Origin of the sequence: Anaerovibrio sp. (assembly GCF_045637405.1) — a bacterium.
Taxonomy (GTDB): Bacteria; Bacillota; Negativicutes; order Selenomonadales; family Selenomonadaceae; genus Anaerovibrio.
The window spans coordinates 1-43,539 of sequence record NZ_JAZTZI010000022.1 but is presented as its reverse complement, the minus strand read 5'-3'; the positions used below and the strand labels follow the sequence as shown (position 1 = coordinate 43,539).

The following is a 43,539-nucleotide window of genomic DNA, read 5'->3' as shown; positions in this document are numbered from 1 at the left end:
ACCTTTACGAATGCCACACCAACCTCAGGATCATTGGTGTCAATATAGCAACCAGGGAAGAAAAGTACTTCCTTGGTTAAGCCTTCAGGCTGTTTGATGTCCTTGAACATCTCAGTGAAATAAGTGGTAGCAAATCTTGGGGAATGACGCTGTGGAGCAATGCCCATAGCCCCCATCATGCCCATAGCTTCACCGATGGACATACCAAGGTTTGCGCAGGAACGACCAAATGGAATGCTCTTGAGCAGAGATGCCATCTGGAAGTTGTGACTAAGCATCTTGTCAGCCTGAGTATGCTTCTCAGGATGAGCCTTGTAATACTTGCCGCGCTCCAGCATGTTAAGAGTTGCAACAGATACACCGTTAGGGCAAGTAATATCGCAGTTCTTACAGTTGGAACATAACTTTAAAGAATCCTCATAATCGCTCTCATCAGAGAAATGCATACGGTTATGGGCAGGACCTACGAGTTTTGGTCCTCTATAGTCTGGATTAGCCTTGGTAACTGGGCACACTGCAATACAAGATGTGCAGGCAATACAATTATCGGCTGAATCTCTTGCTCTTTCTTCTAACTCCATAATATAATACCCCTTTCAATCAAGCCTTGGCTGCCTTATAAGCAGAAGCTAAAGCCACACCATTGCCGGAATGCTCAAAGCAGAAATCATAGCCACTGAGGTTACGGCCTGCAACATAAACGTTCTCAAGAACTACATTGCCGGACTCATTAACACCGCGGAGAGTTGCATCTACTCTTACACCAGTCTTTGCGAAGGTCTGCTTCTTATCAGAGAAGAGCTGCTTGTTAACCCAACGCTCCTCAACGCAGTCGCACTCAATAGGAAGACCGAATACAACTTCCTTAGCCTCACCAAAATCACGCATGGTGATACCGCCGCTGTAGAAACCACCGGTAGCAACAATGAACTTATCAGCATTGTAAGTCTGGAGACGAACCTCACCGCCAGCCTTAACAGCTACAGCCTTGCTGCCTTCGATAACTGCCTCTTCAGCCTTGGCATTCTCAATAACAGTGATACCCTTCTTCTTTAATGCACTCAGGAGTACATCACGGAGACGGAGACCATTTACAGAAGGTGGCATTGCAGTAGTCTCAACTACTGGGCAACCCAACTCTGCAACAATTTTCTTATAAACTACATTGCCCTTCAGACCGAGAATCTGAGGAACAAGAATTACCTTGCCAGCGCCAGCGTTACCCTTAACCTGGGAAACGAAATCAGCGTAACCAGCTTCAGTATCCATCCAAGAAGCAACGTCCTTGGTGGTCAGGTCACGAGCACCCTGATAATGAGGATCTACGGTAATAACAGTGTACTTCTTGTCATTACCCAGCTCCTTGGCAAGGTTCTCTGCAACCATGTCAACATAATAATCCTTCAAGCCCTTAATACCTACGAGAACAATCTCAGAAGCCTCAAAGCACTTGGAGCCCTGCATGGACTCTGGAACCAAGCAGGATGGCTTTAAGGTACCAACACCAGTAACCAGCCACTGCTGCTCATTGAGGGAACCTATATAAGGGAAGCCCTCAGCTGCAACCACATCCTGGAAGAACTTTACAGACTCCTCCAAAGCCTGGGTGCCAATCTTTTTATATGGATGCTCATCAGCAACTGCACTAACAGCCTGAGCAGGGTTAGCTACAGCCTTGCCGGAGTCATCATAACCTAATACGTCGATAACGCCACTGTTAAGAGGGAAAGTACCCGCACCATAGGACAGCAGTGTTACCTTTTTGTCCTGGTCTGCGCTAACAAGAGCGGACATCAGGCCAGCTAAACCATTACCGATAACAACTACATCTGACTTGCTCATTAACGTCTACCCCCATTTACATTGAACAATACTTCATACATGCCTCTGGTCATTTCAGCCTCGCGGAGAGTCTTACCCGCCATTACAGGAGTAATACCCTTCCATCTGGCCTGCAGGAAGTTCTTCATATCGCTGAGGGAATCACTGCAACCCTCAAGCTTGTCCTTGAACAGCTTGTTTGCAATTGCAGCACTGCGGATTGCGCAGTAGTTACCCTGGCAAGTACCCATGCCAAGACGGGTTCTTCTTCTAACATCTGCTACGCTATGGCTGGTAGGCTCCTGAGCAATACGCATAACCTCTGCCATAGTTACGTTCTCGCACTCGCAAAGAACTTCGCGGGTTTCTGGGTTCTCCTTCAGGGTCTTAACAACCTCAGGGAACTTATCAGTACCCAGACGGGTAGCAGCCAGATTTACACCGTAGGATGGGAAGTACTGACGTGCAGCCTTCTTATCAGCCTCGGAAACAGCTGGAACGAGATCCTCTTCTGCAGTACGGCACTTAGCAGTGTTGCCAAGCTTTGGAGCCAGAATATCGCAGAACTTCTCAGCCATGAGACGGTAGGTAGTAAACTTACCACCGCAAATAGTCATCATACCCTTCAGACCATCTTCCTTCTCGTGGTCGAGAGTTACGAAGCCACGGGAAGCATTACGGCCGCCGTCAGCTCCCTTAGGAACATACAGAGGACGGGAACCAGCGAATACACGGAGGATACGGTAATCGCGCAGATGCTCGAATACGCCCTCACCAGTCTTCATGAGCTCCTCAACCTCATCCCAGGAAGTGGAAGTATCTTCAGGATCTGGAATAGTAATAGAAGAAGTACCAAGAATGGTAATGGAACCATGTGGTACGAAAATATCACCATTGGATGGCTTACGCAAACGGTTAACAACGCGGTTGGAAATTCTCTGGTTGAATGCAATCAGAGTACCCTTGGAAGGACTTACGGAGCAGTCCAGACCAGCCATCTGTGCAACCTTACCAGCCCAAGGGCCAGCAGCGTTTACCAAAATCTCGCACTCAATATCATATTCTTCTTTGGTAACATTGTCGCGAACGGTAATGCTCTTAACAGCACCGCTCTCAACATTAATCTTTATAAGTTCAGTATAAGTCTTGTAACGGCCACCATAACGTGCAGCAGACTGTACATTCTGCCAGGACATACGGAAACCATCGATGGCACCATCTGGAACCTCAAAAGCGCGAACCAGCTTGCGAGAAAGATTTGGCTCTAAGCTCCAAGCCTCTTCTTTGCTCAGCTCACGGGTCTTGATACCGCTCTCAGCACAACCCTTTACCCAAGGATCTACGAAGTCCGGATCATCACCCTCCACCTGTACGAACATACCGGAAATAGCCTCTACGCAAGACTTACCGATACGACGCAGAATGGTGTTTTCCTCGATACACTCTTTTGCTGCTTCCTGGTCTCTTACTGCATAGCGGGCACCACTGTGCAGAAGTCCATGATAGCGGGAGCTGGCACCATTAACCATATCAAGCTTCTCAATCAGCAGGGCATCAATGCCACGCATAGAGAGGTCACGCAGGATACCAACGCCTGTAGCTCCGCCGCCTACAACGACAACCGTAGCTTTGTCCTTTACCATAACAATCCCCCATTTTCATTAATACACATATAAGATTCGGGCGCCCCCGAACCATTGAATTTTTGTACAATTGCACATCGATTCAAGTGTAATAGTCACAAAATTTCAATTACCTCGTACAGTTTATACCATAGTCCTTGATTTTGTCAATAAAAAAAGGACATTATAAGATAGCAATAAATAATAGTTCAGACAAAAAGGAAGTATTTGTCAGACCATATTGTCTTAAAAAATAGTAATGATGGGTATTGTTTTTTATAAATCTCGCTTATGCTAAATAGTCTTAAATAAAATACATAAGATTATCCGGTTCTTTTTGTTTTTCTACATTATTCAAAATATCTTCCAAAGTAATTTCTTCCAAGCAGGATTTTACAGCATCGTCGAGCTGCGTGAAAACAATTTCCTGCATGACCTTGTCCAATAAAGGTTGCTTTTCTTCTACTGTGGAATCTGTTTTTTCCACCATGGCGGTTTCAATTGCAGTCAGCACATCATACACAGTTATAGTATTTGGTTCCCGATTAAGAAAATATCCTCCCTGTGATCCCTTAATTGATATAACAAGTCCTGCCCGCTTCAACAAAGAAAAAACCTGCTCGAGATAAATTTTTGATATGCCCATGGTCTCCGATATGTGCAATACGGTAATTGCCATTCCGTTTTTATAATTGGCCGCCAAATATGACATGGCAGCAAGACCATAACGCCCCTTCGCTGAAATACGCATATAATCATCCTTTCTAAAAAATATTCTTCCATATAAATATATACTAAAATTATACTCCCACGCAAAACTCATATTAATTATATATGTTTTTAATATTTTTTCAAATACCTATTGCTATAGTAGGTATAATAAAGTATAATTCATAACTATAAAATATATTTGCATATTATCCATGTATTACGTTAATCACATACCTGGCTTATAATTATCCATACTTTGCATTTACAATGAAAACAGGTATAATATTTTAGTGTATTATTAGATTTACAACTATACATATGGATTGAATATCGTATATATTTTCATCCATGTAATGATGACAGGATGTGAGTAATGTGATTGATTTATCTCATATAGAGAAAGTCTATGACAGTGCCGCCGGTCCGGTGCATGCCCTGAAGGATATAAGCCTTCATATTAATAAAGGCGAAATTTATGGCATTATCGGCTTAAGCGGTGCCGGCAAGTCAACCCTGGTTCGCTGCATAAATCTTTTGGAGCGTCCTACCAAGGGAACAGTTACAATAGAAGGAAAAAATATCACTGCCATGAGCAACAGCGAGCTGCGGGAAGCCCGCAAAGGAATTGGTATGATATTTCAGCATTTTAATCTGCTGTCAACCTCCACTGTATTTGATAACATAGCATTTCCATTACAGTTATCCAATACCCCAACGGATACAATAAAAAGCCGTGTAACCGAACTGCTGGAGCTGGTGGGTCTTGCCGACAAGGCGGATCAATATCCATCCCAGCTTTCCGGAGGCCAAAAGCAACGTGTTGGCATTGCCAGAGCCCTGGCCAGCAATCCGCAGATTCTCCTCTGCGATGAAGCCACCTCTGCCCTTGACCCGCAAACCACAAAATCTATCCTACAATTAATTAAGGATATAAATAGGAAATTAAAGCTCACTGTAGTGGTAATTACACACGAAATGCAGGTTATCAAAGAAATCTGTGACAAGGTTGCAGTAATTGACAAAGGTGTAATCGCTGAACAGGGTGATGTGCTGGATGTATTTATAACTCCTCAAAGACCAATAACCAAGGAGTTTATCAGCGTACTGCTCAGCAACGAGCTGCCTGTTGACTTTAGGAATATTGAGATTATGGATGAGCCATTTGAAGACAGCATCCTTCTTATGCGACTTACCTTTATTGGAGAAACGGCCAATGACCCGATTATTTCTTCATTGGTGAAGAAATATGATGTAAGTGCAGACCTGTTCTTCGGAAGCCTGGATGACATTAAGGGAGCTCCGTTTGGCAGACTTATCATAGGTCTGGATGGCAGTCAGGATGACATTCATTCTGCCATGAATTATCTTCGTGAACAAAAAGTAAAGATGGAGGTGATTGGTTATGTCAGCAGACATGCTTCCTCTCATCACTAAGGCCTTGGGAGAAACGGTTTACATGGTGATTGTTTCCATGATTATTTCTTCCATTTTGGGCATTCCTTTAGGGGTACTGCTTCATACCACCTCCAAGGGACAGATTTTGGAATGTCTTCCTGTTAATAGAGTTGTAGGTGCTGTTGTTAACGCCATTCGCTCTATTCCTTTCATTATATTAATGGTAGCAATTATTCCACTGACCCGCTTTATTGTGGGCAGTGCTATTGGTACAACAGCTGCCATGGTACCTTTGGTACTGGCCTCTGTACCATTTATCGGTCGGCAGGTAGAGACCTCTCTCCGGGAAATTCCTTATGGTATTGTGGAAGCTGCCCAGTCCATGGGAGCCACTCCACTACAGATTATTCGCAAGGTCTTTCTGCCTGAGGCCATGCCAAATATTGTGGCTCAGCTTACCACTGTTATCATCAGCCTCATAGGTGAGTCTGCCATGGCCGGTGCCATAGGTGGTGGTGGTCTGGGTGATTTGGCTATCCGCTATGGTTATCAGCGTTTCCGTCCTGATATTATGATTGCCACAGTAATCGTCCTTATTATTATGGTTCAGATAGTTCAGTTTGCCGGCAACAAGCTGGCCAAGCATCTGGACAAGCGTTAAAACGGGTGTCGCTCTCTTTATACCATTATAATTAGAGAAATATAAACACTAACTTTAAGGAGGTCTTTTAATGAAAAAGGTATTACTTATTTTATCCGCACTTGTATTTGCCATTGTGGCTCTGGCCGGCTGCGGTGCAGACAACAAGCAGGCATCCAACGACAGCAAAACACTGAAGGTTGGTGCAACTTCCGTTCCTCATGCTGAAATTCTTGAGCAGATTAAGGATGATCTTGCCAAGGATGGCATTAAGCTGGAAATTGTTGAGTACAGTGATTATGTACAGCCAAACCTTAACCTGAATGACAAGGAGCTGGATGCAAACTACTTCCAGCACATTCCTTATCTGGAGGATTTTGTTAAGCAGCATCCTGAGGTTAAGCTGGTGAATGCCGGTGGTATCCACATTGAGCCAATGGGCGTATACTCCAAGAAGGTTAAGAGCCTTAAGGAATTAAAGGACGGTGCTACCGTTTCTATCCCTAATGACCCTACCAACGGTGGTCGTGCTTTATCACTCCTTGCCAAGGCTGGTGTTATCACCCTTAAGGATGGTGTAGGCGTAACTGCCACTATTCAGGATATCACTTCCAACCCTAAGAACATCAAGTTCCAGGAGCTGGAGCCAGCACAGGTTCCTCGTACTTTGGACGATGTTGATGCAGCTGTTATCAACAGCAACTTTGCTATGCAGGTTCAGCTGAACCCAGTTAAGGATAACATCTTCATCGAGGATTCCACTTCTCCTTATGTAAACATCGTTGCAGTTCGCACCGGTGACGAAAACCGTCCTGAGATTCAGGCTCTCATGAAGGCCCTGAAGTCCGAGAAGGTTAAGAAGTTCATCGCTGAAAAGTACAATGGTGCTGTAGTAGCCGCATTCTAATAGAAAATGTAAGCGAGGCCGCCAGCTCAAGGGATAACTCCCAAGGGCCAGCGGCCTTTATTTAGGATTGAGGTTTAAATGAAGTCTTACTTAATGGTCATTACCGCCATGCTGATATGGGGCTCCAGCGGCGTATTTAGACGTTATATACCTGTCCCATCTGATTTTCTGGCCCTTCTACGGGGAGTTTTGGGAGCCCTCTTTATGCTGGGTCTTATTTTATATTATAAAAAAACAGGTATGAACAGGATTCCGGCAAGGACAGTGACCATGATGCTCCTGGCTGGGGCCATGTATGGTTTTAACTGGATATTTTTCTTTGAGGCCATAAACTATACAACAGTGCCCATAGCCACCCTATGCTATTATATGCAGCCCGCCCTTGTAATATTGCTGTCACCCTTATTCCTTAAGGACAAGCTGACCAAGGGGAAAATTGTAGTGCTGTGTCTTACCACCACCGGCATGGTGCTGGTTTCCGGAATTACAGAAACGGACTCTATGGGCATAACCCAGCTAAAAGGAGTTCTCTTTGGCCTAAGTGCCAGTCTTTTATACGCACTTAATGCCATCATTAACAAGCGGATAAGTCAAATAAATACCTATCATAAAACCTTTATACAGCTAACCGGCGCAGTTATAACACTGATACCTTACCTCTTTATTGTTGACGGATGGAGACCAATTCCTACAGATGGCCTCACTATTTTATCCGTACTCATTCTAGGTATAGTTCATACGGGCATAGCTTTTGTTTTATATTTCGCCAGCATGAAAACCTTGTCCGCCCCGTCGGTGGCCCTTTGCGGTTACATTGATCCCATTAGTGCTCTGTTCCTGTCCGCTCTGGTTTTAGACGAAACCCTGACTATCACCGGCATCCTGGGGGCAGTGCTGATAATCGGTACCGCCGTGATTAGCGAGATAAAAGCATCTACTGCCAAGTAACAACAAAATCATGTAAATATACTTCATAAATTGTTGTAGCAGTATCGTCCTGAAGATTTATCACCTTACAATAATACCTTTCCGTGTCTGCGGAAGCCCCTTCACTGATATCAACCGTTTCAACATAAGGAATAAAAAGTCCCCTGCTTTGGGCTTTGTGTCTCGGCTTTGCCAGGAACTCAGCTCCAGAGCAGGGGCATTTTTTATTTGAATCATAAATCCTTTTTCATGGCTGTGGCCTTGAAGCTCATATCTATGAGCACTTCCAGCATTTTCTTATTGGCCTTCCGCAAATCAAGGCTGAGCCAATGCTGCTTGCTCATGTGGTAGGCGGGATAAATACCTTCTTCTCTGAGTAAATCATCCCGCATGGATACAGGTGCCTTCATATTAATCACTGTAATAACACTGTCGTCATCTATACCCAGATAACTGGCGGAAATATCCATAAACAGACAAAACCATTTTTTGCTGACCCGATGACGGAAAACAAAAGCATCCGAGTCATCCCATGGATAATCCGCCTCTACACCATAAGTACTTTCTATATACTCTATAGCCTGTTTCTTGGTCATAATATCACTGCTTTCTATTCCTTTTCTACCTTATACATAGCTGCATACATTGTAGGGAGAACCAGCAAAGTAAGTACCGTTGCCACAAAGAGACCGCTGGCAATAGCCACTGCCATTGGGCCCCAGAAGGTACTGAACATAAGCGGAATCATGCCCAAAATAGCCGCAGCTGCAGTGAGCATAATCGGCCTAAAGCGCATAACTGCCGAATCCATTACCGCATCCCAAGGGGTTTCTCCCTCATCCAAATGCTTTTGAATCTGGTCTATAAGGATTACCGAATTTCGTATAATCATACCGCTAAGGGCCAATACACCAAGGATTGCCACAAAGCCCATAGCCTGATCAAAAATCAACATACCGGCAGTAACGCCAATAAACCCAAGGGGTGCAGTGAGAAGGGTAAGAATCATCAGCTTACCATTCTTTAGCTGGAACATCAGCAGGGTCATGATACAGAAAATCATGGCTGGAATCGGTTTCATAAGATTACCCATAGATTTTTCACTGTCGTGGAGAGAGCCGGCGGCTTCAATACTATAGCCAGGTGGCAGATTATCAGCAATATCCTTTACAGATTTCAGAGCCTTTGCTGTGGCATCGTTAGCAGTGCCGGAAAGAATATTAGCCTGAACCGTTACGCATGGCCCCAGCTTTTCCCGCCCAATAACACCATTTTCAGTTCTAAGGGAAATATCTGCCAGCTGCCCCAGGGGAACATATCCCCGACCAGTGTATACCGGCAATTCCTTGACTTTGGATATATCCGTACGATCCACCTCTGCCATTTCCAGAACTATATCCACAGTACGGTCCCCCTTATAGAACTGGGTTGCTGTAGCACCAGTGAGCTCTGTATATACCATCTGTGAAATCGCCTGGGCTGATAATCCCATGGCCTTCAGTTTATTTTGATCATATTCCAGATGAATAACCTTGCTCTTTTCATGCCAGTTCAGGTGAACCTCTGTGTTATTTTTATCTTGGGCCACCCGGTCAGCCACCTGTTCACCGATTTCCCTAACCTTGTCCTTGTCAGAACCATATACCTTCAGCATAACAGGATAATCGGCAGGTGGGCCAGTCTGTATGAATTTTATATCATGGCGCACTTCAGGGAATTTATTTTCCAGCTCATCCCTGATTTTTTTGGTTAACTCCTCCCTATGTTCTGCATCCTTTGATACCACAATAAACTGAGAGAAATTATTAGTTGGAGTCTCCGGAGTGAAGGTAAGCACAAATCTAGGTGCCCCTTCTCCCACATAGTAGCTGTAATTTTCTATTTCATCAGCATGCTGGTCAAGAAAATCGGCAAATCGTTTGGATACCTCCTCGGTGCTTTTCAGGGAAGCGCCGTCATTTAGACGCATGGAAACAATAATTTCCGGTCTGGTGGAAGGTGGGAAGAATTCCTCCCGCACCAGCTTCATACCAACCACGGAAAGGGCAAACATTACCACAGTAACAACAAGCACAGTTTTTCTATGGGTCAAAAACCATGTGAGAATTTTACGGAAAATAGTATAAAACTTACTCTGGTATTGAACGGCCTCTCCAGCTTCATTGCGCTTAACATCTACCTTAATAAGATGATAGCCATATAAAGGTGCTACCATTACTGAAACAACCCAGGAAATAAGAAGAGCCATACCAATAACCGGGAAAAGGGCACTGCAGAATTCTGCTGCCAATCCGGCAGAAAAAGCAACGGGTATAAAGCCCGCACAAGTGATAAGAGTACCCGTCAGCATAGGCTTGGCCGTAGCCTTAAAGGCATAGCAGGCCGCTTCGAAACGATCCAAGCCCGCTTCCAGCTTAACACTCATCATTTCCACTGCAATTATGGCATCATCCACCAGCAGGCCCAAAGCAATAATCAAGGATCCCAAAGAAACCTTCTGAAGGTCGATGCCCAACATAAACATGCCGCAAAAAACAGCTGCCAGAACCAATGGAATACAAAGAGCCACCACCATACCGGTTCTGACGCCCAAACTCAAAAAGCTCACTGCCAACACTATGATAATAGCCTCTCTAAGTGTGCTGATAAACTCTTCAATGGATTCCTCAACCACCTTTGGCTGGTCAGACACCTGATGAATTTCCAGTCCCACTGGAAGCTCATCATTAACGGACTTCATAAGAGTCCCCAAGTCATTACCAAGGGTGATGATATTCTGCCCTGGCTCCATGGAAACAGCAATTCCCACAGCAGGCTCACCGTTAAAGAACATCTTCGGATCCGCAGGCTCGGCATAACGCAGCTCCACCTTGGCAATATCACCCAGACGAACCACACGTCCCCCTGCATTAATAGGGGCATTTTTTATATCATCAATATTCTCAAAAATCCCAGAATATCGCAGATAAACATTATCCGTACTGGTTTCTATCATACCTGATGGTGTCATCTGATTCTGTCCCTTTAGGGCATCAGACAGGGCCGTTGGACTTATGCCCAGCTCCGCCAGCTTTGCTGTCTCTATCTCCACATAGACCTTTTCCGTTTGGACACCTACCAGTTCTACCTTCTGAACGCTATTTACATTGGCAAGAATCATGCGACGGATTTTTTCTGCCTGCTGCCGCATTTCTTCATATGTAAAGCCGTCACCGGTTACTGCATACAAGGAACCATATACATCGTCAAAGCGGTCATTAAAATATGGACCATAAACACCCGCAGGCAAATCCTTTTCCACATCGTGACAGAAATTTCTTACATCACGCCATGAAGAACGTACATCACCTTTGTAATCGTCCTTTAACAGCACGTGAATAACCGTTGTACCATCACGGGTGGTACTCTTGACATAATCAATACCCGGTAAATCATTTATTTTGGATTCCAGCTTATCCGTTACCTGCTGTTCCATCTGCTCAGCAGTAGCACCTGGCCAGGCGGCAGAAACTACCATTTCCCTTATAGTAAAGTTAGGATCCTCCATTCGTCCTAGCTTTATATAGGAAAAAATGCCACCCACAACCAAAACTATAATAAAATACCACACCAGTGCCCTATTCTTCAGGGATACTTCTGTGAGATTAATCATATCAATCATCCTCCGCAAGTCTTACCTTTTGGCCCTGGCGCAGCTTATGTACTCCTGCTGTAACCACAATATCACCCAAATTAAGGCCCATTACCCGTACGGAGTTGTTGCCAATTTTTTCAAAAGTAACATCCTTTAGACTGACGGTATCTGCTCCTTTATCCACCACCCAGACCTGTGGTTGATCATCAATCTGATAAATTGCAGACAATGGCAATACCAGTCCTTCTTTACTATCACCGGAGCTCTCCTGGCACTTTACGCTGGCAGTCATGCCTAGCTGCATTCCCTTTGGTGGATTTGGTACAGAAATTCTCACCCTGTAGGTACGGGAAACAGCATCAGCCATTGGAGAAACTTCCCTTACAGTGCCGTTTACATTAACGCCTTTCAATGACCAGAAGGAAATCTGAACGCTTTTGCCCAGCTCCACATCATCAAGATGGTTCTCTGGAATATTGATTTCCACCTCCAGCTCATTGGTCTGCACCAAAGTCAATACTGTCTGACCAGCACCAACCACCTGTCCAGCTTCCGCCATAATTGATGAAATCACTCCGGAGGCAGAGGATACCAATGCTGTATATCCCAAAGCATTATGCCCTGTTGCAGCGCCTGCTACTGCCTGATTATACTGAGCTAATGCCGAATCATAGGCTGTCTGATACTGATCGAGCACCATAGCGGGAACTGCTTCCTGGGCGTAAAGCTGCTGATAACGGCTTAAATTGGACTGGGCCAGATCAAGCTGTGCTTTGGCAGCTGCCACCTGGGCGTCACCCTGATTTGACTGCTGCACAACATCACGTGGGTCAATGGACATAAGAATATCCCCGGAATTCACATGGTCCCCCACCTGAACGCTGCGGTTAAGAATGCGTCCACCGACCTGAAAGGACATATTAGTTTCATAACGGCCTTTAACAGTACCGGTATATGTGCCCTCTGCATTCATATCCTGCTGACTGACTTGCTGTGTCTTTACCAGCTGAGGCTTTTGCTCTTCTTCATTGTCCTTACCACATCCGGCCACCAATGAAATAATTAATAACATAGACAGTAAAACAGCTATGAGCTTTTTCACTTTACGTCACTCCCCTTTTTTCCAAACACCGCCTCAAAATTAGCCATGCCCAAGCGTGTGGCCATAATATCTATGCCTTTAATCATAAACTCGCCTTCGTCCTCAGAAAAACCACCAGCCACATAGTCCATGATTTTCTTCACGATGTCCTTGATTACAGGCTCCAATTTCTTTCCTTCCTCAGTAAGAAACAGTCTTTTTAAACGGCGGTCCACATCATCACGTTTACGATAAAGCATACCCTTTTTCTCAAGTATTTTAATAACACGGGTTATAGCCGCCTTATCCACATGAAGGAATGAAGTCATATCATCCTGGCTACAGCCCTCCTTATCATAGAGCATTAACAGCAGGGAAAATTCAGAATAGGTCAGCCCCAAATCCATAGTAGCTTCCACCACCAAAGACTGAACCCGTCTTCTTATAATTCCAAAATTAACTGATGCGTTATAATAGTCCATGAATTTGCCTCCAAAATGTATATAAAAAGAAGTTGATTATTTCAACATTTACATTTTTAATTCTAACAAACTCATGCCTTATATTCAATAAGAATGGGATTAAATCCTACCATTCTCCTGTATAATTTAAAAAAACACCTATAATAATTGACCATATATTTTTAGACACGAAAAAAGCTGTAAAAACGATAGGCGTTCGTTTTTACAGCCTTTTTCTTCCATTCATTTATATAATGAAAGTGGGTAAATAAAAGAGAGGGGTTTATATGCGACACAGGGGAATGTCGCTTATAAGGGGTATATCAAAGTTCAAGCAGGAGAAAAAGGATTTCATCTGGGGGATGTATCCTTGGCTTTCCCTTTGACATGTCTTATTATATGATTATCTTATGAGTATGTCAAGGGACTTTTTGGATTTTTTTTGATTTTTTTTTAAATTTCTTGGAACATCTTCCAAAATGTGCATATATAAGGCACTCAAACTATTCCACAATATTCCCACAGTTACCTTTGAATCCCACCATATTATTACTTGTAAAGCCTTTATTTGTGCATGATTACGCAATTGATGGTTACATTTTGTACGCTTATTTCTATATGCTATAAGTGATTCAATATAGAAAAATAACCAATAAAAAAGTGGCACTTTTTTGAGTATCTTTTCCAAAAGCGCCACTTTATCAACAAGCAAAATGTTATTTTTACACAATCTTATGCCCTTTTTCCCCTAGTTATCCACACTTATGAACAGTTATTCACATGGTAAATGTGGATAACTGGGTAAAATGGAGCCTTAATATCGGAATAATTCCCTAATAACACGGCACAGGGAAATTTGATCAGCTGCTCCCATGGTCTCTCTGGCAGAGTGCATAGCTAAAATAGGTACTCCTATATCCACAGTTCGTACAGGAACCAGGGAAGAGGCTATGGACCCAAGAGTGGCACCTCCGGGCATATCAGAACGATTAACATAGTGCTGACAAGGTATATCGTTCCCCTGACGGCACAGGCCCTTTACCATAGCCACAGCCTCTGCATCGCAGGCGTAACTCTGGGATGAAGCCTGCTTAATAACAAAGCCCTCGTTCAACAACGGACGGTTGGTAGGGTCTGTCTTGTCAGGATAATTTGGATGCAGGCCATGGGCAACATCCACAGAAAGCATAAAGCCACCATTAATACCCTGCCACATCTGCTCTCGGCTATAACCCATACAGGTAAATATGCGCTCCAGAAGCTGCATAAGGTTGGCTGATGCCGCCCCCTGCTTGGTACGGCTGCCGATTTCCTCATTATCAAAAAGGGCTATTATATTTAGTCCAGCCCCCAGTGTTTCAGTTATACCCTTTAGGCAAGCTGCCACAGAGGTAATATTGTCAAGGCGTGGTGAGGAAACCAGCTCTCCTGCCACTCCCAGCTGACATCCGGCTTCATAAGGATAAATATTTAGCTCATAGGAAAGAATATCCTCCTTGGACACAGCCAGCTCACTTGCCAGCAAATCCTCCAAAAAGGCCTTGGCTGCATCCTTCCCATTTTCTTTGCCAAAGACTGCCGCCAATGGCAGCATATCCTTTTGTTTATTAAGAGCCACACCCTCATTTATTTTCTTGTTCATGTGGATGGCCAAGGACGGAATGGTAATCAAGGGACGGGCGAAATCTATAAGCTCAGTTACAGGATTCATGGCATCCTTTCCCGCCAATACCACCTTGCCCGCAATAGACAGGGGACGGTCCAGCCAGGAATACAGTATAGCCCCACCATATCCCTCAGTATTCAACAGGCCATAGCCATCCTTTATAACACCGGCCTCCGGTTTAATGCGAAAGCCGGGAAAATCCGTATGGGCTGCTGCCAGCTTCAGACTGTTCCTGGCTGTAAGATCACCATTTCCCAAGGTAAAGGCAAAAATAGATGAGCCGTAAACCTTGGTAAAATATCTGCCATATCTTTGAAGCTCCCAGCCCTCAGTCCAGTCCAGCTCCTGAAAGCCTGCATTTAAAAGCTGCTTTGATGCAGTGCTGGCTGTATGCCACGGAGAGGGGGATTTCTTAATAAATTCCAACAAATCTATTATTTCGCCGTACATATTCCTACCTCCAATGAAATCTCCTAAATTAAATCCAGATTAAGCCCCTTACTCATTACTGTGTACAGGAATAATATACCACTGGCAGGTTATTATAGCCAGTACAAAACCTATAAGCATCATTACAGCCATAGGAACACCGCTGTCTGTGCCAAAAATACCCACAATCGGCATCATTACTGCCCCCAATATCATGGATGAGCAGCCCAGCATAGCAGAGGCACTGCCCGCATTTCTGCCTTGAGATGAAAGGGCCAGGGAGAAGCTGGCGGCACCCACAACGGAAAGAGGTGCTACGGCAAATAAAAGCAATACTACAATCACTGCAAATGGAGCATTTAATATAAAGGCCCCTATCAGGAGTGCCGACATTACCGCCTGAATAAATAGAGAATATTTCAGCATAATCTCGTCACGTACCCTGCCGGCCAGCTTGCCGGGAATTCCACCTGTAAATAAAAGGGAAGCACCAATGCCACCGAAAATATAGCTGTAAACCTGTGGGGAAACCTCATAGACACCCTGTAAAACAAAGGATGAACAGCCTATGTACGTAAAAAATGCGGCAAACTCAAACATCTGTACAAAGCAATGTCCCATAAAATACTTATTTCTCATGAGTATGGGAAAGGTTAAGAGGGTTCTGGTGATATTTTTAAGTCTACGTTCCACTGGCAGGCTTTCCTTGAAGATTACCGTTGCCCCAGCCATAACGAGGCCGATAACTGCCAATACCACAAAGACATGACGCCAGCTGCCAAAGGCCAGAATCTGACCGCCCAAAACTGGGGCCAAAATAGGAGCCAGTCCATTTACCATCATTAATATAGAAAAGAATTTTGTCAGCTCCGCACCCTTGCACATATCACGGGCAATTGCTCTGGATATTACAATTCCACAGGCACCAGCAAAGCCCTGGATAAAGCGGGCAGCCAGAAAAACCCATATATTTGTTGCCACAGCACAAACTACGGACACTGCCATAAATACCAGCATTCCCAATAAAAGTGGTATTTTCCGCCCCTTCATATCACTAATAGGCCCCGCAAATATCTGCCCAATGGACATACCCAGCATGGTCATGGTCAGGGTCAGCTGTACTATTGAAGTGCTGATGGCATACTCCTCCTGCATCACCGGCAGGGCTGGCAGATACATATCTGTAGCCAAAGGTGCCATGGCAGACATTATTCCCAAAAATATAACCAGCCAAACAGAGCTCTTTGTTTTATTCATTAAATTACCTCCTGAATATTTAAAGAAAAAGAAGCTAATCCCCGATCAGCTTCCCCTTGTAATCAATATGTTCTTACATTGCGTGTGGCTTAATTATACCCCATTTGCTTAAAATTTTCCATAAATGAAAAGTCTGCCCTTATGGCCTGTATCTTTTTTTGATTATGTATAAATATGAGTGAATATTCTAACAATTATAAAAATGATATACTGTTGGTATTTTTTTATATATTATCTTGTATTAGCTTGTGCATTACGATATAATTAACACAAACATGCTCATAACATAATCAACTTTTTATAACGCAGTTGTTCATATTTTGCCATAAGCAAAATATACATACCGGGCGTTTCAACGAGCTAGGAGATATGCTCGCCAGCTGTTGTAGTTTGTTTTCCCCCACCTAAAGAGGTGGGGGACATCTTAAAGCTCGTTATAATAATGAGTATTTGATGAGTTAATTTTTCGTTAGAATACAGGTGAATGAATGAAAATCAATCGTCTCCGTAAAATTCAGGAACTGCTGGAAGAGAAAAAAAGCATTTCTATCAATGATCTATGTACCACCTTTGACGTATCCAAAAATACCATACGCCGTGATATTGCCGAGCTGGAAAAGCGTGGCACCATCAACAAGGTATATGGTGGAATTGTGCTTCAGGAGCAGGAGGCTCCACAGGCCAAGGCTCCAACCATAATACCAGAAGATAACAGCGACAAGATTCACAAGCAGAAAATTGCCCGTATGGCAGCCAGCCTGGTACAGGATGACGATGTTATTTACATAGATTCCGGTACCACCACCATGCATATGATGCCTTATCTGGAGGATAAGCACAACATTACCATTGTTACTGCCAGCATTCATGTTATAAATATTGCTGCAGCATCTGCAAAATTCAACATAATTGCCACCGGCGGTACCATCTACGCCCCTACAAAGGCCTTTGTGGGACCAAGCGTGCTGAACTGTCTGAAGCAGTACAACATTTCCAAGATATTCATTTCCAGTACGGGTATTTCCATAGAAAACGGACTTACCACCGCTTCCCCGCTGGAATGTGATATAAAGCGTTATCTGGTGGACAAAACAGGCAAGAAGATTCTCATGGTGGACAGCACAAAAATTGATTCCGCATCCCTTATTTCCTTCTGCAATCTGGATGAAATTGACTGTATTGTAGTGGATAAGGAGTTGCCAGCCCGTTATAAGGAATTCTTCGCAGAACACAATATAGAAGTTATCGTGTGTGATGACTAAAAAACGACCTACAGAGATTATCTGTAGGTCATTTTTTTGCCATATTACAATTATTTATTGTATGTTCGATACATCTTGATTGGCTCAGGATTGTCATTTATGCTCCATACGCCACATGGACATACGCCGGCACAAATCCCGCAACCAATACATTTATTTGGATCCGATACATAGGTCCAGGAGCCATCCTGGTTTTCCATGCGGCTAATGGCCTTTTCCGGGCAGGATTCCAGACACATCTTGCAGTCACGACAGGTACCACAGCTTACACAGCGCACATGGTCATCTGCGGGCTCACCCAGCTGACAATGATGGCACTTTTCAAAATAAGCCTTGGAAAGACGTTCAGCGGGAATTTTTTCCTTTTCCGGGAATGGAACGAACTCCTTCCCCATGACATACAAATCAGCATAATAAGCGGCCTTGATACCATCACCAATGGCATCGGTTAAACGACCAGGCTTAATTACATCACCGGCAGCAAATACTCCCGGCAAAATTGATTTGTCCTTGTTGGTAATCAACCAGCTATCACGGAATTTCTTAATGGAATCATCCTCTGGCAGGAAATCCAGAATCGGAGCCTCACCGATGGATACAATTACTTCATCTGCGGGGATAAAACGCCCGTCATTGGCATAAACACCCTCCTTGGTAATCTTCTCCGTGAAGAATGGCCATACCAGCTTGCCGCCCCGGCCTTCTACATACTGTATTTCATCAGCAAAGGCCGCCGGCTTCTGTACGTCCACAGCCACCACGGACTCAGCCCCCATATCAAAGGCTGCACGGCAAGTATCCATACCGGAATTACCGCAACCGATTACCACAACGCGCTTGCCAACCTTTGGATTTTCACCACGATTTACCTTCTTAAGGAAATCCAGGCCCATGGTCAACAGCTCCTTGCCCTCCCAGTTAAAGTAACGGGATTCGTGGCCACCATTGGCAATAATTACTGCATCATAGGTATTCTGAAAATGCTCAAAGCTATCCTTGTCCACTTTACAATTTGGAACGAATTTCACACCCATTTCTTCAATGCGTTTTAATTCTGCCTCCAACAGTTCATTGGAAAGTCTGCCTCTAGGAATAACCTGTTCCAGCTTACCGCCCATTTTTTCCGCATCATCAAAAACAAATACCTCATGTCCCTTACGGGCCAGCTGCCAGGCCGCTGAAAGACCAGCTACGCCACCGCCCACAATGCCCACCTTTTTGCCAGTGGACACGGTTGGCTTCTTAACCTTGGTAAAGGCGGAGAGATAACCCAATGGACCGATCTGAATTGCCTCATCAATGGTGCCACGGGTACAGCCATCCATACAAGGATTAGGACAAACACTGCCACAAACAGAGCCCGGGAATGGTGTATACTGGAGCTCCAGCTCAATAGCCTCCTGAAGTCTGCCCTGGCGAATCAAATTATAACGAAGCTGTGTCGGAATGCCGGTAGGACAGCTAAACTCACAAGGAGCCGCATATTTGGCATTATCCCAGCTTGGAACTCTTAAACGATAAAGTCCATTGGAAATGGTGTTATGGACAGTAAAATCATCCATGGCAACATCGGAGAAAATGCCCCCTTTTACCCATTCCTGGGTGCGGAACTCCTTCATTGTCATATTCTTGGATGGGGTGGCACTCTTTTCCTCAAAGGTAAGAGGACGGAGCTTTTTCCACTGACTCCACTGGGAAAGCTCACCCTTTAACTCCTGGCGCTCTATTCTGCCAAGGAATTCATCCATGCCAGCTGTGAGGAAATCAATATCCTCCTGCTCCAGCTCCAGGCATTTAATGTCCTTTGGATAGGTAGACACAGGACCACGGACGTAAACCACACCACCAACCATGCCTACACAGGCCCGCTCGCCGAGAACGGACTCAAATTGTTCTGAATCGTAGCCACAGACTATGGCCCGGCCCCCTCCCATGAACTCAAAGGAGAAGGAGCCTGTATTTTTCAAAATCCAAAGCTCCGGTTCTTCATAAAGAGGATCGTGCTTCATCAGGGAACCACTGCGGGTACCAGCACGGCCACCGATGAAAATCTTACCCCCGGCAGAGCAATGGCCTGCAGTATCACCAGCATCGCCCTTTACGGTAATAACGCCACCAGCATTAAGCCAGCCCACATCAGCGGAGGTGGATCCCTCCACTACGATCTCCGTATTTGGCAGGCACATGGAACCCACGCGCTGTCCGGCATTGGTAACATGGAAGGTGAGTTTTTTTCCGTCACTGTTCCATAGTGGACCGCCTATATCATGCTGGCCAGAAGCCGCAATTTCAAACTCAGTTTCTCCAGACCGTACAGCTTCCTCAATTTGAAGGAGCAGGTCTTGGGTGGACATACGCTCATGTCCCTTCATTGTATCAATCTTAAACATAGCTTACCGCTCCTTCCTTAGCATACATACTGAATTCCCAGCTTGTCCGCAATGGCCTTGTCAGTAGATACAAGGGCATCACTGCGGCCCACAGGCAATGAGCTGTTGCCAATAGGAGCCATCAGCTTTCTCAGCTCCGCATCAAAGGCCAGAACATAATCCACAATTTTCTGGGCACCCTTATCCACATCAAGACGCTTAACCAGACGAGGATCCTGAGTACAGATACCCATTGGGCACTTGCCGGTATTACAGGAATTACAGCGACCGTGTTCATTGCCCACACAGCCCAAAAGCTGGATGAGTACCTTGCCCACAAATACGCCATTGGCACCAAGGCAAATCATCTTAAAGGCATCTGCTGCTGCATTGCCCGTAAGCCCAATACCACCGCCACCGTAAAGAGGAATTTGCCCCTGCAGGCCCTGCTTCACTGCTGCATTATAGCAGTCGCGAATCTTGGAAACGAAAGGATGACCAGTATGGTCAAGGGAAACCTCATTAGCGGCACCAGTACCGCCCTGAATACCATCCAGGAAGAAGCCACCGCAAATCTTATATGGATCGCGGAGCAGGTTATTATATACAGATACAGAAGTGGCAGAAGCGGCGCACTTAATGGCAACAGGCACTCTGAAGCCAAAGGCGGCATTCAGTGATAAGTGCATCTTCTGAACAGATTCTTCTATTGAATACAAGCCCTGATGATTTGGTGGTGAGGAAAGGGTTGCTTTCGGAACACCACGGATGGCCTGTACATGCTCAGCAACCTTGGCTGCCGGCAAAAGACCGCCATCACCTGGCTTTGCACCCTGACCTATTTTTATAAGCACACCGGCCGGATCCGTCACCATATGGGGAATTGCTTTTATAATACGGTTCCAGCCGAAATGACCGGAGGCAATCTGCAAAATAAAATATTTTAAATAATCGGATTCCATCAATTTAACCGGCATACCGCCCTCACCGGAGCTCATACGAACCGGCAAACCGCACTTTTCATTCAGATAGGCGCAGGCCAGAGCCACAGCCTCCCAGGCGCGGGTGGACAGGGCACCAATGGACATATCAGAAAATATAAGAGGATAGATCCAGTTTACAGGCGGAGCCTTGTGGTCCATAACCATCTTGCCATTTTCCAGTCTGAAGGGCAGCTCCTTTGGTGAAAGGACACGTCCCAATGGGGAACGGATATCAAAGGTATGGCGGGCAGAATCCAGTGATGGGTCCGTCATCTGGGAAATACGGCCAACTACAATGCTGTCCAATGTACGCTGAGCGTTAAGATTTGTACGGCCACCACGCTTAATTGGGCCACTGTCCTTGGAAAGGAGCACCTGGCGAGTGTCCACATTGCGTACAGGACGAATGGCGTTGTTAGGGCACACCTTTTCGCACATGCCACAACCACGACAATAGTCAGTAAGACTTGCCTTCTGGGTAATAATAGGACGGGCAATGTGACGATCCTCCGGATTTGGCTGGCTGTCCGTAGATACCACGATGGACTGTGCCTGGGTCTTTACCTCGATAGCCTTGAAGGAACAGGTTGCCACACAGCTACCGCACATAGTACAGCGTTCAGCATGATATTCAATTTTCCAAGAAAGGTCATTTACTGACACATCCTGAGTCTTTACTGCTTCCATCTCTGTACCTCCAGTTCATTATCGATAACAATTACTTCACGCTCATTAGGATAGATGTCCTTTTCCCTGTCACGGTCCGGCATTATTTCATTAAGTCCGCAAACCTCAGAGGAAATAGCTATCATATTTTCATCCTGGCCAAGGACAACTGGACGAAGCTTCTTGGAATCACAGCAGGTAATCATACGATTATCCGGCAAAGTGGCAATAATAGTATTGGGACCATTGATTTCAAGATGGGCCAGGGACTGACGAATGGCCTTAAGCACCTCTTTATCCTCACGCTCCTCAATTTCCTCAAAAGGCAGCGGCGTAATGACATGCTTAAAATAATTAATAGGCCATTTCAGCTCGTGAAGAACATAATGAAGGGTATACAGAAAGCACTGGGAATCAGACTCAAAACCGATGTAGCCACGATGGAGGGATTTCTGGAACTCCTTATTTTTTGTATAGAAGGTATTTTCACCGTTGGCGCAGAGGGTATAGCCCTGTAAAAAGAAAGGATGGGCCGCATAGCGCACAATATCATAATTGGTATTCTGACGACACTGAACCACGATATTTTTGGCCATCAGTCCGCCGTGATTATCCCAGAGATGGAAATAAGTGGCGATATCACGGGGATCACCAATTTCCTTTAAGGTAAGCACATCAGGCCAGAAGGAATAAACAAAGCCTTGTCCAGACTCCTCCAGCAGCTTGCGGAGTGCCAGACGGGTATCAAGGAGAAGATTCTGCTTTTCCTCCTCGGTAAGCTCATTGTAATGCTCCGGGAAATCATAATTTCGGAAAACATAATATGGCATAGCCTGTATATCAAGGCCCGGACGCTTATCCGGAATAGGAATCCATTCAGCCAGCTGCACAAAGTTATGGGCATCCATGTATTCCTCTACCATCTGGTTGCCCTTCTGGGTGCAGGCCATGGAAAGGAGCGGTTTATCTTTATAGTTGGCAAAAGTACCATATAAATCCTGCATTACCATGGCGAAGCCTGAATTATCATGCCCCTCCTGCTGAGGAAGCATCAAATGTAAGGCTTTTGATGGATGAACAGGCACCTTACTTTTTATTGAACCAATTCTACACATCGTAACACTCCTCCAATACACCTTGATCATTTTTTAGTTAAAAATAACAACTTAGTTAATTTTTAAAATACTCAGTAAAGACATTTGTTTTTCTGCAATACATCCATTTTGAGTAACAAATATTATTATATGTATCATTATTCTAACTGTCAATATAATTATTCATATATTACTACAATAATCCCCTTATTTTTATTGTATTTATATGTTTTTAAATAATTATATCATGTATATTTATGCATATTTTATTCTCCGTTATACAGTAATATAAAAAATATATTGTATACAATACCAATGAACCCTTGTCCTGTCTGGTGCGACTTGATTATTACAATATATCATATTATGTATGTTTTGTATTGTTTTTCGGTATACAAGCTAAATATTCTGTCATTTTACACCATATTTAACAATTGGTATACTAGAGCCCGTGTGTAGGACAAAAGCCTGCTTATTTATAAGGAAGGCGTATCACGGAAAAGGAGAGTATTAATGAAAAATTTATCGATTCAAGCAAAACTGACACTGGGCTTTGGTGTTCTGATTGCTTTCTTCATGTGCTTTGCACTGTATGCCGGTTATTCCACCAGCAGAATGAATTATCGCACCGAGGAAATAACCAAGGAATGGATGAAGAGCGGCCAGCTGCTCAACGATGCCATTGATAATGCCAATTTTGTACGCCGGGATACCATGCTATTAGCCATTCCAGGAGCTGCCGAAAAGCATCCTGAGCTTGATAAGGAGCTGTCACATAAGCGAAAGGTAATGGGCACTACCCTTACTGAGTACGAGAATCTTCTGAAGGGTGTTACCTATGATTCCGAGGAAGAAAAACAAAAGGATCTGGATACTATTGCAAATATCCAGAAATTGTGGAAGGCATACGACTCATCTGTAGCTAAGACCATTGACCTAGCCAAATCTGGACAGATACAGGAGGCACAGGTAGAAATTGGTGATTCCATAAACATTTATCACGAGCTGAATGATGCACTGGAAGAAGGTATTGAGTTCAATTATGCAGGCTCTGCCGAATCTGCTGCCGCCAGCGAGGAGGTTTATCATCAGATTTTAGTTTCTGCCATAATAATTGTTATCTTGGCGATTGCTATCAGCCTTGCCCTGGCCATGTATCTCATTAAGGAAATCAAGGGCTCTGTACATGAAATCCTGCGAGTTTCCGAGTTGGTTGCCGGCGGTGATTTAACAGAGAAGATTCAAATTGACGGTCAGGATGAATTTGCCAAGATAGCTGTTCATTACAATGAAATGCTGAAAAATATCCATGACCTGATAAAGAATCTTCAGGAAAATGCCCAGCAGGTAGCCGCTGCTTCTGAGGAGCTTACTGCCAGTGCTGAGCAGTCTGCCCAGGTAACCCAGCAGATTGCCCAATCCATTACTGGGGTTTCTGAATCTACTGCCACCCAGATGACTGCCATGAACGAGGCTGCCAATATGGTTTCCAGCGTTTCCCAGGGTACTGAGGAAACCTCTGTTGTTGTCAACCAGACTGTTGCCCATACCAAGCAGGCCGTTGGCAAGGCAGAAGAAGGTAATTCCATAGTTGAAGCTACTGTTAGCGACATGCAGAAAATAGCCTCCACTGTTCAGGAAGCAGCCGATGTTATATCCAAGCTGGGTGAGCGTTCCAAGGAAATCGGCAACATTGTTGATACTATCTCTACCATTGCCGGTCAGACCAATCTGCTGGCCCTCAATGCAGCTATTGAGGCTGCCAGAGCCGGTGAACATGGACGTGGCTTCTCTGTAGTAGCTGATGAGGTCAGCAAGCTGGCAGAGCAATCCGAGGAAGCTGCTCAGCAGATTAGTACCTTGATTTATAGCATTCAGGCTGAAACAGAAAAGGCTGTAACCTCCATGACCAGCGGAACCCAGGAGGTTAAGCGGGGCAGTGAAAGCGTAAGTGATGCTGGTACAGCCTTTGCTGATATTCTCAATGTGGTTGCTGAAGTAAATGATGGCTCCATTGCCCTTACGGATACCATTGATTCTTTACGGGAAAGCAGCGAAAAGATTGTTTCTGCCATTGATAATGTGACCCAGGCAGCCACTGAGGTAGCTGCGGAAGCCCAGACAGTATCTGCTGCCACTGAGGAGCAGTCCGCCAGCATGGAGGAAATTGCCTCCAGCAGCCGCAGTCTAGCCGATCTTGCACAGAATATGCAGGATGCCGCCAATAGGTTTAAGGTGTAATATTCGTCAAACTATACTAGTAACAAAATAATATTTTCCACACAAAAAACAGACGCAAAAGCAAAAGGAAATTTTTGCGTCTGTTTTTATGTCTGTTTTTGATTACAATTTTAAAAATACGTTTGATATAATCAAACTTTAGCAGTCGCCTTGCCCATAAACTTTTCCTTCATAACTGCAAACCTTTCATGGGTGCCGGAGCCAATTTCCTCCTTGTCATCAAAGGCCTTCACCTCAAAGGTTATCCTTCTGCCATCCACAGCAGTTACCTCCGCTTCTGCTCTTACACCAAGTCCCAACGGTGTTGCCGCCTTATGCTGCACATTTAAGGATATGCCAACGGTGGTCCAGCCATCTGACAGCAAGGGCTCCAAGGCCTCTGTGGCGGCCTTTTCCATAAGACAGGTCATGGCCGGGGTTGCATAGACATCCAAGCTGCCGCTCCCCATTGTCTTGGCGGTATTTTTATCTGTAACCTTCTCCGTTACGGTATTCTTCAGCCCCACCTTTATTTCTTCCTTAGTAAAATCCATTACAAAACACCTCTCTTTGTAATACTTAAATAAAAGAAAAGCTGTGACGAAATGAAATCATCTCATCACAGCTTTATTACTAAATTAATCTGCAAATACCGGCTCTGCAGCTTTGAAGGTCATTTCACTGTGGCCCTTGAATACGCCACCGTCATCAATCTTCAGACTGCCAACCTTAACATCACCAATAAGGGAACCGGTAGAATATATGGACAAGCCATTTTCAATGGTTGCATTTCCCTCAACCTGGCCGGAAACCATCAGCTCAGGAGCCACAATATCGCCCTTAACGCGGCCGTTTTCACCAATAAGAACGTTGCCGGAAACTGTTATAGAACCCTCAACGGTACCATCAACACGAAGATTGCTGCTACCATTAATCTCTCCCTTAATAATGGTGTTCGCACCAATAATGGTTTCTATATCATTTCTGTTATTACCTTCCAACTGCTTTTTCATGCTACCAAACATTGATCTTCTCCTTATAAAACGATATTACCTTATGTATCCTGACGGATTCACAACCTGTCCATTAACCCTAACCTCATAATGAACATGAGGACCAGTGCTAAAGCCAGTGCTTCCCATATATGCAATAACCTGACCACGCTTAACATGCTCACCGGCGCTAACTACAACCTGCTGGGCGTGTCCATATCTGGTCATAAAGCCATTACCATGATCAATATCTACCATGTTGCCATAGCCGCCGGAATTCCAGCCAGCGACAGTAACTATACCATCAGCAGTGGCCACAATAGGAGTACCATAATCATCAGCAATATCTATGCCTGGGTGGAAATCGCTGCCACCCCATCTCATGCCAAATGGAGAGCTGACATCACCAGTGGATGGCCAAATAGAAGGAGTAGAGGCGTTTACACTCTCCTGCTGCTGAATCTGACGATGCTGTTCATTTAAGATCTCTCTCAATTTGGTAAGGCTCGCTCTGCGCTGAGCAACCCTCTTTTCCACATTATCAAGAGCATTACTTACATCCTTTAGATCTAACTGCTTGTATGGACCACCCTGACCACTGTGGTTGCCATCACCGGCATTGCTGTTGACATCTCCAGTTTCATCACCTGCAACACCGGAAAGCTGACGCAGCTCTTTTTCTATCTGCCCGAGCTGTTCTACTTCATCCTGAAGGTTTGTGGCCTTCTTTGACAATTCCAGAAGCTGTTCCTGCTGAAGACTGTTTGCTTCCTTAAGTTTTTCAATCTGTGAGGCTTCATTTCTCAGGGAATAACTGCTGTACACGGAGTAGCTAAAGGCACCAGCCAGCAATATAACCACTGCTGCAACAGAGAACAGCGCGTACTTGATCCATTGCATCGGCAAATGCACACTTCGTACATCAGATCCCTGATGAGGAATAATCTTGATAGTATACTCGCGATTATCCACAGTATTTCCTTTCTTTTCCAAATAAAATCCTCCAAACAATTCATCACAATAAAATAGACTCTATAGCTGAAACATTATACCATAGAGTCCTTTAATTTTCAAATAGTAGAAATTATTTATCTTTTTGTTAATTATCGTTGAGCCATTGCCTGCTTCAATGCATCTTCCTCTTCGCTGGTCATCTGATAAGTAGATTTTCCGGCAGTAATTGGCTTTACGTAGCTGCGGGAATCCTCCCGTCCAAAAATACTGGACATTACAACACCGTTATTATCTGAATCCAGCATAGCTACAGCGTAACTTAAATCACTGCCCATATCCTCAAAGGCACGGAAGCGGACAACCGCCACCTTTGTAATGGCCTGCTGTAGAAGTGCTCTGATATCTTCGATGTTACGCTTGATTTCCTGATTTTCCTCGGACACGGCCTTGGCATCATCTACACAGCCAATTATGAGGCGTTCAAGATTAGCGCCATCAACACCAGTCATCATTTTCTTGTAGCGCTTTTTCATATAATTGATATTATATATTACATTTATCATCATCAGATACATGACGATCATCAGCACGCCCAGTGCAGCCACCATATAGCTGAGATTATTGACAACAAACTTCATTATTTCGGTATTATCCATTTACTGTAAACTCCATTTCATATTAAACATTAAACTTTCCTGTTGTAGAAAATTCTCTTAGCTTTTTTAACTTTTCAGCATTATCATTTGCCTTTACTTTTTCTGTAAGTAACTCAATGATTCTTTCCAGATCATCCTGGGAGGTAAAATCAATTTCCAGCTTTTTCTTCTTGCCAGTACCCTTTATGCGAACTGACGTACCAAGAATCATTTTTAACTTATCCTCTGCATCCAAAATGAATAACTTAGCTGGATCTGTATCCTCACCCTTAGTATCCATTGGCTTCTCATCAAAGTAATCAGGATGCTTTAAAAGCTGCTTTACCAATGCCTCAACCTTACGCACAGATAAATCATTGTCTATTATAAAAGTTGCGGCCTTTTCTTGCAAGTCAATATCTTCAATAGCCAAAAGTGGCTTTGCCTGTCCCATGGAAATTTTCCCTTCCACCAGCATTCCCTGAATCTTCTCAGAGAGCTTCAACAGGCGCAGGAAATTGGCAATATGGGAACGGCTGCGGCCCACCTTCTTGGAAAGCATATCCTGGGTAAGGCCATAATCGGACAAAAGATGATGATAGGCATGGGCCTCTTCAACTGGATTCAGGTTTTCACGCTGAATATTCTCAATGAGGGCAATTTCTGTCATCTGGGCATCGTTGAATTCCTTGATAATAGCTGGAATTGTTTGCTTTCCCGCAAGCTTTGAAGCCCGAAGTCGTCTTTCACCAGCTATAAGCTCATAGCCCTTGGCTGTTTTTCTCACAATAACCGGCTGAAGAACACCATACTCCTTAATGGATTCCTGGAGAGCATTTAAGCCTTCCTCATCAAATTCTGTACGAGGCTGATTTGGATTTTCCTTAATTATACTTACTTCAATTTCCTGAGGTGAAGCTATTGCAGCAGGTGTTTCAATTTTGCTTTCATTGTGCTTTACAGCATGGAGCAGTTCCTTTTTGTTTTCCTGTGGCTTTGCAGGCTTATTTACTGTTGTACCACCAAGACCTAAAGCACCAAGGCCACGGCCGAGGCCACCTTTTTTCTTAACCATTATCTATAACCTCCTGTGCAAGGTCCATATATGCCTGTGCTCCCTTGGAAGAAGGATCATAGGCAAAAATTGGGCAGCCATAGGAAGGTGCCTCACTAAGCCTTACGTTTCGTGGAATAGTAGTATTATAAACTTTGTCCCCAATATGATTGCGAACCTCAGCCTCAACCTGCTGGGAAAGGTTGGTACGGGAATCATACATGGTGAGGACAACGCCCTCAATGTAGAGATTTACATTGATTTTGGACTTAATCATTTCAATAGTATTGAGAAGTTGGGACAAGCCCTCCAAAGCATAGAACTCACACTGCAGTGGAATGAGAACTGAATCCGCAGCAGCCAGAGAATTAAGGGTCAAAAAACCAAGGGATGGAGGACAATCAATAATGATATAGTCATAGTTATCCTTCACCTTGCTTATTGCCTTTTGTAATCTATACTCCCTATCCTCCAGGGAAGCAAGCTCAATTTCTGCACCGGCCAGGCCAATCTGGGATGGAGCAATATCTATCTTGTATTCAGTCGATAATATGATATCGGAAAGATTCCATTCATCTATTATAATATCATATATACTGAGCTCCAGCTCCTGCTTGTTGATACCAAAGCCACTTGTTGCGTTGCCCTGAGGATCACAGTCCACCAGCAATACCTTTTTTCCCTTTTCTGCCAAAGCAGCACTTAGGCTGACGGAGGTAGTAGTCTTGCCTACGCCGCCTTTCTGATTTGCAACAGCAATTACCTTGCCCATTTAGTCACCGACCTTACTATACATAGTTGAATTTTTCGTACTTATACATTGTACCATTAATAGGAATTTTTTTCGATATGAAAAGTAATTGTTTTTTATTTTTCTTCATGGCAAAATAGAGTGAGATTATTTACAAAATGTTTCACGTGAAACAATTTAAATACGAGGTAATACTATGGCAATCTTTAACTCGCCTTTTTTTGAAATAGACAAATCAGAAACCAAAAGATATGCCGGTCTCAGACAATCAGAATTCGATGAAAAAATAATTGAAGAAGCCTGCGAGCTGGCACGTTTAATAATTCACCCAACCGGCAATTGGGAAATATACGATTACAATGACCAGACACAAACTATTTTCTCTACTCCTCCATTTCATATTGAGGGAGAATCCATTAAAAAGCATCTCATGGGATGTGATAAGGTGGTATTGCTTTCTGCCACTGTAGGACAGGAAATTGAAGATAAAATAACTTCTTTATTTAAGGAAGGAAAATATACCCTATCACTTATTCTTGATGCTGCAGCTACATCCGCCGTGGAACAAAATGCGGACTTAATGGAAAAAGCCATCTTTGAAAAGGTATCCCGCCAGGGATATAAAATGAAATGGCGTTTTAGTCCTGGCTATGGTGACTGGCCAATAGAGCAGCAGCCTGAAATGATACGCGCCTCAAAAGCCAATTTAATTGGAGTCCAGCTTACTGAATCCATGATGCTGGAACCAAGGAAATCCATTACAGCAATTATAGGGCTATATATAATAGAAGAAAACTGTACAAATGAACAGGAAAAGCATAATTGTGCAGTCTGTGCAAAAACCAACTGTTTAGCTAGGAAATAAAGCTTGCATGTAACATTGTAAACCTATATACTTTCTATTATAACGCCATTGTTCAAATTTTTCTTCTTTAGAAGAAAAATCTTCCAATTAGCGTTTTCCTTTCAGGACTAGCTTCGCGTCGCAACGAGCTGGGAGATATGCTCACCACTGTTGTAGTTTGTTTTCCCCCACCTAAAGAGGAAGGGGACATCTTAAAGCTCGTTATATACCTGTTCTATAGCTAGTATTGATAATACGATACTTTCGTTACAGTAATGTCAGAAGCAGTTACCTTCAGCCATGGACTCATGGCTAAAACTATTGTTTTGCCATTAATTAGTCATCAAGAAAAATCCAAACTCGCGACGTATTAACAGTGTTTTTATGTGTCGCTCAAACAGTGGATGTTTTCTTGATGTGTAAGAATGCAAAAAATAGTTTTTACGCCACTCGCCAAATGCTTCAGGTAATCTGCTCCTGCATTTAAACAATTTCATATATTTTAAGGAATGATTTTATGATTCACATATTTGACGGTGCCATGGGCACAATTCTACAGCAAAAAGGACTGCTGGCCCCAGGATATTGTCCGGAGCTTTTAAACATAGATAAGCCGGAGGAAATTACTGCTGTTCACCAGCAGTATATTGATGCCGGTTCCACCATAGTAGAAACAAATACCTTTGGTGCATCCCCTCTGAAGCTGGCTCATTATAATCTCAGTGAACGGGCCAGGGAAATCAACATTGCAGCTGTTAAAGCTGCCAGAGCTGCAGCTGGTGATAAGGTAAAAATCGCCGGCAGCATGGGCCCAACAGGTAGATTTATAAAGCCGTTGGGGGATTTGGATTTCGAGGATGCCTATGAAAATTATAAGGTTCAGGCAGCTGCCTTAGCAGAAGGTGGCGCCGATTATATTCTTATAGAAACCTCCATTGACCTGCAGGAAATGCGTGCAGCTTTGCTGGCAGCCAAGGAGGTTACCACTTTACCGGTTATTTGTCAGCTTTCCTACAGTGAAGACGGAAGAACTGTAACAGGCACTGACCCACAAACAGCGGCTATAACCTTAGATGCCATGGGGGCAGATATTATTGGTATTAATTGCTCCCTTGGTCCTGAACAGCTGGTTCCAATTGTGAAGATTCTTTCCGAAAATACTGAAAAACCTATCAGTGTTCAGCCAAATGCCGGACTTCCCCAGCTGGTTAACGGAAAAACCACCTTCCCTATGGGACCTGAGGATTTTGGAAACTGGGCACCTAAGCTGGTGCAGGCTGGAGCTACCTATATCGGTGGTTGCTGCGGTACATCACCGGCTCATATTGCAGCCATAAGGGATGCCCTGAGGGATTTCCCGGAACAAGCTTTTAAGCCGCTGCGTCGTCGCCTGATGTTATCCAGCCGCAGTAAAACTGTAATTGTTGATAAGGAACTGCCAACAGTATTAATTGGTGAGCGAATCAATCCAACTGGACGTAAAAAGCTGGCAGCTGAAATCAAGGACGGTTCCTTCCTTTCCGTAAAGAAGGAAGCAATGGACCAGGTGAAGGCTGGTGCCAGACTGCTGGATGTTAATATGGGTGTTGGTGGTATCGACCAAGCCAAGGCCATGAAGAAAGCCATTACTGAAATATCCCAGCTCACAGATGCACCACTGGTAATCGACACCAGTGACCCTGAGGTTCTGGAGGCCGGCTTACGGGCTTATCCCGGCAGAGCTTTAATCAACTCCGTCAGTGCTGAAAAGGAAAGACTTCGTACCTTTATTCCTTTGGCTATAAAATACGGTGCAGCTATACTCTGTCTGCCATTAACTGATGATGGTATTCCTAAAACTGCTGAAGAACGCCTTAAAGTTATGGATATTATTATTAGTGAAGCCAAAAAGGCGGGGTTAAAGGATGGAGACTTCCTTTTGGACGGTCTGGTAATGACTGTGGCAGCTGATCAATATGCCTGTGGTCATGTACTTGATTCCCTCAGACTTTACAGGGAAAAATATGGTTATCCTGCCACCATGGGATTAAGTAATATTTCCTTTGGTCTGCCTAACAGACCGCTAATAAACAGTACCTTCTTTGCCATGTGTCTAGCTGCTGGCCTTGATGCACCAATTATGAATCCTTATGATGAGCAGATGCAGAATGCTCTCATGGCCAGTATGGCACTTTTAGGCAAGGATCCTAATGGCAAGGATTTTAGCACCAATGAAAAGAATCTTTCTGTTCCTAAAAAGGCTGCTGTGGCCAAGCAGGAGGATTTAACCCCTCTGGAGGCTATAAAGCAGGCTGTTATCGAAGGAAATGCAGATGCCATGCCGGAGCTTCTTGAAAGGGCCTTTGCTGACAATATTGATCCTAATGAGCTGACAGAAAAAGCCCTCACTGCTGCCATGAATGAAATAGGCGTTGACTTTGGGGCCGGAAGGGTATTTTTGCCACAGGTTTTGCTCTCTGCAGAGGCTATGCGCAGTGCATTTAATATTATTAAGGAAAAATATCCTGCCAAGGAAGGTGAAGGCAAGGGTACAGTAGTCCTGGCCACCGTAAAGGGTGATGTCCATGATCTTGGAAAAAACATTGTTGGCGCTTTACTGGAAAACAGTGGCTTCAACCTTATTGACCTGGGCAAGGATGTACCGGCGGAGGAAATTGTGGCCACTGCCATAAAAAATGATGCAGATATAGTTGGTCTTTGTGCATTAATGACCACCACCATGACGGAAATTGATGAAGTAATCCGCCAGTTAAAGGAAAGTGGAAATACTTCAAAGGTTATTGTTGGTGGTGCTGCACTGACCCAGGATTATGCAGATGAAGCCGGTGCAGATTACTACGCAGAAGATGCAGTTATCGCATTAAATATTGCCAATGATATAATATCGAAGTAAAAATTATCTAAGAAAAGGGGCATTGCTTTCAGCAAGGGACTCAGGGCTAAGCAAGATGAAAGCATAAGGGCTTTCATCTGCCCTTACACGCACACTAAGCTTACACTGCGCCCATCGGCTTGTGTTCGCTAAGTGTTTATAGTAAAACTATTGTTTTGCTTTTAATTAGTCATCAAGAAAAATCCAAACTCGCTTTGCTCAAACAATGGATGTTTTCTTGATGTGTAAGTATGCAAAAAATAGTTTCTTAACGCCCTTCGCCCAAGCGCTTCAAGCAATTGCCCTTTTCTTAATTGCTACTTGCATATAAATAAAATGTTTCACGTGAAACAATTTCATACACACAAATACCCTGCTCATATCGAGCAGGGTATTTTAATATAGTATATTGAATTAATTATTAATGATGGAACAGGCGAATATGGGTAAATGCCATGGTAATACCGTATTTATCTGCAGTTTCAATTACATTATCATCACGAATGGAACCGCCTGCCTGAGCAATGAACTCTACACCACTCTTATGGGCACGCTCCACATTATCACCGAATGGGAAGAAAGCATCAGATCCAAGGGCTACACCACTAATGGTCTTTAAATATGCCTTTTTTTCCTCTCTGGTAAGAGGCTCTGGCTTTTCAGTGAATACACGCTTCCAATCATCAGTTTCCAACAGGTCTTCCCACTCCTCACCGATATAAACATCAATAGCATTATCACGGTCAGGACGGCGAACCTCATCCTTAAATGGCAGTGCCAAAACCTTTGGATGCTGACGAAGATGCCACACATCAGCCTTGTTTCCAGCCAAACGTGTACAATGTACACGGGACTGCTGACCGGCACCAATGCCGATAGCCTGTCCATCCTTGGCATAACAAACAGAATTGGACTGGGTATACTTAAGAGTAATTAATGCAATAAGAAGATCCCGCTTTGCTGCTTCAGTAAAGGTCTTGGACTTGGTAGGAATTTCCTTCAGGCAATCCTCGGTAATTTCCACATCATTACGCTTCTGTTCAAAGGTAATGCCAAATACCTCCTTCTGCTCCAGCTCAGCAGGCTTGAAGCTGGTATCCATCTGAAGTACCAAATATGTACCCTTGCGCTTGGTTCTTAAAATCTCCAAGGCTTCAGCAGAATAAGATGGTGCAATTATGCCGTCAGAAACCTCTCTCGCCAGAAATGAAGCAGTCTGAGCATCACACTCATCAGAAAGAGCTACAAAATCGCCATAGGAAGACATGCGGTCAGCCCCCCTTGCTCTGATATAAGCAGTAGCAATAGGTGAAAGCTCAATGCCCTCTACGAAGTAAACCTTTTGAAGAATTTCCGGCAAAGGAGCGGCAACGGCAGCTCCCGCAGGACTAACATGCTTAAAGGATGCTGCTGCTGGAAGGCCGGTGGCCTGCTTCAGCTCCTGAACCAACTGCCAGCTGTTCATGGCATCCAGTAAATTAATATAGCCTGGCTTGCCGTTCAATACTGTAAAAGGAATGTCCCCATTCTTTACAAATACCCGGGCAGGTTTCTGATTAGGATTACAACCGTACTTCAATTCTAATTCTTGCATCTTTTTACTCCTTTATTTAATTTATCAACTGCGCTATAATAATTCCAAGGACGTTTTAATTACGTCATTATAGTCACGAATTTACTGTAACATCAGTATGTTTTTTTGTCAATAAACTTACAGGGGGTATAGAATATGTTAAAAAGCATTGGCGTTTTAACCAGCGGCGGCGACAGTCCTGGCATGAATGCAGCACTTCGTGCAGTTGTCCGTACAGCTCTCTTTGAAGGGGTAAGGGTTTGGGGTATTTACAACGGTTACCGTGGTCTTTTGGATGAAGAAATGGAAGAAATGACCTCCCGCAGCGTAAGTGATATTATACAGCGTGGTGGAACTATTCTGGGTACAGCACGCTGCAAGCGCTTTATGACAGAAGAAGGCCGGATGCAGGCCTATGAAAACATGAAAAAACGCGGTATTGAAGGTCTGGTAATAATCGGTGGTGATGGCAGTCTCCGTGGTGCTACCCAGCTTAGTCTTGAAACCGGCGTTCCTATTGTGGGACTTCCCGGAACTATAGATAACGATGTATGGGGCACCGATTATACCATTGGTTGTGATACAGCTGCCAATACCATTATTGATGCCATTAATAAGCTTCGTGATACTGCTTCTTCCCATAACCGCATTGCTGTAGTTGAGGTAATGGGGAGACACTGTGGCTGGCTGGCTATGCTGGCTGGAATTGCTGGTGGTGCAGAGTTTATTTTGGTTCCTGAAGAAGAATATAATCTTGATGACATCTGTAGCGGCATAATCAAATCCTACGAGCAGGGCAGACGTTATTCCCTTATCGTAGTTGCCGAGGGAGTGGGCAGCTCACTTGATATTGGCAAATATATTGAAGAAAAAACAAACATGGACGTGCGTGTATCCGTGCTTGGCCACATTCAGCGTGGTGGCTCCCCTTCTGTTCGCGACCGCGTAAAGGCCAGTCAGCTTGGTGAAAAGGCAGCCCTGGCTCTAATTGCCGGCCAGTCTGACGTGGTATTTGGCTTTAACCAAGGTAAGGTTGTGGCTATTGATCTCCATGATGCCATTACCAATAAAAAGCACATGAACGATGAGTTTATTCGTTTGGCAAAACAGCTTAATTAATGATGTAATTACTGATACATAAAGTAGTATTTTAAATAATTATTCACAAGTTAATAACAGCTTGCTCTTAAATTTAAAAATCCTGTAGAACACTGTAATATCAATGTTCTACAGGATTTCTTGTTTCCCTGTGGTAGACTTTTCAGTAAGTTATCCACAAGTTTATTCACATATTCACAAATATGTTCGCTATTTTTGTGGACAATTCAATTTTTCTGTGAATAATTAAATCTTACCCATCTTTATAACTTCCTTCAATACCCTTACACTGAAGAGACCATCAATGATTTCATCAATTGTCTTCCAGGTGTTATTCTCATTGGACTTACCATATTTATCAACGACTGCATGATAAACGGTATCCTCCACGCTTTCAGGTATCAACGGTTCCCAATACTTGTGGTCGTATTTCCTCTGCTTTATATTGTTCTGAGGTCTGCCCCCTTCAACCTCTATTTCACACAGAAATTGAATTTTCTTGTTCTGGGGATCCACCAGATAATGCTCCAGGAAATATCTGGAATCATCCGCCTCAGGACTGTACATTTCATAGGTTGCGTACTCATAAGGCACCATTTTAACCCAGGCTTCAATAACATATTTATCCATAGTATACGGTCTTCTTACCCAGCCAGAATCCTTCTTGTCCAAATAATAAACATAGGACTCATCCTCGGCAAACCTTATAAATCTGCTTGGAGCCTTTTCATCGGTATCTTTGGAAGAAATATCCGATCTTCCGGGAGGCTGTTGAACACCATCGGCGCTTACAATACTAAAGCTGCATAATATGGATAAAACAGTAAAAAGCAGTATGATACTTTTCTTCACCATAATCACATCCTGTCTGTGTAATCTATATAACATATCATATAACACTTCTATAAAAAAACCAATAATCCTTTAGAATCAAAGAGGATTTTTATCCGGTGTACCCGCCTTTCGTGGATAAACCTTTGGCGTGTTTTTTTCCTTTTTTATATAAATAACAGCCCGCTTATCATCAAGATATGGCAGCTTAACCTCAACACATTCTGCCTCACCACCACCTAATATGGATAGGGCCTTTTTGGCGGCATCTGCCTCCTCAGCAAATTTCATTCCCTTCAAGGCAGCAAAGATGCCATTTTTCTTTACGAAGGGCAGACAATATTCTGCCAATACAGGAAGTCTGGCTACAGCTCGGGAAACCACCAAATCAAAGCTTTCTCTCAGCTTTTTGTTTCTGGCCCCCTCCTCAGCTCTGGCATGAATGCACTCCACATTTTGAAGTCCCAATTCGTCCACCACAGTCTGAAGAAAATTAATTCTTTTGTTGAGAGAATCCAAAAGAGTGAGCTTTATACCAGGCTGAAAAATTTTCAGGGGAATTCCCGGAAAACCTGCACCGGTGCCTACATCAATTACACTGATATCCCCCTTAAACCTTTCACTGTCCCAACAGGTCAGAGAATCTATCATATGCTTGATGGCCACTTCCTTTGGTTCAGTAATGGCAGTAAGATTTATTTTCTCGTTCCACTCAATTAGAAGCTGAAAATATTTATTAAACTGATTTATCTGAACATCATTTAAGGAAATGCCATATTTATCTGCTGCATCCTTTAAGTAATCCTTAAAGTTCATTTTTTTGTCTCCTCTATCCTTTTTTGCTGTTCCAGATATATCATCAATACGGAAATATCAGCGGGAGATACACCGGAAATTCTGGCAGCCTGACCAATAGAAATAGGCCTTATTTCAGCCAGCTTTTCTCTGGCCTCATCTCTAAGGTTAGCAACAAGAGCATAATCAATAGAATCCGGAATAAGCTTTTCTTCCAGCTTTTTCATCTTCTCCACCTGCTCCATCTGCTTCTTTATGTAGCCCTCATAGGTGATGGAAATTTCAACCTGCTGCTTTGCTTCTTCATTAATTTCTGGCAAGCCGAATATTTCCTTTAATTTATCATAGTTAATATCGGGACGTTTCAATAAATCGTAAAGGCTGATGGTATTACGGATCTCCTCAATGCCATTATCCGCCAGAAGCTTCAATATCTCCTGATTTGGATTCAGCTTTCTTTCCTTTAGTAATTCAACGGTTTCATTAATAACCGCCATCTTACTGGTAAATCTCTCCCAGCGGTCATCCTTGACAAGACCTACCTTGCGGCCCAACGGAGTCAGTCGCTGATCCGCATTGTCCTGACGGAGAATCAGGCGGTACTCAGCTCTGGAAGTCATAATTCTATATGGCTCACTGGTACCCTTGGTAACCAAATCATCAATAAGCACCCCAATATAGGCATCAGAACGCTTTAAAATCAATGGTTCATTGTTCTGCACCTTTAATGCTGCATTTATGCCCGCAATAATACCCTGGGCTGCAGCCTCCTCATAACCAGAGGTTCCGTTGGCCTGTCCTGCGGAAAATAGACCGGAAATTTTCTTAAGCTCCAGAGTTGGTTTCAGCTGTAACGGGTCAAGGCAGTCATATTCAATGGCATAGCCTGCCCGCATAACCTTGGCATGCTCCAGACCGGGAATGGTATGCAGGAAATCTATCTGCACATCCATTGGCAAAGAGGTTGACATTCCCTGTACATAAACCTCATTGGTATGGAGTCCCTCCGGCTCCAGAAACAGCTGATGTCTTTCCTTATCAGGGAATCTTATGAGCTTGGTTTCAATTGAAGGACAATATCTTGGACCGATACCCTTAATAATACCATTGGCCATTGGAGCCCTATCTATATTATCCATAATAACTTTATGGGTCTGGGCATTGGTATATGTAAGCCAGCATGGTGTCTGCTCCCTTGTGGTAATATCACTCATAAAGGAGAAATTGCGGGCCTCATCATTCCCCGGCTGAATCTCCATCTTGTCATAATCAAGAGTTCTGGCATCTACTCTGGCAGGAGTACCGGTTTTAAAACGCATCAGCTTGATGCCTGCATCCAAAAGGGACTGGGACAGCTTTTCCGCTGAGCGCTGACCGCTGGGACCACCGGAATATGTATGAAGACCTATAATAATCTGGCCCTTTAAATATGTTCCAGTAGCCAGAATAGCCGCATCACAAAGATACTCCTCCATATTTTCAGTGATAATTCCCTTTATTTTATTATCCTCAATAATGAGCTTATCGATCATCAGCTGCTTAACATCAAGATTTTCAGTATTTTCGCATACTTCCTTCATGCGGAACTGATAATGCTTTTTATCAGCCTGGGCACGTATAGCATGAACAGCAGGTCCCTTTCCAGTGTTAAGCATCCGGAATTGAATACAGGTCTCATCTGCATTAATACCCATCTGGCCACCAAGAGCATCCAGCTCCCTTACCAAATGCCCCTTGGCAGGACCGCCAACAGAAGGATTGCATGGCATAAGGGCAATATTATCCATACTAAGAGTAGCCAACAGAGTATTACAGCCCATACGTGCAGAAGCCAAAGCAGCTTCTACTCCAGCATGGCCGGCACCAATTACAATAACATCATATTTTCCAGCTATAAACAGCTTGTTACTCAATTTTAATTCCTCCAATGGAACCGTTTATTTACCTATACAGAAATTTGAAAATATCTGATCTACAATGTCGTCCTCAATAGTTTCGCCGGTTATTTCCCCCAGCTTTTCCCAGGCACTGCGAAGATCAATAACTATAAAATCTTCGCTCATGCCCATATCGATTGTATTTATAGTTTCATCCAAAAGATTAGCCGTCTTGCGAAGAATTTCTCCCTGCCGTGCATCACAAAGAACCTGGCTCTCCGCAATATTAGTATGCCCGCCATAAACTATGTCCTTAAGAAGCATCTCAAGAGCTTCTTTTCCCTCACCGCTCTTGGCGGACATGGGAACAATGCCACGAATCCTGGCCTTATGGCAATTCTTTATTTTTTCACTAATAATATCTTTATTTGTATCAGCTGACAAGTCCATTTTATTCATTATAACAATGACATTGCCCGGACACTTATCCATAAGCTGAATTATCTCCTCATCCTCTGAAGTCAGCTTCTCATTGCTGTCAAACACGGCCAGCACCAGCTCTGCATCATTGGCATATGAATAAGCCTTTTCCACGCCGATTTTTTCCACGATGTCATCGGTATCGCGAATCCCTGCAGTATCAATCAGACGCAAGAGAATACCACCAATATTAACATATTCCTCAATACTGTCACGGGTAGTGCCGGGAACATCAGTAACAATGGCCCTCTCCTGCCCTAAAAGGAGATTCATTATACTGGATTTTCCCGCATTTGGCTTACCAATAATAGCGGTTTTAAGTCCATCCCTCAAAATGATACCCGTATTGGCTGATTCCAGAATTTTCCTTATTTTATCCTGCAACAGCTTTACCTTTTCACGGGTATCCTCCATTTCCATTTCCTCAATATCATCCTCGGGGAAATCAATGGAAGCCTCAAGATGGGCAATAATGCTTAAAATATCATTACGAAAAGCCTTTATTTTATCGGAAAAACCACCGGAAAGATGGTTCATGGCCATCTGCAGGGAAGCCTTGGTTTTGGCATTTATTACATCCATTACGGCCTGGGCCTGACTTAAATCCAGTCTGCCATTTAGAAAAGCCCGCTTGGTAAATTCTCCCGGCTCTGCAGCCCTTGCTCCCATGCGGTATGTCAGGGTCAGTATTTCCCGCATAACAATACTGCCACCGTGGCACTGAATTTCCACCACGTCCTCGCAGGTATATGAATTTGGAGCATTCATCACAATACAAATAGCTTCATCAATGATTTTTCCCTGTTCATCCTGGACCCTACCATAAATCGCTGTTCTGTAACCATACTCCTTAATGGACTTTGCAGCAAATGGTCTGAAAATCTTATTGGCAATGGAAATGGCATTTTCGCCGCTGATTCTAATAATGCCAATACCGCCCTCTCCTGGAGCTGTAGCAATGGCACTAATGGTTTCATCCATCATTTTTTTATCCTGCATAAATCCTCCAAATTCATATTTAAAAAATATAGAAAAGGCTGTCCCCAAAGGTGAGACAGCCTCTATAAATCATATTTCCTGGAGAAAATTAATCTTCTCTTTCCTTACGCTCATGATAATCGCGACGGCCACCACGCTTCAGCTCAATTACAACCTTACGATAAGGCTCATCTCCGGAGCTATAGGTAGATACGCGATAATTATCCTGCAACGCCATGTGAATAATCTTTCTTTCGTGACGATTCATTGGCTCCAGAACAATGCGTTCTCCAGTTCTTCTTACCTTGTCAGCCAATCTCATAGCCAGACGGCGCAGGGTATCCTCACGACGGCTTCTGTAGTTCTCAATATCGATAATAACGCGAACCTTATTATCGGTGAGACCACGATTGGCAGCCAGATTTGAAAGGTACTGCAGAGAATCAAGGGTCTGACCGTGCTTACCAATCAAAATGCCCAAATTATCGCCAATAAGATTGAAAATAGTACCATCCTCAGACTCGCTCTTTTCAATCTTTATATCCAGCTTCATAGCCTTAAAAATATCACCAAGGAATTTTTCTGCCTTCTCAATAGGTGAGAGTTCACGAACTACAGCCTTAACCCTTGCAGGCTTACCACCAAGCAAACCCAGGAACCCCTTAGTTGGCTCCACAACCTCTACAAATTCAACAAAAGCAGGGTCAACACCTAGCTCACTCAAGGCAGCCTGTTTTGCTTCATCAACTGTTTTACCAGTCTTCTCAACTTCTAAAGACATTAAATCAAGCAGCCTCCTTCTGGTCTTCTTTTCTGAACATATACCACTGCTGAGCCATCTGACATATATTCATTACTACCCAGTACAGTACCAGACCTGCTGGGAAATTAATGGAAATATAACCAATAAATATTGGCATAATATACATCATCATCTTCATCTGCTGATTTTCCTGACCATTCATTGCCATGGACTGACGCTGAGCCAGATAAGTAGTCAACGCAGAGAGAAGAGGCAAAATGTATGTAGGGTCGGAATCAGACAGGCTTGACAACCATAAGAAGGTTGGATCACCGGAATACTCCAATCCGTACAGAGAATAATAAACACCCATGAGGATTGGCATCTGTACCAGAAGTGGCAGACATCCTGCCAAAGGATTTACTCCGGACTCCTGATAAAGCTCACCCATCTTCTGCTGCATAAGCTGTGGGTTGTTCTTATAATCCTTCTGGATTTTCTTTAATTTTGGCTGAATCTCCTGCATTGCCTTCATTGACTTAATCTGCTTTGCGTTTAAAGGATAAAGGCAGAGCTTTACGCAGATTGTCATAAGAATAATGGCAACGCCATAATTAGGAAAGCCAACCGCAACAGTAATGTTGTAAAATCCATCCATTATAAGGCGGAAAAGATTTACAACAGGCTCAAATGCCGATGCTAAAAAATCCAATTTAACACATCCTAATTTCTACAGTAAAACTGTCAAAAATAAAATCCTATTTTACGGAACCGGATCATATCCACCTTTATGAAATGGATGACAACGAAGAATTCTCTTTATTGCCAAATATCCACCCTTCACGGGTCCGTATTTTTCAATAGCAATCATCGCATATTCCGAACAGGTAGGAACATAGCGACAGGAAGGCGGCTTAAGTGGTGAAATATAGGAGCGGTAAAACTCGATCATGAATAACATGAATTTTTTCACCAATTATTCTCATCTCCCAAAAATTTCGGCCTTTCTGCCCAAGTTGAGAAAAGCCTTTTCGATAACATTGTATTTAACTTCCACAGCTGGTTTTCTGCCAACCAAGAGAATACAAATATCTTTCTTCATATCCTGCTGGTGCAACCGGTAACACTCACGCATAAGACGCTTGACTCTATTACGCGCTACTGCATTGCCCAGTTTTTTTCCGGCAGCAAAGCCAACCTTGTCCTCCAGCCCGCTTGCTGTAAAGACATACAATACTAAGTACCTGTTTGCATAGGATTTCCCAAAACGGTGGACCTTTTGAAAATCGTTCCTACGACGCAGGATCCGACTTTTAGGTAACTTGTACATGGCAAAATCCTCATTTCAGCAAATAGAACATAGAACCAGATACATAACTCACCAATATAATGAGTATAACTGGTTCTATAGAGAAAAATAGGCCACCGAAGTGACCATATTATTAAGCTGAAATCTTCTTTCTGCCTCTAGCACGTCTTCTTGCTAAAACCTGACGGCCACCCTTAGTCTTCATACGCTCACGGAAACCATGAGTCTTCTTCTTCCAATGATTGTTAGGCTGATAAGTCTGCTTCAATGTTGGCACCTCCTTATATTATTACGAGCAAAATACTCGGTCAAACCGCAATTACACATAGTCCTTGGATTTTAACTAACAAGATTATAGACCACGCATTATTGTAGTGTCAAGAAAAAATACTAGGCAGGCTGGGTATAAGTCAATATTTTTGTGGATAAATCATTCTTTTAAATCATATATGCACCATTTTTTGTTGATAACTTCAAGATATTCTGCTATGATTATGAAGGTATTTCACATACACTTATCAACAGAGTCCGAGCTATATTTTTCGGATATATTATATATAGAAGAAAAACATAAAAATATAATACATAAAATACTCAAACACTTGATTT

38 protein-coding genes are annotated in these 43,539 nt (G+C 43.6%); 9 read left to right on the top strand and 29 right to left on the bottom strand.

The annotated features are described in order from the left end of the window. The 4 genes from ACKI5G_RS01835 to ACKI5G_RS01820 all read right to left on the bottom strand — a co-directional run. A partial coding sequence (locus ACKI5G_RS01835; RefSeq protein WP_407397093.1) for a 4Fe-4S dicluster domain-containing protein occupies positions 1-581 on the bottom strand: 581 nt, incomplete at its 3' end. Positions 582-600: 19 nt separating this feature from the next. Then, positions 601-1,842, bottom strand: coding sequence for an anaerobic glycerol-3-phosphate dehydrogenase subunit GlpB (gene glpB / locus ACKI5G_RS01830; RefSeq protein WP_407397091.1), 1,242 nt, complete (start codon positions 1,840-1,842; stop codon positions 601-603). Beyond that, positions 1,842-3,464: an anaerobic glycerol-3-phosphate dehydrogenase subunit GlpA gene (gene glpA / locus ACKI5G_RS01825; RefSeq protein ID WP_407397089.1), complete on the bottom strand. Its 1,623-nt coding sequence runs from the start codon at positions 3,462-3,464 to the stop codon at positions 1,842-1,844. The genes glpB and glpA overlap by 1 nt, the downstream gene beginning before the upstream one ends. A 283-nt stretch (positions 3,465-3,747) precedes the next feature. Beyond that, positions 3,748-4,194, bottom strand: coding sequence for an RrF2 family transcriptional regulator (locus ACKI5G_RS01820; RefSeq protein WP_407397087.1), 447 nt, complete (start codon positions 4,192-4,194; stop codon positions 3,748-3,750). Positions 4,195-4,529: 335 nt separating this feature from the next. Between ACKI5G_RS01820 and ACKI5G_RS01815 the strand changes: the two genes are divergently transcribed. From ACKI5G_RS01815 to ACKI5G_RS01800, 4 genes are all read left to right on the top strand, one after another. Then, positions 4,530-5,588: a methionine ABC transporter ATP-binding protein gene (locus ACKI5G_RS01815; RefSeq protein WP_407397085.1), complete on the top strand. Its 1,059-nt coding sequence runs from the start codon at positions 4,530-4,532 to the stop codon at positions 5,586-5,588. Further along, positions 5,557-6,210, top strand: a complete 654-nt coding sequence (locus tag ACKI5G_RS01810) for a methionine ABC transporter permease (RefSeq protein WP_407397083.1) — start codon at positions 5,557-5,559, stop codon at positions 6,208-6,210. Before ACKI5G_RS01815 ends, ACKI5G_RS01810 begins: the two co-directional genes overlap by 32 nt. A 70-nt stretch (positions 6,211-6,280) precedes the next feature. Further along, positions 6,281-7,096, top strand: coding sequence for a MetQ/NlpA family ABC transporter substrate-binding protein (locus tag ACKI5G_RS01805; protein ID WP_407397081.1), 816 nt, complete (start codon positions 6,281-6,283; stop codon positions 7,094-7,096). A 78-nt stretch (positions 7,097-7,174) separates the two neighbouring features. Further along, positions 7,175-8,044, top strand: coding sequence for a DMT family transporter (locus ACKI5G_RS01800; RefSeq protein WP_407397079.1), 870 nt, complete (start codon positions 7,175-7,177; stop codon positions 8,042-8,044). A gap of 212 nt (positions 8,045-8,256) precedes the next feature. On the opposite strand, the gene ACKI5G_RS01795 is transcribed toward ACKI5G_RS01800, so the two are convergent. The 6 genes from ACKI5G_RS01795 to ACKI5G_RS01770 form a co-directional block, all read right to left on the bottom strand. Then, positions 8,257-8,619 carry an MmcQ/YjbR family DNA-binding protein gene (locus tag ACKI5G_RS01795; RefSeq protein ID WP_407397077.1) on the bottom strand — a complete coding sequence of 121 codons (363 nt, stop codon included), beginning with the start codon at positions 8,617-8,619 and terminating at the stop codon, positions 8,257-8,259. A gap of 14 nt (positions 8,620-8,633) precedes the next feature. After that, complete coding sequence (locus ACKI5G_RS01790; RefSeq protein WP_407397075.1) at positions 8,634-11,675, bottom strand: efflux RND transporter permease subunit; 3,042 nt, start codon at positions 11,673-11,675, stop codon at positions 8,634-8,636. Between the two features lies 1 nt (position 11,676). Beyond that, positions 11,677-12,759 carry an efflux RND transporter periplasmic adaptor subunit gene (locus ACKI5G_RS01785; protein WP_407397073.1) on the bottom strand — a complete coding sequence of 361 codons (1,083 nt, stop codon included), beginning with the start codon at positions 12,757-12,759 and terminating at the stop codon, positions 11,677-11,679. Next, positions 12,756-13,220: a MarR family transcriptional regulator gene (locus ACKI5G_RS01780; RefSeq protein ID WP_407397071.1), complete on the bottom strand. Its 465-nt coding sequence runs from the start codon at positions 13,218-13,220 to the stop codon at positions 12,756-12,758. Before ACKI5G_RS01780 ends, ACKI5G_RS01785 begins: the two co-directional genes overlap by 4 nt. A 793-nt stretch (positions 13,221-14,013) precedes the next feature. Beyond that, complete coding sequence (locus ACKI5G_RS01775; RefSeq protein ID WP_407397069.1) at positions 14,014-15,315, bottom strand: M18 family aminopeptidase; 1,302 nt, start codon at positions 15,313-15,315, stop codon at positions 14,014-14,016. Between the two features lie 48 nt (positions 15,316-15,363). After that, a complete protein-coding gene (locus ACKI5G_RS01770) occupies positions 15,364-16,551 on the bottom strand; it encodes a multidrug effflux MFS transporter (protein ID WP_407397067.1) in 1,188 nt (395 codons plus the stop codon). Positions 16,552-17,039: 488 nt separating this feature from the next. On the opposite strand from ACKI5G_RS01770, the gene ACKI5G_RS01765 reads away from it, so the two are divergent. After that, entirely contained in the window at positions 17,040-17,813 is a 774-nt protein-coding gene (locus ACKI5G_RS01765; RefSeq protein WP_407397065.1) for a DeoR/GlpR family DNA-binding transcription regulator, read from the top strand. Positions 17,814-17,863: 50 nt separating this feature from the next. Here the strand turns inward: ACKI5G_RS01765 and ACKI5G_RS01760 are convergent, their stop codons facing one another. The 3 genes from ACKI5G_RS01760 to ACKI5G_RS01750 are packed head-to-tail and all read right to left on the bottom strand — an operon-like array spanning position 17,864 to position 22,946. Continuing rightward, positions 17,864-20,203: an FAD-dependent oxidoreductase gene (locus ACKI5G_RS01760; protein WP_407397063.1), complete on the bottom strand. Its 2,340-nt coding sequence runs from the start codon at positions 20,201-20,203 to the stop codon at positions 17,864-17,866. A gap of 17 nt (positions 20,204-20,220) precedes the next feature. After that, entirely contained in the window at positions 20,221-21,852 is a 1,632-nt protein-coding gene (locus ACKI5G_RS01755; protein ID WP_407397061.1) for a glutamate synthase-related protein, read from the bottom strand. Continuing rightward, positions 21,840-22,946, bottom strand: coding sequence for a glutamate synthase (locus ACKI5G_RS01750; protein ID WP_407397059.1), 1,107 nt, complete (start codon positions 22,944-22,946; stop codon positions 21,840-21,842). The genes ACKI5G_RS01755 and ACKI5G_RS01750 overlap by 13 nt, the downstream gene beginning before the upstream one ends. Positions 22,947-23,438: 492 nt before the next feature. Between ACKI5G_RS01750 and ACKI5G_RS01745 the strand changes: the two genes are divergently transcribed. Continuing rightward, complete coding sequence (locus ACKI5G_RS01745) at positions 23,439-25,166, top strand: methyl-accepting chemotaxis protein (protein WP_407397057.1); 1,728 nt, start codon at positions 23,439-23,441, stop codon at positions 25,164-25,166. Positions 25,167-25,297: 131 nt separating this feature from the next. Here the strand turns inward: ACKI5G_RS01745 and ACKI5G_RS01740 are convergent, their stop codons facing one another. From ACKI5G_RS01740 to ACKI5G_RS01715, 6 genes are all read right to left on the bottom strand, one after another. Further along, positions 25,298-25,699, bottom strand: coding sequence for a thioesterase family protein (locus tag ACKI5G_RS01740; RefSeq protein ID WP_407397055.1), 402 nt, complete (start codon positions 25,697-25,699; stop codon positions 25,298-25,300). 84 nt (positions 25,700-25,783) lie between these two features. Next, positions 25,784-26,170 carry a polymer-forming cytoskeletal protein gene (locus ACKI5G_RS01735; RefSeq protein ID WP_407397053.1) on the bottom strand — a complete coding sequence of 129 codons (387 nt, stop codon included), beginning with the start codon at positions 26,168-26,170 and terminating at the stop codon, positions 25,784-25,786. A 24-nt stretch (positions 26,171-26,194) separates the two neighbouring features. Further along, positions 26,195-27,130, bottom strand: coding sequence for a peptidoglycan DD-metalloendopeptidase family protein (locus tag ACKI5G_RS01730; RefSeq protein WP_407397051.1), 936 nt, complete (start codon positions 27,128-27,130; stop codon positions 26,195-26,197). Positions 27,131-27,240: 110 nt separating this feature from the next. Next, positions 27,241-27,747 carry a DUF4446 family protein gene (locus tag ACKI5G_RS01725; RefSeq protein ID WP_407397049.1) on the bottom strand — a complete coding sequence of 169 codons (507 nt, stop codon included), beginning with the start codon at positions 27,745-27,747 and terminating at the stop codon, positions 27,241-27,243. Positions 27,748-27,769: 22 nt separating this feature from the next. Continuing rightward, entirely contained in the window at positions 27,770-28,801 is a 1,032-nt protein-coding gene (locus ACKI5G_RS01720; RefSeq protein WP_407397047.1) for a ParB/RepB/Spo0J family partition protein, read from the bottom strand. Further along, entirely contained in the window at positions 28,794-29,552 is a 759-nt protein-coding gene (locus ACKI5G_RS01715; RefSeq protein WP_407397045.1) for a ParA family protein, read from the bottom strand. The genes ACKI5G_RS01720 and ACKI5G_RS01715 overlap by 8 nt, the downstream gene beginning before the upstream one ends. A 175-nt stretch (positions 29,553-29,727) precedes the next feature. On the opposite strand from ACKI5G_RS01715, the gene ACKI5G_RS01710 reads away from it, so the two are divergent. Together ACKI5G_RS01710 and ACKI5G_RS01705 are read left to right on the top strand one after the other, a co-directional pair. Further along, positions 29,728-30,396: a methionine synthase gene (locus ACKI5G_RS01710; protein ID WP_407397043.1), complete on the top strand. Its 669-nt coding sequence runs from the start codon at positions 29,728-29,730 to the stop codon at positions 30,394-30,396. Between the two features lie 496 nt (positions 30,397-30,892). Further along, the gene (locus ACKI5G_RS01705; protein WP_407397041.1) at positions 30,893-33,268 is read left to right on the top strand and encodes a homocysteine S-methyltransferase family protein; all 2,376 of its coding nucleotides are present in this window, start codon (positions 30,893-30,895) and stop codon (positions 33,266-33,268) included. A 400-nt stretch (positions 33,269-33,668) separates the two neighbouring features. Here ACKI5G_RS01705 and ACKI5G_RS01700 read toward each other — a convergent pair whose 3' ends face one another. Next, positions 33,669-34,841, bottom strand: coding sequence for a phosphoribosylaminoimidazolecarboxamide formyltransferase (locus ACKI5G_RS01700; RefSeq protein WP_407397039.1), 1,173 nt, complete (start codon positions 34,839-34,841; stop codon positions 33,669-33,671). Positions 34,842-34,976: 135 nt separating this feature from the next. Between ACKI5G_RS01700 and pfkA the strand changes: the two genes are divergently transcribed. Next, positions 34,977-35,939: a 6-phosphofructokinase gene (gene pfkA / locus ACKI5G_RS01695; RefSeq protein WP_407397037.1), complete on the top strand. Its 963-nt coding sequence runs from the start codon at positions 34,977-34,979 to the stop codon at positions 35,937-35,939. Between the two features lie 225 nt (positions 35,940-36,164). On the opposite strand, the gene ACKI5G_RS01690 is transcribed toward pfkA, so the two are convergent. The 9 genes from ACKI5G_RS01690 to rpmH form a co-directional block, all read right to left on the bottom strand. After that, complete coding sequence (locus ACKI5G_RS01690; protein ID WP_407397035.1) at positions 36,165-36,806, bottom strand: hypothetical protein; 642 nt, start codon at positions 36,804-36,806, stop codon at positions 36,165-36,167. A gap of 42 nt (positions 36,807-36,848) precedes the next feature. Next, positions 36,849-37,565, bottom strand: coding sequence for a 16S rRNA (guanine(527)-N(7))-methyltransferase RsmG (rsmG, locus tag ACKI5G_RS01685; RefSeq protein ID WP_407397033.1), 717 nt, complete (start codon positions 37,563-37,565; stop codon positions 36,849-36,851). Then, on the bottom strand, positions 37,562-39,445 hold the full coding sequence (gene mnmG / locus ACKI5G_RS01680) for a tRNA uridine-5-carboxymethylaminomethyl(34) synthesis enzyme MnmG (protein ID WP_407397095.1): 1,884 nt from the start codon (positions 39,443-39,445) through the stop codon (positions 37,562-37,564). Before mnmG ends, rsmG begins: the two co-directional genes overlap by 4 nt. Before the next feature lie 36 nt (positions 39,446-39,481). Next, positions 39,482-40,900 carry a tRNA uridine-5-carboxymethylaminomethyl(34) synthesis GTPase MnmE gene (mnmE, locus tag ACKI5G_RS01675; RefSeq protein ID WP_407397032.1) on the bottom strand — a complete coding sequence of 473 codons (1,419 nt, stop codon included), beginning with the start codon at positions 40,898-40,900 and terminating at the stop codon, positions 39,482-39,484. An 88-nt stretch (positions 40,901-40,988) separates the two neighbouring features. Next, positions 40,989-41,660, bottom strand: coding sequence for an RNA-binding cell elongation regulator Jag/EloR (jag, locus tag ACKI5G_RS01670; RefSeq protein WP_407397030.1), 672 nt, complete (start codon positions 41,658-41,660; stop codon positions 40,989-40,991). A 4-nt stretch (positions 41,661-41,664) separates the two neighbouring features. Further along, entirely contained in the window at positions 41,665-42,333 is a 669-nt protein-coding gene (locus tag ACKI5G_RS01665; RefSeq protein ID WP_407397028.1) for a YidC/Oxa1 family membrane protein insertase, read from the bottom strand. Positions 42,334-42,384: 51 nt separating this feature from the next. Next, positions 42,385-42,582, bottom strand: a complete 198-nt coding sequence (gene yidD / locus ACKI5G_RS01660) for a membrane protein insertion efficiency factor YidD (RefSeq protein ID WP_407397026.1) — start codon at positions 42,580-42,582, stop codon at positions 42,385-42,387. A 21-nt stretch (positions 42,583-42,603) separates the two neighbouring features. After that, positions 42,604-42,951 carry a ribonuclease P protein component gene (rnpA, locus tag ACKI5G_RS01655; RefSeq protein WP_407397024.1) on the bottom strand — a complete coding sequence of 116 codons (348 nt, stop codon included), beginning with the start codon at positions 42,949-42,951 and terminating at the stop codon, positions 42,604-42,606. 112 nt (positions 42,952-43,063) lie between these two features. After that, the gene (rpmH, locus tag ACKI5G_RS01650) at positions 43,064-43,198 is read right to left on the bottom strand and encodes a 50S ribosomal protein L34 (protein WP_027396727.1); all 135 of its coding nucleotides are present in this window, start codon (positions 43,196-43,198) and stop codon (positions 43,064-43,066) included. Between the last annotated feature and the right edge of the window lie 341 nt (positions 43,199-43,539).

What these genes read in the sequence shown, in the direction of transcription:
- glpB (WP_407397091.1), bottom strand. Translation starts at nt 1,842, where the DNA reads ATGAGCAAGTCAGATGTAGTTGTTATCGGTAATGGTTTAGCTGGCCTG.
- glpA (WP_407397089.1), bottom strand. Translation starts at nt 3,464, where the DNA reads ATGGTAAAGGACAAAGCTACGGTTGTCGTTGTAGGCGGCGGAGCTACA.
- ACKI5G_RS01820 (WP_407397087.1), bottom strand. Translation starts at nt 4,194, where the DNA reads ATGCGTATTTCAGCGAAGGGGCGTTATGGTCTTGCTGCCATGTCATAT.
- ACKI5G_RS01810 (WP_407397083.1), top strand. Translation starts at nt 5,557, where the DNA reads ATGTCAGCAGACATGCTTCCTCTCATCACTAAGGCCTTGGGAGAAACG.
- ACKI5G_RS01805 (WP_407397081.1), top strand. Translation starts at nt 6,281, where the DNA reads ATGAAAAAGGTATTACTTATTTTATCCGCACTTGTATTTGCCATTGTG.
- ACKI5G_RS01800 (WP_407397079.1), top strand. Translation starts at nt 7,175, where the DNA reads ATGAAGTCTTACTTAATGGTCATTACCGCCATGCTGATATGGGGCTCC.
- ACKI5G_RS01795 (WP_407397077.1), bottom strand. Translation starts at nt 8,619, where the DNA reads ATGACCAAGAAACAGGCTATAGAGTATATAGAAAGTACTTATGGTGTA.
- ACKI5G_RS01790 (WP_407397075.1), bottom strand. Translation starts at nt 11,675, where the DNA reads ATGATTAATCTCACAGAAGTATCCCTGAAGAATAGGGCACTGGTGTGG.
- ACKI5G_RS01780 (WP_407397071.1), bottom strand. Translation starts at nt 13,220, where the DNA reads ATGGACTATTATAACGCATCAGTTAATTTTGGAATTATAAGAAGACGG.
- ACKI5G_RS01775 (WP_407397069.1), bottom strand. Translation starts at nt 15,315, where the DNA reads ATGTACGGCGAAATAATAGATTTGTTGGAATTTATTAAGAAATCCCCC.
- ACKI5G_RS01770 (WP_407397067.1), bottom strand. Translation starts at nt 16,551, where the DNA reads ATGAATAAAACAAAGAGCTCTGTTTGGCTGGTTATATTTTTGGGAATA.
- ACKI5G_RS01765 (WP_407397065.1), top strand. Translation starts at nt 17,040, where the DNA reads ATGAAAATCAATCGTCTCCGTAAAATTCAGGAACTGCTGGAAGAGAAA.
- ACKI5G_RS01760 (WP_407397063.1), bottom strand. Translation starts at nt 20,203, where the DNA reads ATGTTTAAGATTGATACAATGAAGGGACATGAGCGTATGTCCACCCAA.
- ACKI5G_RS01755 (WP_407397061.1), bottom strand. Translation starts at nt 21,852, where the DNA reads ATGGAAGCAGTAAAGACTCAGGATGTGTCAGTAAATGACCTTTCTTGG.
- ACKI5G_RS01750 (WP_407397059.1), bottom strand. Translation starts at nt 22,946, where the DNA reads ATGTGTAGAATTGGTTCAATAAAAAGTAAGGTGCCTGTTCATCCATCA.
- ACKI5G_RS01745 (WP_407397057.1), top strand. Translation starts at nt 23,439, where the DNA reads ATGAAAAATTTATCGATTCAAGCAAAACTGACACTGGGCTTTGGTGTT.
- ACKI5G_RS01740 (WP_407397055.1), bottom strand. Translation starts at nt 25,699, where the DNA reads ATGGATTTTACTAAGGAAGAAATAAAGGTGGGGCTGAAGAATACCGTA.
- ACKI5G_RS01735 (WP_407397053.1), bottom strand. Translation starts at nt 26,170, where the DNA reads ATGTTTGGTAGCATGAAAAAGCAGTTGGAAGGTAATAACAGAAATGAT.
- ACKI5G_RS01725 (WP_407397049.1), bottom strand. Translation starts at nt 27,747, where the DNA reads ATGGATAATACCGAAATAATGAAGTTTGTTGTCAATAATCTCAGCTAT.
- ACKI5G_RS01720 (WP_407397047.1), bottom strand. Translation starts at nt 28,801, where the DNA reads ATGGTTAAGAAAAAAGGTGGCCTCGGCCGTGGCCTTGGTGCTTTAGGT.
- ACKI5G_RS01715 (WP_407397045.1), bottom strand. Translation starts at nt 29,552, where the DNA reads ATGGGCAAGGTAATTGCTGTTGCAAATCAGAAAGGCGGCGTAGGCAAG.
- ACKI5G_RS01710 (WP_407397043.1), top strand. Translation starts at nt 29,728, where the DNA reads ATGGCAATCTTTAACTCGCCTTTTTTTGAAATAGACAAATCAGAAACC.
- ACKI5G_RS01705 (WP_407397041.1), top strand. Translation starts at nt 30,893, where the DNA reads ATGATTCACATATTTGACGGTGCCATGGGCACAATTCTACAGCAAAAA.
- ACKI5G_RS01700 (WP_407397039.1), bottom strand. Translation starts at nt 34,841, where the DNA reads ATGCAAGAATTAGAATTGAAGTACGGTTGTAATCCTAATCAGAAACCT.
- pfkA (WP_407397037.1), top strand. Translation starts at nt 34,977, where the DNA reads ATGTTAAAAAGCATTGGCGTTTTAACCAGCGGCGGCGACAGTCCTGGC.
- ACKI5G_RS01690 (WP_407397035.1), bottom strand. Translation starts at nt 36,806, where the DNA reads ATGTTATATAGATTACACAGACAGGATGTGATTATGGTGAAGAAAAGT.
- rsmG (WP_407397033.1), bottom strand. Translation starts at nt 37,565, where the DNA reads ATGAACTTTAAGGATTACTTAAAGGATGCAGCAGATAAATATGGCATT.
- mnmE (WP_407397032.1), bottom strand. Translation starts at nt 40,900, where the DNA reads ATGCAGGATAAAAAAATGATGGATGAAACCATTAGTGCCATTGCTACA.
- jag (WP_407397030.1), bottom strand. Translation starts at nt 41,660, where the DNA reads ATGTCTTTAGAAGTTGAGAAGACTGGTAAAACAGTTGATGAAGCAAAA.
- yidD (WP_407397026.1), bottom strand. Translation starts at nt 42,582, where the DNA reads ATGTTATTCATGATCGAGTTTTACCGCTCCTATATTTCACCACTTAAG.
- rnpA (WP_407397024.1), bottom strand. Translation starts at nt 42,951, where the DNA reads ATGTACAAGTTACCTAAAAGTCGGATCCTGCGTCGTAGGAACGATTTT.